At 28.8% G+C, this 55,408-nt stretch carries 51 protein-coding genes, 1 tRNA gene, 2 riboswitches and 2 other annotated features; of the genes, 42 read left to right on the forward strand and 10 right to left on the reverse strand.

All coding sequences use genetic code 11. The features are described 5' to 3' along the window. Positions 1 to 366: 366 nt before the first annotated feature. Positions 367 to 552 (reverse strand): hypothetical protein, encoded by a 186-nt coding sequence (locus tag ABUA17_RS11250; protein ID WP_042400166.1) that lies wholly within the window; start codon positions 550 to 552, stop codon positions 367 to 369. Between the two features lie 181 nt (positions 553 to 733). On the opposite strand from ABUA17_RS11250, the gene ABUA17_RS11255 reads away from it, so the two are divergent. From ABUA17_RS11255 to ABUA17_RS11275, 5 genes are all read left to right on the forward strand, one after another. After that, complete coding sequence (locus ABUA17_RS11255; protein WP_042400165.1) at positions 734 to 1,309, forward strand: nucleoside recognition domain-containing protein; 576 nt, start codon at positions 734 to 736, stop codon at positions 1,307 to 1,309. Between the two features lie 18 nt (positions 1,310 to 1,327). Further along, on the forward strand, positions 1,328 to 1,852 hold the full coding sequence (locus ABUA17_RS11260; RefSeq protein ID WP_042400163.1) for a spore maturation protein: 525 nt from the start codon (positions 1,328 to 1,330) through the stop codon (positions 1,850 to 1,852). A 238-nt stretch (positions 1,853 to 2,090) separates the two neighbouring features. Next, positions 2,091 to 2,531 carry an ACT domain-containing protein gene (locus ABUA17_RS11265; protein ID WP_042400159.1) on the forward strand — a complete coding sequence of 147 codons (441 nt, stop codon included), beginning with the start codon at positions 2,091 to 2,093 and terminating at the stop codon, positions 2,529 to 2,531. A 42-nt stretch (positions 2,532 to 2,573) separates the two neighbouring features. Next, complete coding sequence (locus tag ABUA17_RS11270) at positions 2,574 to 3,830, forward strand: aminopeptidase P family protein (protein ID WP_195951407.1); 1,257 nt, start codon at positions 2,574 to 2,576, stop codon at positions 3,828 to 3,830. An 81-nt stretch (positions 3,831 to 3,911) separates the two neighbouring features. Next, positions 3,912 to 4,086, forward strand: a riboswitch (Lysine riboswitch). 124 nt (positions 4,087 to 4,210) lie between these two features. After that, complete coding sequence (locus ABUA17_RS11275) at positions 4,211 to 5,920, forward strand: Na+/H+ antiporter NhaC family protein (RefSeq protein ID WP_341349577.1); 1,710 nt, start codon at positions 4,211 to 4,213, stop codon at positions 5,918 to 5,920. A 129-nt stretch (positions 5,921 to 6,049) separates the two neighbouring features. Here the strand turns inward: ABUA17_RS11275 and ABUA17_RS11280 are convergent, their stop codons facing one another. Continuing rightward, entirely contained in the window at positions 6,050 to 6,547 is a 498-nt protein-coding gene (locus tag ABUA17_RS11280; RefSeq protein WP_055275390.1) for an FUSC family protein, read from the reverse strand. Positions 6,548 to 6,741: 194 nt separating this feature from the next. On the opposite strand from ABUA17_RS11280, the gene ABUA17_RS11285 reads away from it, so the two are divergent. The 10 genes from ABUA17_RS11285 to ABUA17_RS11330 all read left to right on the forward strand — a co-directional run bounded on the left by ABUA17_RS11285 (position 6,742) and on the right by ABUA17_RS11330 (position 18,352). Next, positions 6,742 to 7,077, forward strand: coding sequence for a hypothetical protein (locus ABUA17_RS11285; protein WP_042400151.1), 336 nt, complete (start codon positions 6,742 to 6,744; stop codon positions 7,075 to 7,077). 43 nt (positions 7,078 to 7,120) lie between these two features. Next, positions 7,121 to 7,358: a binding site (T-box leader), on the forward strand. Positions 7,359 to 7,495: 137 nt separating this feature from the next. Then, positions 7,496 to 9,439, forward strand: a complete 1,944-nt coding sequence (gene metG, locus ABUA17_RS11290; RefSeq protein WP_042400148.1) for a methionine--tRNA ligase — start codon at positions 7,496 to 7,498, stop codon at positions 9,437 to 9,439. A gap of 207 nt (positions 9,440 to 9,646) precedes the next feature. Then, positions 9,647 to 11,275 carry a methionine--tRNA ligase gene (metG, locus tag ABUA17_RS11295; RefSeq protein WP_042400145.1) on the forward strand — a complete coding sequence of 543 codons (1,629 nt, stop codon included), beginning with the start codon at positions 9,647 to 9,649 and terminating at the stop codon, positions 11,273 to 11,275. 230 nt (positions 11,276 to 11,505) lie between these two features. Further along, entirely contained in the window at positions 11,506 to 12,309 is an 804-nt protein-coding gene (locus tag ABUA17_RS11300; RefSeq protein ID WP_052330713.1) for a zinc ribbon domain-containing protein, read from the forward strand. A 106-nt stretch (positions 12,310 to 12,415) separates the two neighbouring features. Beyond that, a complete protein-coding gene (locus tag ABUA17_RS11305; RefSeq protein WP_055292246.1) occupies positions 12,416 to 13,201 on the forward strand; it encodes a TatD family hydrolase in 786 nt (261 codons plus the stop codon). Positions 13,202 to 13,432: 231 nt separating this feature from the next. Next, a complete protein-coding gene (locus tag ABUA17_RS11310) occupies positions 13,433 to 14,482 on the forward strand; it encodes a resuscitation-promoting factor (RefSeq protein WP_195951408.1) in 1,050 nt (349 codons plus the stop codon). A 160-nt stretch (positions 14,483 to 14,642) separates the two neighbouring features. Next, positions 14,643 to 15,197 carry a ribonuclease M5 gene (rnmV, locus tag ABUA17_RS11315; RefSeq protein WP_042400136.1) on the forward strand — a complete coding sequence of 185 codons (555 nt, stop codon included), beginning with the start codon at positions 14,643 to 14,645 and terminating at the stop codon, positions 15,195 to 15,197. Continuing rightward, positions 15,198 to 16,040: a 16S rRNA (adenine(1518)-N(6)/adenine(1519)-N(6))-dimethyltransferase RsmA gene (gene rsmA, locus ABUA17_RS11320; RefSeq protein WP_042400133.1), complete on the forward strand. Its 843-nt coding sequence runs from the start codon at positions 15,198 to 15,200 to the stop codon at positions 16,038 to 16,040. A gap of 125 nt (positions 16,041 to 16,165) precedes the next feature. Then, positions 16,166 to 17,368, forward strand: a complete 1,203-nt coding sequence (locus tag ABUA17_RS11325) for a DUF7922 domain-containing protein (RefSeq protein WP_055275377.1) — start codon at positions 16,166 to 16,168, stop codon at positions 17,366 to 17,368. A gap of 159 nt (positions 17,369 to 17,527) precedes the next feature. Beyond that, on the forward strand, positions 17,528 to 18,352 hold the full coding sequence (locus ABUA17_RS11330; RefSeq protein ID WP_052330711.1) for a YhfM domain-containing protein: 825 nt from the start codon (positions 17,528 to 17,530) through the stop codon (positions 18,350 to 18,352). Between the two features lie 132 nt (positions 18,353 to 18,484). Here the strand turns inward: ABUA17_RS11330 and thiT are convergent, their stop codons facing one another. The 4 genes from thiT to ABUA17_RS11350 form a co-directional block, all read right to left on the reverse strand. Next, positions 18,485 to 19,132: an energy-coupled thiamine transporter ThiT gene (gene thiT, locus ABUA17_RS11335; protein ID WP_042400127.1), complete on the reverse strand. Its 648-nt coding sequence runs from the start codon at positions 19,130 to 19,132 to the stop codon at positions 18,485 to 18,487. Between the two features lie 55 nt (positions 19,133 to 19,187). After that, a riboswitch (TPP riboswitch) is annotated at positions 19,188 to 19,289 on the reverse strand. A 25-nt stretch (positions 19,290 to 19,314) separates the two neighbouring features. Next, positions 19,315 to 19,518, reverse strand: coding sequence for a hypothetical protein (locus tag ABUA17_RS11340; RefSeq protein WP_042400124.1), 204 nt, complete (start codon positions 19,516 to 19,518; stop codon positions 19,315 to 19,317). Between the two features lie 85 nt (positions 19,519 to 19,603). After that, positions 19,604 to 20,059, reverse strand: a complete 456-nt coding sequence (locus ABUA17_RS11345) for a PadR family transcriptional regulator (protein WP_042400120.1) — start codon at positions 20,057 to 20,059, stop codon at positions 19,604 to 19,606. 3 nt (positions 20,060 to 20,062) lie between these two features. Continuing rightward, a complete protein-coding gene (locus ABUA17_RS11350; protein WP_042400118.1) occupies positions 20,063 to 20,908 on the reverse strand; it encodes a DegV family protein in 846 nt (281 codons plus the stop codon). A gap of 239 nt (positions 20,909 to 21,147) precedes the next feature. Here ABUA17_RS11350 and nrdD point away from each other — a divergent pair, with 239 nt between their 5' ends. From nrdD to nrdG, 4 genes are all read left to right on the forward strand, one after another. Then, complete coding sequence (gene nrdD / locus ABUA17_RS11355) at positions 21,148 to 23,262, forward strand: anaerobic ribonucleoside-triphosphate reductase (protein WP_195951409.1); 2,115 nt, start codon at positions 21,148 to 21,150, stop codon at positions 23,260 to 23,262. 424 nt (positions 23,263 to 23,686) lie between these two features. After that, positions 23,687 to 24,859 carry a homocitrate synthase gene (nifV, locus tag ABUA17_RS11360; protein WP_055292248.1) on the forward strand — a complete coding sequence of 391 codons (1,173 nt, stop codon included), beginning with the start codon at positions 23,687 to 23,689 and terminating at the stop codon, positions 24,857 to 24,859. Positions 24,860 to 24,861: 2 nt separating this feature from the next. Next, a complete protein-coding gene (locus ABUA17_RS11365; RefSeq protein WP_349818021.1) occupies positions 24,862 to 27,153 on the forward strand; it encodes a hydratase in 2,292 nt (763 codons plus the stop codon). A gap of 152 nt (positions 27,154 to 27,305) precedes the next feature. Continuing rightward, positions 27,306 to 27,812, forward strand: coding sequence for an anaerobic ribonucleoside-triphosphate reductase activating protein (gene nrdG / locus ABUA17_RS11370; RefSeq protein WP_042400107.1), 507 nt, complete (start codon positions 27,306 to 27,308; stop codon positions 27,810 to 27,812). 228 nt (positions 27,813 to 28,040) lie between these two features. Here the strand turns inward: nrdG and asnS are convergent, their stop codons facing one another. Further along, the gene (asnS, locus tag ABUA17_RS11375; RefSeq protein WP_042400105.1) at positions 28,041 to 29,435 is read right to left on the reverse strand and encodes an asparagine--tRNA ligase; all 1,395 of its coding nucleotides are present in this window, start codon (positions 29,433 to 29,435) and stop codon (positions 28,041 to 28,043) included. A gap of 78 nt (positions 29,436 to 29,513) precedes the next feature. After that, positions 29,514 to 29,749 (reverse strand) — a binding site (T-box leader). 97 nt (positions 29,750 to 29,846) lie between these two features. Between asnS and ABUA17_RS11380 the strand changes: the two genes are divergently transcribed. Continuing rightward, positions 29,847 to 30,449, forward strand: a complete 603-nt coding sequence (locus ABUA17_RS11380) for a cytochrome b5 domain-containing protein (RefSeq protein ID WP_052330710.1) — start codon at positions 29,847 to 29,849, stop codon at positions 30,447 to 30,449. A gap of 147 nt (positions 30,450 to 30,596) precedes the next feature. On the opposite strand, the gene ABUA17_RS11385 is transcribed toward ABUA17_RS11380, so the two are convergent. Next, positions 30,597 to 31,295 carry a metallophosphoesterase family protein gene (locus tag ABUA17_RS11385; RefSeq protein ID WP_042400103.1) on the reverse strand — a complete coding sequence of 233 codons (699 nt, stop codon included), beginning with the start codon at positions 31,293 to 31,295 and terminating at the stop codon, positions 30,597 to 30,599. A 195-nt stretch (positions 31,296 to 31,490) separates the two neighbouring features. Between ABUA17_RS11385 and ABUA17_RS11390 the strand changes: the two genes are divergently transcribed. Together ABUA17_RS11390 and ABUA17_RS11395 are read left to right on the forward strand one after the other, a co-directional pair. After that, a complete protein-coding gene (locus ABUA17_RS11390; protein ID WP_042400101.1) occupies positions 31,491 to 32,567 on the forward strand; it encodes a M24 family metallopeptidase in 1,077 nt (358 codons plus the stop codon). A 126-nt stretch (positions 32,568 to 32,693) separates the two neighbouring features. Then, on the forward strand, positions 32,694 to 33,419 hold the full coding sequence (locus ABUA17_RS11395) for a DUF421 domain-containing protein (RefSeq protein ID WP_154820881.1): 726 nt from the start codon (positions 32,694 to 32,696) through the stop codon (positions 33,417 to 33,419). An 87-nt stretch (positions 33,420 to 33,506) separates the two neighbouring features. Here the strand turns inward: ABUA17_RS11395 and ABUA17_RS11400 are convergent, their stop codons facing one another. After that, the gene (locus ABUA17_RS11400) at positions 33,507 to 34,325 is read right to left on the reverse strand and encodes a purine-nucleoside phosphorylase (RefSeq protein ID WP_042400097.1); all 819 of its coding nucleotides are present in this window, start codon (positions 34,323 to 34,325) and stop codon (positions 33,507 to 33,509) included. Between the two features lie 28 nt (positions 34,326 to 34,353). Next, the gene (gene murC, locus ABUA17_RS11405; protein ID WP_195951410.1) at positions 34,354 to 35,730 is read right to left on the reverse strand and encodes a UDP-N-acetylmuramate--L-alanine ligase; all 1,377 of its coding nucleotides are present in this window, start codon (positions 35,728 to 35,730) and stop codon (positions 34,354 to 34,356) included. A gap of 322 nt (positions 35,731 to 36,052) precedes the next feature. Between murC and purR the strand changes: the two genes are divergently transcribed. From purR to ABUA17_RS11505, 20 genes are all read left to right on the forward strand, one after another. Beyond that, entirely contained in the window at positions 36,053 to 36,868 is an 816-nt protein-coding gene (purR, locus tag ABUA17_RS11410) for a pur operon repressor (protein ID WP_042400092.1), read from the forward strand. A gap of 131 nt (positions 36,869 to 36,999) precedes the next feature. After that, positions 37,000 to 37,281, forward strand: a complete 282-nt coding sequence (spoVG, locus tag ABUA17_RS11415; protein ID WP_042400088.1) for a septation regulator SpoVG — start codon at positions 37,000 to 37,002, stop codon at positions 37,279 to 37,281. 169 nt (positions 37,282 to 37,450) lie between these two features. Then, a complete protein-coding gene (gene glmU, locus ABUA17_RS11420; RefSeq protein ID WP_042400086.1) occupies positions 37,451 to 38,824 on the forward strand; it encodes a bifunctional UDP-N-acetylglucosamine diphosphorylase/glucosamine-1-phosphate N-acetyltransferase GlmU in 1,374 nt (457 codons plus the stop codon). A gap of 67 nt (positions 38,825 to 38,891) precedes the next feature. After that, the gene (locus tag ABUA17_RS11425; protein ID WP_042400083.1) at positions 38,892 to 39,851 is read left to right on the forward strand and encodes a ribose-phosphate diphosphokinase; all 960 of its coding nucleotides are present in this window, start codon (positions 38,892 to 38,894) and stop codon (positions 39,849 to 39,851) included. 141 nt (positions 39,852 to 39,992) lie between these two features. Beyond that, on the forward strand, positions 39,993 to 40,679 hold the full coding sequence (locus tag ABUA17_RS11430; protein ID WP_042400081.1) for a response regulator: 687 nt from the start codon (positions 39,993 to 39,995) through the stop codon (positions 40,677 to 40,679). Next, a complete protein-coding gene (locus ABUA17_RS11435; RefSeq protein WP_042400078.1) occupies positions 40,679 to 42,088 on the forward strand; it encodes a sensor histidine kinase in 1,410 nt (469 codons plus the stop codon). The genes ABUA17_RS11430 and ABUA17_RS11435 overlap by 1 nt, the downstream gene beginning before the upstream one ends. 100 nt (positions 42,089 to 42,188) lie before the next feature. Beyond that, complete coding sequence (locus ABUA17_RS11440) at positions 42,189 to 43,322, forward strand: S1C family serine protease (RefSeq protein WP_154820884.1); 1,134 nt, start codon at positions 42,189 to 42,191, stop codon at positions 43,320 to 43,322. Positions 43,323 to 43,420: 98 nt separating this feature from the next. Continuing rightward, positions 43,421 to 43,996 (forward strand): aminoacyl-tRNA hydrolase, encoded by a 576-nt coding sequence (gene pth / locus ABUA17_RS11445; RefSeq protein WP_042400072.1) that lies wholly within the window; start codon positions 43,421 to 43,423, stop codon positions 43,994 to 43,996. A gap of 24 nt (positions 43,997 to 44,020) precedes the next feature. Further along, on the forward strand, positions 44,021 to 47,545 hold the full coding sequence (gene mfd / locus ABUA17_RS11450; protein ID WP_042400169.1) for a transcription-repair coupling factor: 3,525 nt from the start codon (positions 44,021 to 44,023) through the stop codon (positions 47,543 to 47,545). Between the two features lie 84 nt (positions 47,546 to 47,629). Then, on the forward strand, positions 47,630 to 48,643 hold the full coding sequence (locus ABUA17_RS11455) for a peptidylprolyl isomerase (protein WP_082423937.1): 1,014 nt from the start codon (positions 47,630 to 47,632) through the stop codon (positions 48,641 to 48,643). 293 nt (positions 48,644 to 48,936) lie between these two features. Beyond that, positions 48,937 to 49,485: a stage V sporulation protein T gene (gene spoVT / locus ABUA17_RS11460; RefSeq protein ID WP_042400064.1), complete on the forward strand. Its 549-nt coding sequence runs from the start codon at positions 48,937 to 48,939 to the stop codon at positions 49,483 to 49,485. 115 nt (positions 49,486 to 49,600) lie between these two features. Further along, positions 49,601 to 51,130: a putative polysaccharide biosynthesis protein gene (locus tag ABUA17_RS11465; protein ID WP_055292144.1), complete on the forward strand. Its 1,530-nt coding sequence runs from the start codon at positions 49,601 to 49,603 to the stop codon at positions 51,128 to 51,130. A gap of 20 nt (positions 51,131 to 51,150) precedes the next feature. Next, positions 51,151 to 52,599: a bifunctional methyltransferase/pyrophosphohydrolase YabN gene (gene yabN, locus ABUA17_RS11470; protein ID WP_195951411.1), complete on the forward strand. Its 1,449-nt coding sequence runs from the start codon at positions 51,151 to 51,153 to the stop codon at positions 52,597 to 52,599. Between the two features lie 254 nt (positions 52,600 to 52,853). After that, complete coding sequence (hbs, locus tag ABUA17_RS11475) at positions 52,854 to 53,129, forward strand: non-specific DNA-binding protein Hbs (RefSeq protein WP_042400053.1); 276 nt, start codon at positions 52,854 to 52,856, stop codon at positions 53,127 to 53,129. A 75-nt stretch (positions 53,130 to 53,204) separates the two neighbouring features. Further along, on the forward strand, positions 53,205 to 53,465 hold the full coding sequence (locus tag ABUA17_RS11480) for an RNA-binding S4 domain-containing protein (protein WP_042400050.1): 261 nt from the start codon (positions 53,205 to 53,207) through the stop codon (positions 53,463 to 53,465). 52 nt (positions 53,466 to 53,517) lie between these two features. Next, complete coding sequence (gene yabP / locus ABUA17_RS11485) at positions 53,518 to 53,811, forward strand: sporulation protein YabP (protein ID WP_042400046.1); 294 nt, start codon at positions 53,518 to 53,520, stop codon at positions 53,809 to 53,811. Positions 53,812 to 53,820: 9 nt separating this feature from the next. Continuing rightward, positions 53,821 to 54,213, forward strand: coding sequence for a spore cortex biosynthesis protein YabQ (gene yabQ / locus ABUA17_RS11490; RefSeq protein ID WP_042400042.1), 393 nt, complete (start codon positions 53,821 to 53,823; stop codon positions 54,211 to 54,213). 78 nt (positions 54,214 to 54,291) lie between these two features. After that, the gene (locus tag ABUA17_RS11495) at positions 54,292 to 54,573 is read left to right on the forward strand and encodes an FtsB family cell division protein (protein ID WP_042400039.1); all 282 of its coding nucleotides are present in this window, start codon (positions 54,292 to 54,294) and stop codon (positions 54,571 to 54,573) included. Between the two features lie 88 nt (positions 54,574 to 54,661). After that, positions 54,662 to 55,063, forward strand: a complete 402-nt coding sequence (locus ABUA17_RS11500; RefSeq protein ID WP_042400035.1) for a S1 domain-containing RNA-binding protein — start codon at positions 54,662 to 54,664, stop codon at positions 55,061 to 55,063. A gap of 276 nt (positions 55,064 to 55,339) precedes the next feature. Continuing rightward, positions 55,340 to 55,408 (forward strand) — tRNA-Leu (locus tag ABUA17_RS11505).

The following is a 55,408-nucleotide window of genomic DNA, read 5'->3' on the forward strand; positions in this document are numbered from 1 at the left end:
TCTTGGATACAAGACACCGTTAGAAGCATTTAACGAAGAACAAGCTAAGTGTTGCACTTAGCTTGACAATTCGTCATTAATATAAAAAGTTGTAATCAATTTCAAAAAAAGTATTGTTTTTTAAAAAATGGCATGATATAATGGTTATAAAACTGGTAACGTTTACTAAAAGGTAGTTATGTCTAAAATTGGGTACACAATCAATTAGGTATAGGCAATATCACTGAGATTATTGAGATTTAGAGAATTTGGGTATAAAGTAAGGTTATAAAATAAAAATATAATAATTACTTTTTAGTAACTAAAATGAAAGAGGATAGCTTTTGCTATCCTCTTTTTGATTTAAGTGATATTAAGTAAAATATTTTATAATATTCCCTCTGTTTTAAGTAAATTTTCTAATTTTTGAACTTTTTCTGTTAGAGTCATGAATTTTTGTTTTAATATAGCATTTTCTTCATTTCCCTCATTAATGTAGCTTTCCATTTCTTCTACAGCTTTTAATGCCTCATCGATATCTTTTTGAGCTAGTTTTAAATTTGATTCTTTCATTTATGTATCTCCTTTATTAGGTAACTAAAACTTGTATGAAAATCCTTCTAAGTACCCTTGAAGGTGAAAGTAAAACTCAAAAAATAGAATTTCACTTATGTTAATATCTTTATCCTATCACTAATAAATATGTGATGCAAGGCATATATTGTAAAGTAAAGAATAAAGAGAGGGGAAAAAAATGATTAACTATATATGGTTTGTAATGATTTTTCTGGGTTTGATAGTTGGAATATTTACTGGCAATGGTGAAGGAATATCTAATGCCATAATAGGATCTATTGATTCTACAGTTAGTTTTATAATTGGATTAGTAGGATTAATGTGCTTTTGGTGTGGAGTAATGAAGGTTGCAGAAAAAAGTGGATTTACAGAAAAACTAGCCAAGCTTATGAAACCAATATTAAAACTTATTTTTAAAGAATCAGCAAAGGATGAAAAAGCTTTAGGGGCTATAGTTATGAATATAACTGCTAATATGATGGGGCTTGGAAACGCAGCTACACCTTTTGGAATAAAAGCAATGGAAGAAATGGACAGGTTGAATAATGAAAAAGGGAGAGCTAGTAATGATATGGCATTATTTTTGGTATTAAATGCGGCATGTATTCAATTAGTTCCATCAACAGTATTATCTATAAGAGCAGCAGCAGGTTCCACAAATCCTGGAGTAATAATACTTCCAGCAATAATATCAACTGGTACTGCAGCCATTGTTGGTGTTATTTGTTGTAAAATTTTGCAAAGATATTTTTAGGATTATGGGGTGATATTAATGTTTAACTATATAACTAAAAGTATTATTCCTATAATAGTTTTAATTATTATTACTTATGGAATGATAAAGGGTAGAAAGGTTTATGATTGGTTTGTTGAAGGAGCAAAGGATGGATTAAAGGTTTGTGTAAATATTTTTCCTTATCTTTTAGCAATGATAATAGCAGTTCAAATATTTAGAGAAGCTAATCTGTTAGACATGTTAAACAATGCAATTGCACCACTTTGCAAACTAATAGATTTACCAAAGGAGGTTGTACCTTTAGTATTAATCAAGCCTCTTTCAGGAAGTGGAGCTATGGGAGTTTTTACTGATATTTTAAAAAATTATGGTGCTGATACCCCTATAGGTTTAGTAGCTTCGGTAATTATGGGAACTACAGAGACAATATTTTATACTGTAACTGTATATTTTGGAGCAGTTAAAATAAAGAAAACACGTCATACTGTTTGGGCAGCTATAATGGCAGATATGTCTGCTATTATAATGGCAATATTAATGGTTAAAGTACTTATTCTTTAATTATGAGTTAATACTGAAAAGTTAAGGATATTATTTTCAGAAATTAGTATGATTTTCATTAAGAATTTATATTATTCTTTTAAGTAATATTCTTAATTTTCATCATTGTTAAAATTTAAAAAGGTGAAATTTGTAAATTAATATAAAGGTAAATAATTTTTTGAATGTAAAATTTATAGTGCGTTGTAAAAATTTTGGTTGTATAATATTAATAAAATAAATCGAATGGAGAATGATTATGGGGGAAGATAGATTTTACATTGTAAATGAAAGATCATTACCAGAGATATTTAAAAAGGTAATTGAAGTAAAAGAGAATATTGAACTTGGGAATGCAAAGGATATAAGTGAGGCTATAAAATTAGTAGGTATTAGTAGAAGTACATACTATAAATATAAAGATGATGTATTTCCAATGGGACAAGATATGCAGTCAAAAAAGGTAACTTTAATAATCTTAATGACACATAAGTCAGGAACATTATCTAAAGTATTAGATTGTATTGCTTTTTATAAGGGAAACATATTAACTATAAACCAAGATATTCCTATAAACTTATCAGCTAATGTAACTGTTACTATTGATATTTCGCATATGGAGAAAAGTATAAGTCAATTAGCTGCAAGGTTAAATTCTTTACCTAATGTTAGAAGCGTTAAGTTATTAGCAGCAGAGTAATAAAACTAAATGACAAAATATTATTTGCAAGGAGATAGGGCTATGAATAAAAATATTTATAAATTTAATAGAGATAATCTTTTAGATAAAATTAAGGATAATTCAATTGTGATTTTATTTGCAGGAAAGGCAATTCAGAAGACAGGAGATCAAACTTATCCTTTTACACCAAATAGAAATTTTTATTATTTAACAGGAATAAAAGAAGAAGATCATATATTAGTTATGACAAAAATTAATGGAGTAAAATCTTCTAAACTTTATATAAAAGACATTGATCTAGAGATGGAAAAATGGGTAGGTAAAAGCATACGTAAAGAAGAAGCTGAAGAGATTGCGGCTGTAGATGAAGTTAAATTCAAGAGCCAGTTTGACGGAGACATCCATGGAATGATTACTATGAAGGAAGAAATAAATCTTTATTTAGATTTAGAAAGAATGAGTGCAAACAGAGAAGGAACTATTTCACATAGATTTGCCAATGAAATAACAACTAAGTATCCACAAGTTAGAATAAATAATGTTTATAGTAAAATTGGTGAATTAAGATTAAAAAAATCACAAGAAGAAGTAGATAAAATAAAAAAAGCTATTGAAATAACAAAAAGCGGAATTGAAAAATTAATGTCTGAAGCTCGTGTTGGAATGAAGGAATATGAATTAGAAGCATATTTTGATTTTAATTGTAAGGTTAAAGGTGCAACAGGGCTAGCTTTTACAACAATAGCTGCCGCAGGAGAAAATGCTACAACATTACATTATGTTGATAATAATTGTGAGCTTAAAGAAAATGATTTAATTCTTTTTGATTTAGGGGCTGAATATAATTGTTATAACGCAGATATATCAAGAACATTCCCTGTTAATGGTAAATTCACTGAAAGACAAAAAGAAGTTTATAATGCTGTTTTAAGGGTAAATGAAGAGATTATCAACTTAATTAAGCCAGGTATGAAATATAAGGATGTAAATGAAAAAGCTACAGAGCTAATTTCAGAAGAATGTATAAAGCTTGGATTAATTAAAGATAAAAGTGAAGTAAGAAAGTACTACTATCATAGTATAGGTCATAGTTTAGGTATGGATACACATGATATTGAAACTCCGCATAGAGATATTATTTTTGAGCCAGGAGTTGTATTTACTGTTGAACCAGGAATATATATCGCCGAAGAAGGAATAGGAATTAGAATTGAAGATGATATCCTTGTTACAGAAGATGGCGTTATTAATTTATCTAGTGATATTATAAAGACTGTGGAAGAGATTGAAAACTTTATGAGTAAAAATGGAAAATAATATGTATAAAAAGTTATAAAATGGTATTGCAAATGCAATAAATTGATTATATAATCAATTTATAAATAACAAAAGTGAATAAACTAGGGTAGAGGCGCGAAAGTTAATAGTATTATTGATGAGGAAAGCACTGTGATTCAATAAGAAAGGAGCAATCGCCGAAGCGTACAACTAATGCTTTAAGGTTGTATAGCTGGGAATACATAGAATATATGTATTACTGTCACAAAGTATTTTGTGGTGAGCTATCATTTAAGACTTGTAGTTTTATAATTTTTTAGTACATACAAGGCCTTGAGTGTTAACTCAAGGTCTTTTTTTATTGTTAGTTTGGGGTGCCCTTATTATTCGCTTTTATATAAAATAAGGGGGAAAAAGAAGTGAAAAGAAGTTACAAAGTATTATTACTTACAATGCTAGTATTTATTTTTTCAACGTCAGTTGTATTTGCAGCAGAAGTTGAACCGGCGGTGAATGCAAATAAGTTTGGGCTATGGACATTACTACCACCATTAGTTGCAATAATATTAGCTTTTATAACAAAAAATGTTGTTATTTCATTGTTTATAGGTATTTTATCAGGAAGCTTTTTAATTAGTTTGGCAGGACATAATGTATTTGGGGCATTTATACAAGCGTTCTTAGATTTTGTAAATAGGGCTTTGAATTCATTAGCAGATCCGTGGAATGCTGGGATAGTTCTTCAAGTGCTTGCAATTGGGGGAGTAATTAATTTAGTTGCAAAAATGGGAGGAGCAAAGGCTATAGCAGAGGCTTTAGCTAAAAAGGCTAAGACGGTAAAAAGTACACAAATGACAACTTGGCTTTTAGGTTTATGTGTTTTCTTTGATGATTATGCAAATTCACTAATAGTTGGACCAATAATGAGACCAGTAGCTGATAAAATGAAGATATCAAGAGAAAGATTGGCTTTTATTATAGATGCTACAGCAGCACCAGTGGCTGGGCTAGCTATTATTTCTACTTGGATTGGATTAGAAGTAAGTTTAATTGGTGAAGGATTTAGTTCAATAGGTGTAGAGGCAAGTGGTTTTGGAGTATTTCTTCAAACAATACCTTATAGATTCTATAACATATTGATATTGGCATTTATAGTGATAACGGCTTTAACTTTAAAAGAATTTGGGCCAATGAGAAAAGCTGAGATTGCGGCAAGAAACAGAGATAAGAATATTAAAGATGAGGTTGCAGTTGAAGCAACAGCTCAAATGGATGAATTAGAGCCAAAAGAAGGTGTTAAGCTTAGTATATGGAATGCAATTATTCCAATAGGAGCATTAATAATTTCTGCATTAGTAGCATTTTATTATAGTGGATATAGTGCAATAATTGGTGGAGATCCATCTGCAACTCAAGAAATTATGATTAATTCACCATTTTCATTTAAAGGCATAATGGAAGCATTTGCTGCTTCAGATGCTTCTGTAGCATTATTCCAATCAGCATTATTTGCTTCAATAGTTGCTATTTTAATGGGAGTTTGTAAGAAAATATTTACTTTAAGTGAAGCTATTGAAGTTTGGGTTGATGGAATGAAAGGGTTAATAATAACTGGAGTTATATTAATATTAGCTTGGTCATTAGGATCAGTAATTAAAGAACTTGGAACTGCATATTATTTAGTTGAAGTATTAAAAGGGGCAATACCAGCATTCTTATTACCAAGTTTAATATTTATTTTAGGGGCAGTAATTTCATTCTCTACAGGAACTGCATATGGAACAATGAGTATATTAATGCCACTTGCAATTCCATTAGCATATTCAATTAATCCAGATATGTCATTTGTAGTAGTTTGTACAAGTGCGGTATTAACAGGAGCTATCTTTGGCGATCACTGTTCACCAATATCAGATACAACAATACTTTCTTCAATGGGAGCTGGATGCAATCATATTGAACATGTTAAGACACAAATATGGTATTCGCTATTTGTTGCAGCAGTAACTATATTATTTGGATATATTCCATCGGGATTTGGAGTTCCAATATATATAGTATTGCCAATTTCATTAATAGCATTATATGTAGGAGTACAAATATTCGGTAAGAAGGTTGAAGAAGCTTAAGCAATAAGAAAAATAAATAAAGAGGGCTATATATTAGAAGGGTTATGCAGAAGCATAACCCTTTTTTGATAGTTTTAATCTATAATGTAGATACACTTATATTTAAATTTTTTTATTATAAAATTCCAATTATTTATGTGGTGGTGGTGTTATAAGTTTATTAACTAATATTGAAATTACTATTCCAAGCAATGTTTCTATTATTCTGTTAGTTGCATAAAATAAGGGATCACTATAAGCATGAGCTGTAGTAACACCTAGGAATGCAATACATGTTATATTTATAGCACCTGGCCTTTTTAGAATATTGCATAGATAAATCATTAAGATAATACCTATAGCAATAATTAAGTATATAAGTGGTTTTGATATGTAAGTATTAGATATATGATTTTCTAATGATCTAAATAAGAATAAAAATATTAAGCCAAAACTAGCACCTAATATAGTACCTGCACCTCTATTTATACCCATATGAATTGAGTTATAAACAGTATCTTGTAAACAAATTACTGCAGTAAGGCAAGCAAAAAAAGGTTCGTTAGGCAAAAGTAACAAACATAGAAAAACAGCTATACCTGATTTTATTGTTCTAAGTCCAACCTTAGGAAATTGAAATTTTTCCATAATTAAGCCTCCTATCCCTTTAGATATTATATCTAAGAAATAGTCAAATTTCACTATTTAATATTATATTTTTTATTAAAATCAAAAAATGTTAAAAATTATATTTTTATAGATAAATTTATATATTATTCATACTTTATAATAAAAAATGATTTATAATTATTTTTAAGAATATATAGTAAAGTGGGGATAAAATGGATTTTATTATACTTGTTATTTTAGAAATAGTTCCAATAATATTATGGGCATGTGGATGGTATTTTGAAAATAAATATTCGAAATATCCTGATGTGAGTAGGGGATATAAATTTGGAAGTGCAAAAAATAGTAATTTAGAATGGGAGTATGGAAATAAGGTTGCTAGTAAGGTTTTTAGTACAACAGGAACGTTATTATTTACAATTATAATAATAGCAAGATTATTATTTGATATTAATATAATTACTATTATTTTCATATTATTTATTGTGATATGTGTAAATTTTATGATAATAGAGGGCATAATAAAAAAGAAGTTTAAAAATAAATAGAATAGGTTTGACAGTTTTTACATTTTAGCATATTATAAAATTAATAAATGCATAGAAGAGAAGAGTAGTTAAGGAATGTATCTAAAGAGAGCTAGAATGGGTGAGAGCTAGTGTTACTGAACTTTATGAAGATGGTCTTGGAGCTGATTATCTGAGCTTGAAAAAGTTAGGGTAATACGGGAGCAACCGTTATATTGCAAGGTGATGATAGTCACCTAATGAGATATTTATTGTGAAATAAATATGAAATAGAGTGGTAACGCGTATATAACGCCTCTATATGGGTATAAAAGCCTATATAGAGGCATTTTTTAGTTAGGAGTTAGAGTTTTTAGTTAGTAATTAAAATTAATGATTCTATTATTTTAAGCTATAACTTTTAGCAATAAATTGTTAACAAAAAAGAGGAGGAAGTAATATGACTAAAAAACCATATTATATAACTACGCCAATTTATTATCCATCTACTAAGTTACACATCGGTAATACTTATACAACAGTAGCAGCGGATGCTTTAGCTAGATTTAAGAGATTAAATGGATATGACGTAATGTTCTTAACAGGAACAGATGAACATGGTCAAAAAATTCAAAGAATAGCAGAAGAAAAGGGAATAACTCCTAAAGAGCATGTTGATGAAATAGTTGCTGGAATTAAAGAGTTATGGAGTATGATGGACATAAGCTATGATAAATTTATCAGAACTACTGATGATTATCATAAGAAAACAGTTCAAAAAATATTTAAGAAATTATATGACCAAGGTGATATATATAAATCTTCTTATGAAGGATTATACTGTACTCCATGTGAATCTTTCTGGACAGAAACACAATTAGTTAATGGAAATTGTCCAGACTGTGGAAGACCAGTTGAAAAATCAAAAGAAGAAGCTTATTTCTTTAAAATGAGCAAATATGCTGATAGATTAATGAAATATATTGATGAGCACCCAGAGTTTATTCAACCAGAATCAAGAAAAAATGAAATGGTTAATAACTTCTTAAAGCCAGGTTTACAAGATCTTTGTGTATCAAGAACAAGCTTTAACTGGGGAGTTCCAGTTACTTTTGATGAAAAACATGTAGTTTATGTTTGGATAGATGCATTATCTAACTATATATCTGCTTTAGGATATGGAAGTGAAAATGATGAATTATATAAGAAGTACTGGCCTGCAGACGTTCATTTAATAGGTAAAGATATCTTAAGATTCCATACTATTTACTGGCCAATTATGCTAATGGCTTTAGGTGAAGAGTTACCAAAGCAAGTATTTGGGCATGGATGGTTACTTGTAGATGGTGGAAAGATGTCAAAATCTAAAGGAAATGTTGTTGATCCAGTAGTTTTAGTTGATAAATTTGGCGTTGACGCAGTTAGATATTATTTATTAAGAGAAATTCCATTTGGAGCAGACGGATTATTTAATAATGAAATATTTATAAAGAAGATTAATTCGGATCTTTGTAATGACCTTGGTAACTTATTATCAAGAACGGTTGCAATGATTGAAAAGTATTTTGATGGAGTAATTCCAGCACCAACAGCTAAAGAAGAGATTGATAATGAATTAATTAGCTTAGCTATAGAAACTCCAATTAAAGTAACAAAAGCAATTGATAATTTAAGAATTCCAGAAGCATTAGAAAATGTATTTGAACTTATAGGAAGAGCAAACAAATATATAGATGAAACAACTCCTTGGATACTTGCAAAGGATGAAGAAAAGAAAGAAAGACTAGGTACAGTTTTATATAATTTAGCTGAAAGCTTAAGATTTGCATCTGTATTATTATCATCATTCTTACCAAGTACAAGTGAAAAAATTAATGCTCAATTAAATATTACTACAACAACTTGGGATTCATTATCAGGATTTGATGGAACAACACCAGGAACTGAAGTTAAAAAAGGTGAAGCTTTATTCCCAAGAATAGATGTAGCTAAGACTTTAGAAGAATTAGAAGCTATGAGATTAGCTCAATTAGAAGCTAACAAGCCAAAAGAAGAATATAAAATGCAACCAATTAAAGAAGAAATAACTATTGAGGATTTTGAAAAAATAGATTTAAGAGTAGTTAAAGTTTTAGAATGTGAACCAGTTAAAAAAGCTAAAAAATTATTAAAATTAAAGGTTGATTTAAATGGAGAAGAAAGACAGGTTATTTCAGGAATAGCAATGCACTATAAACCAGAAGAATTAGTTGGTAAATATGTAGTTTTAGTTGCTAATTTAAAACCTGTTACTTTAAGAGGTGAATTATCACAAGGAATGATATTAGCAGCAGCTACAGATGATGATAGCGTATTAAAGTTAGTAAATCCAGGTGAATTACCAACAGGAAGCGTTGTTAGATAAGTGAAGTTCTAAATATTTGATTTAGTTAACTGAACTTACACCTACGAGTGTTAATGAGTAGGTGTTTCATTAAAGTAGTGAGTGACAAGTGATAAGTTAAGGAATAAAGTTGGCATAAGCGGATTTTAGGAAATGAAAAAAAGGTCAGCTTTGCTGACCTTTTTACTATAACTCAAAACTATTAACTAAATAAAAGGGGGTTTTTTAATGAATATTATTATAGGTAATGCATGGCCTTATGCTAATGGACCTTTACATTTGGGAAGAATTGCAGTTTTGTTACCGGGAGATATTTTAGCTAGGTATCATAGGATGATGGGGGATGAGGTTGTTTTTCTTTCTGGAACAGACTGTCATGGTACTCCTGTAACAATGAAGGCAAAAGAAGAAGGAATAACACCATTAGAAGCTGTAGAAAAATATCATGAAGAGTTTAAAAAATGCTTTAAATCATTAGGGTTTTCTTTTGATATTTTTGCAAAAACTCATTCAGAGTATCATGAAGAAAAGGTTAAGTATTTCATATTAGAATTATATAAAAAGGGTTTTATATATGAAAAGAATGTAGAACAAACTTATTGTGAAAAATGTAATGAATATTTAGCTGATAGATATATTATAGGAAAATGCCCAATTTGCGGAGAAGAAGCAACTGGTGATGGTTGTGAAAATTGTAATGGTGAATTTGAAAGTAGTGAATTAATAGATATAAGATGCAAATTCTGTGATTCTGAGCCAGTTTTAAAAGAAACTAAACATTTATTTTTTAGCTTATCAAAATTCGAGAATGATGTTAAAAGATTATATATAAATCAAGATGGATGGAGAGAAAATGCAAAGAAGATACTAAAAAGATATTTAGATGAAGGACTAAGAGATAGGGCAGTAACTAGAGATTTTGATTGGGGTGTTGATGTTCCATTAGAAGGTTATGAAGATAAAAAAATATTCGTTTGGATAGAAGCGGTTATGGGATATTTAACAGCTAGTATGAAATGTCTTGAAGAAAGAGGCGAGGATTATAAAGAATATTGGGAAGGTGAAGACTCAAGAGTTTATTTTATTCACGGAAAAGATAATATACCTTTTCATACTGTAATATTCCCAGCAATTTTAGCAGGACTTGGCATAAAAAATCCTAATTTGAGAATAATATCAGGAGAACATCTAAAACTTGAAAGTAAGCCTTTTTCAGCAGTTAAAAATTGGGCTCTTTGGGCAGATTACGTATGTAAAAAATATAATGCTGATAGTTTCAGATACTATTTATCATTAAATTCACCAGAAGATAAAGATACTGATTTTACTTGGAGAGAATATATAAATATACATAATAATGAGTTAGTAGGAGAACTAAATAATTTTGTTAATAAGGTTTTATTATTTTCTAGGAAAAATTATGCTAATAGAGTACCTAATGGAAAGATGGATGAAAAGTTAAAAAATGAAATTTTGAATTTATATTTTGATATAGGTGATAAAATCGAAGAAGGTCATTTTAGAGATAGTTTAAATGACATAATGAATTTATGCAAAAAGGGAAATAAATATTTTGATAATAGTAAGGTTTGGGATTTATTAAGTAGTGATTCTGCTAAATGTAAAGATGTCACTTATAATTGTATTCAAATTATAGTTAATTTATCAAATTTATTATATCCATTTATGCCAGGAACTTGTGAAAAAATAAAAGTATCAATAGGATTAAATGAAAGTATTTGGAGCTTTACTGAAAAAAAAGAAGGATTAATTAAAGAATGTGAAGTTCTTTTTAATAAAATTGATAAAAAAAGAGTTAGTGAAGAAGTAGCTAGATTAAAAGAAAAGAAAAATTAACAAAAAAAACCTAGAGTTATTTCATTTGGGGGACGAATAACTCTAGGAAACCAACTTTACAAGATGGTTTTAGGGGTAAATAATAATGCTTTAACTACTTTACAGTTATTATAATAAACTTTAATTGTGTCATTTAGGTGTCAAATTTCTGAAGAAAATATTAACTATTCTTAATAAAAAATAAATTAGAGAAAGTTTTATGGTTGAATTTACTTAAAGGGGGAGTTTAGATGATTATAGCTATGATATTGACATTATTATTTATATTAATAATATTTGCAGCATTTATATGGCAAGCTGTTTGGGTTGCTATAGATTCTAGAAAAAAGGGAGAAGAATATTGGTGGTTATGGACTATTGCGGCAATAATAGCTTTTCCTATTGGATTAATAGTTTATGCACTTGTAACAAGAAGTGATAAAAGCAAATGTAATAATTGTGGAAAGGAAATTCCACATAATATAAATTCATGCCCATACTGTGGAATGAAATGTGGATTCTTTTGTCCAAGCTGTGGACAAAAAGTTGAAAGTGGATGGAATTATTGCCCTCATTGTACAACAGAACTTCCAGATGAAATAAAAGAATCAAAAGCTAGTAAGAAATCAAATAAAAAGGTAATGATTGCTATAGTAATTACTATTACTATATTAGCTTTGTTAATAGTAATTTCTTTTCTAGGTGTTATAACATACTCATTTAATGGAGAAGTTTTTAGTAGTAGTAAAAATGAGATAGTAACAAGTAATGATGCAGATGAAAGGGGATATATTGGTTCTGATTATGAAGTAGAATATACAGATATAAGAACTTACAATTTACGTGCTGGAATCAGATCTGTAGATTATTCTGGAACGAGAAAAAATGGAGAAGTAATAATTAGATTATATGATTCTCAGGGAAATTTACTATCAGAGTCTGAACCAATAAATTCTAAAAAATTTAATGATGTATTTGTATCTGATAATGGGTATGCTACTAAGATTGAAATAGAGTATATAAATTTTAAAGGAAGTTTTTATTTTCATTTTTAGATAATTAAATATTATTGAATAAGAAGAAACTCAGTATTAGCTGAGTTTTTTTACTTTATTTTGGTATAATAAACAATAGAATTATATTTTTAAGGGAGAATTAAGTATGGAATTTAAATATGAAATATTTGACACACATTCACATTATGATGATGAAGCTTTTAATGAAGATAGAGAAGCTGTCTTTGAACAAATTAAAAGAGAAGGAGTAGTAGGGATTTTGAATTGCGCATGTTCTAAAGCAAGCTTAAAAACTACTAATGATTTAACGATAAATTATGATTTTATATATGGAGCTTTAGGAATTCATCCAAGTGATGCAAATGACTATAATGATGATGTAAGAAAAGAGATAATTGAATTAGCAACAAATAATAAAAAGATTTTAGCTATTGGAGAAATAGGGCTAGATTATTATTGGGAAGAAAATCCTCCTAGAGATATACAAAAAAGAGTATTTAGAGAGCAAATGAAATTAGCAGAAGAATTAAATTTACCAGTAGTTATTCATGATAGAGATGCTCATGCTGATACATTAGAGATAATGAAAGAGTTTCCAAATGTAATAGGTACAGTTCATTGTTTTTCTGGAAGTCTTGAATTTGCAAAAGAATGTGTAAAGTTAGGATATTATATAGGAATTACAGGTGTTGTAACATTTAAAAATGCTAGAAAAATATGTGAAGTAGTTGAAGGAATTCCATTAGATAGATTATTAGTTGAAACTGATTGTCCTTATATGGCTCCTGTGCCAAATAGAGGAAAAAGGAATAAATCGGACTATATACGATATATAATAGAAAAAATAGCCGAGATAAAGGAAATTTCTTCAAAAGAGGTTAATTTGGCTGTAAATGACAATTTCTATCGCTTGATTCATAATAAGAAATAAAGTAAAATAAATATTAACAATTGTAAAATTTTTCTAAAAATTTATAAACAGTATCTACAAACTTCAAAAAGCAAAATGCCATTATTTATTTTTATTCAAATTAATTATTAAAGGTGTATTTATTACACTTAAAAAAACAGGTTTTATTAAGGGTAGGGTGGGAAATTTGACAAAAACATGAATTATTTATATAATTCAATGGTCGCTCTTGCCAGAGGAGGTTAAATGTAGATGGTTGAAAAATGGAAGAAAAACTTAAGAAACAATTTTACTAATAGTCCTAAGGCAAAAATAATTACAGGTACTGTAGGTGTTGTATTAGTTACATTAATAGTAACACTTGCATGTATGAGAAAAAACATAACAATAATCGTTGACGGAAAAGAAGAAACATTTATAACATATAAAGGGACTGTTAAAGACATACTTGCAGAGAAGGAGATAGAAATTGCTCCTAAGGACAAAGTACAACCAGCTTTAGATGAAAAAATTTCATCAAAGGATATTATTAACATTAAGAGAGCTGTAGAAATTGAAATGGTAGTTGGTAGCAAAACTATTGTTATAAAAACTGCTGAAGATACTGTAAAAGATATGCTTGAAGCTGAAAGTGATGAACTTAATGCTGAAGGAATTGAATTTAATGAAGGATTAGATGAAATAACACCTTCGTTAGATACTAAAATATCAGATAATCTCACGATTCAATTAGTTAAGGTTGAAGTAACAAATGAAGTAGCCACTGAAGATATTGATTATGAAACAATAGTGGAAGAGGACGAAAGTTTAGATATAAACACTGAGGACGTTAGACAAGCAGGTGAAGCTGGTCAAAAAGAAATAACTTATAAGGTTATAAAAAAAGATGGCAAGGAAGTATCTAGGGAAGTAGTTCAATCAAAGGTTATTAAAGAGCCTGTAAATGAAATTATAGTACAAGGTACCAGAAGGGTATTTGCTAGCAGAGATGGAGAAATGGAATATAAGGATTTAATTTATTGTGAATCTACTGCATATGCAGGAGATACTATTACTGCGACAGGAACTGTGCCAAGTTATAATCCAGGTGGAATAAGCACAATAGCAGTTGATCCAAGAGTAATTCCATTAGGAAGTTTAGTTTACGTAGAAAATTATGGTAAAGCTATTGCAGCGGATACAGGTGGTTTAATTAAAGGAAAAATAATCGATGTGTTCCTTAATTCAGAATCTGAATGTAGAACATGGGGAAGAAAATATAACGTTCCAGTATATATTTTAGCATATCCTGGAGAATGGTAATAATAAAGGAGGTTAGTTATTGGACTAGCCTCCTTTAATATTTCTAAAAATATAGTATAAAATTTATTTAGAATAATAAATATAAATTTACAAAGGTTTGACATTATATGAATATAAGGATAAATTAATAAGAGATAATAAAGGAAAGGAAGAGATTCTTTTGATTAAAGAGGTTATAGTAGTTGAGGGAAAAGATGACATCGCAGCTGTAAAAAAAGCTGTTAATGCAGAAATGATTGCCACTGGTGGTTTTGGAATAAATGCTAAAGTTATTGCTAGAATTAAAGAAGCACAAAAAAGAAAAGGCGTAATAGTATTAACGGATCCTGATTTTGCTGGTGAAAAAATAAGAAAGATAATAGCAAAAAGAGTACCTGGAATAAAGCATGCATATATTGCACAAGAAGATGGAATTAAGGATGATGATATAGGAGTAGAAAATGCTAGTCCAGAAGTTATTATCGAAGCTTTAAATAGGGCAAAAGTAACATTAGAAGAAAAGGCTGAAACATTTGATGCTCAAGATATGTTTTATTTTAGATTAAATGGTGATCCTAATGCAAAAGCTAGAAGAATAAAACTTGGAAATAAGTTGGGAATTGGTTATGGAAATGCAAATCAAATGTTATCAAGATTAAATAATTATGGAATAACTAAAGAAGAATTTATAGAAGCTATTAAATATGTAGATGCGGAACTAGAGAAGGAGAAATAAATGGATATAAAAGATGTAAAAACAGCTGAGCTGGTTAAAAAATATAATTTTAAGTTTTCTAAAAGTTTAGGTCAAAACTTTCTAATTGATGATTCGGTGCCTAGAGATATAGTTTCAGGAGCTGAAGTTGATGGAGAAGATTTAGTAATAGAAATAGGACCAGGAGTAGGTACATTAACTGCTCAATTATTAAAGAAAGCTAAAAAAGTAGTTGCAATAGAATTAGATAATGATTTAATACCAATATTAGAACAAGAATTAGGAGCTAATCCTAATTTTACACTTATACATAATGATGCATTAAAGGTTGATTTTAATGAAGTAATAGGTGATGAAAAGAGTGTAAAGCTAGTTGCAAACTTGCCTTATTATGTTACAACACCTATAATAGTAAAATTACTTAAGGATGGGTACAATTTTAAATCATTAACAATAATGATTCAAAAAGAAGTTGCAGAGAGAATGAATGCAGAGCCTGGGAATAAAGATTATGGTGCACTGTCTCTACTTGTTCAATATTACTGTAATACAAGTATAGTAAGAAAAGTACCACCAAGTTGTTTTATACCTAGACCAAAGGTTGATTCAATAGTTATTAGATTAGATAAGCTTAGTGAGCCAAAAGTTAAAGTTGAAAATGAAAAATTGTTCTTTGATATAATAAGAAGTTCTTTTAATATGAGAAGAAAAACTTTATGGAATGGCGTTAAGAGTATTGGACCAGCAAAGGAAAAGCTTGAAGAAGCTTTTGAAAAAGCTGGAGTTAATCCTAAGAGAAGAGGAGAAACATTATCTATCCAAGAATTTGCTAATCTTGCAAACTGTATTAATGAAATTTTATAAGAACTGAGTTGTTTTAAATTATAAACTCTATAAAGTCATTAAGTAAGCCACTTAAAAATAATAACATATTTTATAATGTTGAACATATAATATATGGAATTAATATAAAGTGGGGGTTCTAGAGAATGGCAAGTAATAGTAGATTGTATAGAAACTTCGTAATTTTGCAGGAGGACGAACGAGGATATGCAAACTCTGATGATAAGACATTATCTGGATATTCTAAGATAGAAGCAAAAGGAGATAAATGTAAAATTTCTTTCTATGCTCAAAATCTTAAAAAGGATGATGATAAATACTACATGTTACTTATTTGTTGTAAAAAGGATACAAAGCAAATAGTAAATTTGGGTCCTTTAGACGTGAGTGATAGTGGTAAAGGTGAAGCAACAAAGGAATATAATGTATCAAATATTGCTGGGTTAAACTTAGAATTTGATAAGATTTGTGGAACTGCTATAGCTAAAATGAATAATAATACTCCAATTTTTGTGATGTGCGGATTTTTAAATGGACAACAACCTAGCGATAATTGGAAGAGTTATATTATTGTTAAAGCTAAAGATGTTAGAGTAATAAAATCAGTTTCAGATAAGGATTCTAAGAAAGAACAAAGAAAACCAGAATTAAAGAAGAACCAAAGTAAATCTACTAGTAATGAAGTTAAAGATTCTAAGGTAGAAGAAAAAGCTACTGAAGAAAAGGTTGATAGAGAAAAAGTAGAAGAAAAATCAAAAGAAGAAATTAAAATACAAGAAGTTCAAGAAGTACAAGAAGTACACGAAGTAAAACAAGAGGCTTTAAATGAAATAATAGAAGAAATTACACCAAGGGAAAACTTAAGGGGTAAGTTCGAAGATTATGAAGAAGAAATTGAAGCTAATAAAGAGTTTGATCCGATAAATGGAAAGATAAGAGGAAGCATAGGAGAGTATTTTGAATCAATAGTTGATGGATTTGAAAGAGATTATAATAGCATAGATGAGTTAAAGTATACGAAGTGGTACAGAATACCTATTCATGATTTACATGAAATGTGTAATATGTCTAATTATAATAAGTATACATTAGCTTATTATCCAATGTTAAATTATTATCCATACATTAAAAAATATGGATATTTTATGCTTGGATATAAGTGCGATTCAAGAGGAAACCTAAAACATATTATTTATGGAGTGCCAGGAAAGAAAGATAAGGATGAACAGCCTTACGATGGAAGAACAGGTTTTGTAACTTGGGTAAATACTAATGGAGGACGTAGTGAGGGCTGTTGGTTAATGTTTTATGATTTCAAAAATTCAACAGTTGTTGTCCCAATGCAATAATGAAGAACATAGTGCTTAGATATTATATCTAAATTTTATTTGAAGGTTAATATAATAAATTAAATTGCTAATATTGGAATAAAGTATTATAATTATCTTTATTAGGGGAAGCATATGCTTCTCCTATTATTTTAATTAACAAATTAAAAGGAGATACAAATGTTAAGAGCATTAAAAAAATATATTTTAAGTTCATTTTTAATAATGTTTGTACTTGGTTTTTCAGGGTGTACAATTATAGAAAATGTTGAAAAAAAACTTGGATTGAAGAATGATTATTTCGAGTATTTAAATTCAAGTGATATAGAACAAATTAGTATACAAAGTACAAGAGATACAGGATTTAAATTTATAGTAACGGAAACAAGTGCCATTAGAGATATTTATAATATATTATCTAGGGCAAAGATAAGCGAAAATAAGTCTAGTTTAGATCCAGATTATAAGTTTGAATTTGATTTAGGTGATGAAGTTAAAGAATTTTATTATGTTGTTGGAACAGAAGATGGGAATTTTTATAATGATGGTAATACATTTTCAGTTTCTAAAAGATTAGATGAAGTAATAATTAAAAATTTATCTTTTATAAGAAAACCTAGAGATTTTGATTATATTTATTATCAATCTATTTTAGAAATATTACAACAAGTAAGTAAAACAGAAAATATAAATGATTATAAGGTAGGAGTAAACATAAGTGGAGATATTGATTGTTTAAAATATGTGTTTTCTACTGATATAATTAGTTTTTTAGATAAAGCTAAACAAATTATTCCAAATGTTGAGTTAGTGAAAAATAACGAAGCAGATTTTGATATGGTTATTACTGTAAAAAATAGAGGGTATGATAGTAGCAATTTTAAAACATTAATTACTGTAAAAAATAAAAAAGAAAATACAGAAGATAAATATTATGTTTCTGCAGTTAATGAATTTAAGGAATGGAATATAGAGGTATTAGAAAGTAAACCTAAAGGATGGTAATAGGAGTTAAGAATTAATAGTTAATAGTTAATAGTTTTAGGATAAAACTCCTTGGGGAGTTTCTAATAATATATTTTAAAGTCTGCCTAGGCAGACTTTATTTTTTAATTATTAACTTAAAATTATTAACTACTAAATTGTTGCTATATTAGATTTAAGCATTTTAACTAGTCTTTCTACAGGTAAGAATGCAAGTAAAACTAAGCAAATCATTAATTCCCCACCTACTGCTAGACCGTTAACGCTTAATGAGTAAATAATTGGAGATATACCTTCTGGGGCATATGAACCAAAGAAAACTACGCCTGAAATAAAATGTGAAATAAAGCGTAGTAGCATACCGATGCTTGCGCCTAAGTATTTATTTTTAAAGAATCCGGCAACTCCAACAGCCATAAATGGTAAAGGATAATCAAATAATACTTGAATAGGATTTAATATATATGGATCCAGTATTAATTTGAATAATCCGAAAAGGAAACCTGTAAATAGTCCAATAGAAGGACCATAAACAAATGAAATAATGATTATTGGAATCATACTACCTAAAGAAATGCTTCCACCACCATTAGGTAGGGAATAAATCTTTATCATGTCTAAGATAAATGCTAAAGCAATAGCTAGTCCTATTCGCGCTATTAACTTTGAATTAAATTTTAATGATTTAAATTTAATAAAAGCAATTAATAAAATTGCACAGCCAATTAATGTGATTAATGTTAATGGACTGCTAAAAATAGTTTTGAAATTTTCTCCAAGTGTTGCTAGAAAATTTGACATAAAAAAATACCTCCTTATTTGCGTAAGAGGTACCTAGGCATTAGAATATACATAATTTATTCTATAATGGCTTTCCTACGCTGGAATTATCCAGATCAGGTTAAAAGGGTTGATGAAAAAGTCATCTCTCAGCCTTGGGGCACCCCTAGCAACTTTATATAACATATATTTTAGCCATAAATTTACAAAAAGTCAACGGTCTTATTAAGCATTTGAGAGGACTTATAATTTGTATTAGAAGATTTATTAAATAAATTTGTTAAACTTATATTAGTACCTATGGGCATGATAGTTTCAAATGAAGTTAGTGGCATAGTTATAACAGAATCATCCTCTAATAATATGAAGGCATCATTGCCTGTATAATCTAATATCATTCCTTTCATGATAATACACCATCCTAAATAAATTTTTATTAGTTTACCCTAAAATATAATAAAAATACATCCAAGAATATTCTTGGATGTATTTTTATAAATATAAGTCTTTATAAACTATTTGAAAGACTTTTAAAGATTCTTCAATTTTATGTTTAAGCAATTTTTTTCTATTATCAAATTCCTTTTCACCTAATGGAGTTAATGAATAAAATTTTTGAAATTTCTTTTTTGGATCATCCCATTTTCCTACTACTAATCCTTCTTTCTCTAATTTTTTTAATAAAGGATATATTCCACCGGTACTAGGAGTCCAAAGTCCATTGGTTCTTTCTGAAACTTTTGTAGAGATTTCATTACCATTTGTAGGGCCAGATTTTAATATATGAAGTACATAGATGGGCAATAAGCCTTTTGTAAAAACCTGACCAACAGCTTCTTTTTCTTTTTGTACTTTTTTTAGTTCAGCAAGCTTAGCTTTATACTCATCATGTAGTCTTTTTTCCTCAGCTTTAATATCTTCTAGATTGTTAAAATCAAAGTCACCCATTATTTATTTTTCCATTTTCACAGAGAATCCCATTAATCCAGGCCCACCATGCACGCCAAGGGCAGGGCTTATTTCTGCGATTTTAATTGAAGCTACATTTGGTAATGACTTTATAGATTCCATATATTTAGTAGCTTCTTCTTCACAGCCAGCATGTAAAACTGCTACATCACATTTTCCTTTTTCTAAATAACCTTTTAAAATTTCAGTCATTTTAGATAAAGATTGTTTTCTACCTCTTACTTTAGCCACGTTATAGTAAATTCCGTTTTCGTCAGTAGTTATTATAGGTTTAAGATTTAAGAATTCACCAACAGTTCCTGCAAGTCTTCCTATTCTACCACCTTTTTTTAGATATTCTAAAGTGCTAATTGTAAAGTAACCAGTAACTCTTTCTCTAATTTTAGGAAGTTCTTCTACTATTTCTTCAAAACTTTTACCTTCTTTTATAAGCTTAGAAGCCTCTATAACTATTTCTCCTTGTGGATAAGCTAGTATTTTTGTGTCATAAACAAAAGAAGTTAGTTTAGGATGATCTTCTAAAGCTAATCTTAAAGCATTATAGCTTCCAGAAAGACCGCTTGAAATAGAAATACAAATAACATGTGTATATCCTTCTTCTTCTAATTTATTTAAGATTTCTTCAGTTTCCTTAGCACTTGGCAAAGATGTTGTAGGAATTTCTTTTTCCAAGTTCTCATAAACTTCAGATGGTGAAATATCTATTCTATCTCTATAATCACCACTAGAGTAGATTATTCTAAGTGGTAATAAATTAACGTTATTTTCTCTTAATGTATTTAAATCAAGATCGCAAGCGCTATCTGTAATTAAAGCAATTTTTTGCATATAAAAAATCCTCCGATAATTTATTGTATATTTTTAGTATATCATATTAGATAATATTATCAATAGTGATAAGTGTAATATTATCACTATTGATAAGGTTATACAATTTCATAAAAATTTATTAGGTAAAGTTAAAAAATATATATAATTAAAAACTATTTACATATAATTCCAAAAGAGATAGAATGTATATGAGAGTTAAAATATACACAATATATTGTGTGTAGGAGGCGAATAAAGTGCTATATGTGGTAAAAAGAGATGGCAGAGAAGTTAAATTTAATACTGATAAAATTGGCAATGCAATAAAAAAAGCAAGCGATGAAGTTGGGGAACAATTAAGAGAAAGTGAAGTTCTAGTTTGCATTCAAAGGGTTATTCAGTATATAGAAGAGTCTAAAAAGGAAAAAGTATCAGTAGAGGAAGTACAAAACTTAGTAGAGAAAGCATTAATTGATAGCGGACATATAAATATTCAAAGAGCATATTCTTCTTATAGGAGAGAGCGAACTAGGGTTAGAGATATAAAGTCAGATTTGATGAAAGCTATTAAAAATATAGGCATTGAAACAGATAGGGATAATGCGAATGTTGGAAATAATTTCAGCTCTAAATTATTAAGAATAGCTTCTGAGTCTAATAAATGGCATAATCTTTATAATATGCCTAAATATCTGGCAAAGGCTCATGAAGTTGGAGAGGTTTATTTCCATGATCTTGATTCGTATAATTTAACAACAAATTGTTTGCATATCCCTACAGGAGAGGTATTAAGCAAGGGGTTTAATACTGGATACGGCACTATAAAACCACCTAAACGTATAGAGTCTGCAGCAGAATTGTCTTGTATATTATTGCAATCAACTCAAAATGATATGTTTGGGGGACAGTCTCATCCAGATTTTGATAATGATATGGCTCAATTTGTTGAGCCAACAAGAGAAGAAATAAGAAAAGAATTAATACAATATGGAATTAAAGAAGAATTTGAAAATTTAGTAGAGGAAAAATTAAAGTATAGAATCCATCAGGCTATGCAAGGTGTTGTATATAATTTAAATACTATGCATTCACGTGCAGGATCTCAGGTTCCATTTTCTTCTATAAATTTAGGAATACCAAATTCTAAAGATGCTGCATTAGTTTGTGAAATCTTTTTAAAAGAATATGAAAAGGGATTGGGAAAAGGAGAGCAACCGATATTTCCTAATATAATATTTAGAGTTAAAGAAGACGTTAATAGAGAGCCAAATGATCCATATTACTATTTATTTAAGATTGCTTGTGAGGTTGCATCAAGAAGAATGAATCCAACATTTATGAATATAGATGCTGATTTTAATAAGGAATATTATGATAAAGGATATCTTCCAGCAACCATGGGATGTCGTACTTATTTGATGAAAAATGTTAATGGAGAGCCAGGATGTAAAGGAAGAGGTAATATAGCTCCAATAACTATTAACCTACCTAGAATAGGGATAGAAGCTAATAAAAATATTGATAAATTTTTTGAAATATTACAAGAACGATTAATTTTAGCAAAAGAAGCATTGCTTCATAGATATGGCGTTTTAAAGCAATTAAGAGTTAAAGATTTGCCATTTGTTGCAGGTCAAGGATTAATGAAAGGTTCGGAAGGATTGTCACAAGATGATTCTATTGAACCAATTCTTAAACAAGGTACATGGGCTATAGGATTTATAGGCCTTGCTGAAACTTTAACTGCTTTAATTGGATGTCATCATGGAGAATCTAAAGAAGCTAGAAAGTTAGGGTTAGAAATAATTGAGTTCATTAGAAATTATACAGATAAATTAATTGAAGAGACACATCTTAATTGGAGTTGTTATGCAACACCAGCTGAAGGGTTATCAGGAAAGTTTATAAAGCAGGATAAAAAAGTATATGGAGTAATAAAAGGAGTAACAGATAAAGATTACTACACAAATAGTTTTCATATTCCTGTAAGTTATAACATATCAATAAAAGAAAAAATAGATATTGAGGCTCCATATCACAAGCTTTGTAATGCAGGTCATATTTCTTATATTGAAGTAGATGACTCTCCATCACCTGAAGTAATTATGGATATAATAAAATATGCTTATACAAATACTAATATAAGTTATATAGGAATTAATTTTCATATTAGATATTGCAAAGAATGTGGAACAAGTATTGAAAGCAATTTAAGTAAATGTCCAAAATGCAATAGTAGAAATATTCAAGGGGTATCAAGAGTTACAGGATATTTGAGTTTGGATGAAAGGTTTGGGCCTGGAAAGTATGAGGAAAGGTTAGATAGGAGATCACATACAGGAAGATATAAAAATAACTATGATGTAATGTGATTTAGTTGTGACTAGCCATTATAATACTTCTATCTATGCAGAGATAACAATTGACGCTTCCTAGATAACGAATTCTAACCTTAATACTCAGTTAAAACTCAATATTAAGCTAAGAATTCACTTTATAAATGCCTTTAAGGATACTATTAATATAGTAGCAACCTTAGAGGCATTTAACATAAAATGAAAGAAAAGATAAAATAATTGCAAAAATTAAAACTTCAATCATTAAAAGAGTAAAAATAGTCTTTTAAAATGAATTTAAAAATATAAAACTTGCAATTTTTAGAAAAAAACATTGTGGAAAAATTTTGGATATGATAAAATGGTAAAATAAAGATATAGTTGTAATAATTGGGGCAAAACCCCTATTTTTTATATACAACTATATCTAACTATATATAAATTTAAAGGGGGCAAAAAAATGGCTATTAGATTTGATAGTGATAATAGGGAAATCTATATAGTAGATACTACTCTTAGGGATGGGGAACAAACAGCTGGAGTTGTTTTTGCAAATGAAGAGAAGGTTGTTATTGCAGATATGCTAAGTGATCTTGGGGTAGATCAATTAGAAGTTGGAATTCCTACAATGGGTGGAGATGAAAAAAAGGCAATTAAGCAAATTGTTAAAAGAAATAATAATAGAAAAAGTATAATGGCATGGAATAGGGCTGTTATATCAGATATTGAAGAATCTATAGATTGTGGAGTAGATGCAGTTGCAATTTCTGTATCTGTTTCTGATATTCATATAAAGCATAAACTTAGGACTTCAAGAGAATGGGTATTAGAAAATATGATAAAATCAGTTGAATTTGCTAAAAAGAATGGTTTATATGTATCTGTAAATGGGGAAGATGCATCTAGAGCAGACAAAGAATTTTTAGTTAGATTTATTGAAGAAGCTAAAAAAGCAGGAGCTGATAGATTTAGATATTGTGATACTGTTGGAATAAGAGAACCTTTTTCTTTAAGAGCAGATATCGAAGAGTTATATAAGAAAACAAATTTCAATATAGAAATGCATACACATAATGATTTTGGAATGGCAACGGCTAATGCAATAGCAGGTATTTTAGGTGGAGCAAGCCATGTTGGCGTAACTGTAAATGGGCTTGGAGAAAGGGCTGGAAATGCTGCATTGGAAGAGGTATTAATGGCATTGGAATATGTTTATGGATATAAAGTTGATGTAGATACTAAGATGTTTAGAGAAGTGTCTCAATATGTGGCACAAGCTTCGGGTAGAATCTTACCTTCTTGGAAAGCAATTGTTGGTGAGAATATGTTTGCTCATGAGTCTGGAATTCATGCAGATGGTGCAATAAAAGATCCTAAAAACTATGAAGCTTTTGATCCAGATGTAGTTGGATTACAAAGACAAATTGTTATAGGAAAGCATTCTGGAAAAGCTGGCATAATTAATAAGTTTAAAGAGTACAATATTGAGTTAAATGATGAAGAAGCACAAGGCGTATTAGAAATGGTAAGAGCTGCTTCTGTTAGATTAAAGAGAACCTTATTTGATAAGGAATTAGTTAAACTTTATAAAGAATATAAACAATTAAGAAAAGAAAAAAATAAGGAGAATTAAAAATGATAAAATTATTTTCAAATGGAGTTTACCTTATTAATAATAGGGAGATTGTAGAAGATTGTAACGAAGTTAATTCAATATTGGCAAATAAACTTGGAAATAATTATCCAAGCAAGGAAAATGCTAAAAAAAGTACTATTGCTTATAATATTTTAAAAGAACATAATACATCAGAAAATATGGACAAATTAAAAATAAAATTTGATAAATTAGCATCTCATGATATTACATTTGTAGGAATAATTCAAACAGCAAGAGCATCAGGATTAGAAAAATTTCCGGTTCCATATGCTTTGACTAATTGTCATAATAGCTTATGTGCTGTTGGAGGAACAATAAATGAGGATGACCATATGTTTGGACTTTCATGTGCAAAGAAATATGGTGGGATATATGTACCACCCCATCAAGCTGTAATACATCAATTTGCAAGGGAAATGTTAGCTGGATGTGGGAAAATGATATTAGGTTCTGACAGTCATACTCGTTATGGTGCTTTAGGAACCATGGCAATTGGAGAAGGTGGCCCTGAAATAGTTAAACAATTACTATGTAAAACTTATGATATTAATATGCCAGATGTAGTAGGAGTATATTTAACAGGTTCACCACAAAAAGGAGTTGGTCCACAAGACGTTGCTTTAGCTATAATTGGAGCAGTTTTTGCCAATGGATACGTTAATAATAAGGTAATGGAGTTTGTAGGTGATGGAGTTGATAACTTAAGTGCTGATTTTAGAATTGGTATTGATGTTATGACTACGGAAACAACATGTTTATCATCTATATGGAAAACTGATAATACAATAAAGGAATTTTATGATATTCATGGAAGGGTAAATGAATATAAAGAATTAAATCCTGGAACTGTAGCATACTATGATGGAATGATTTATGTTGATTTAGCTAAAATTAAACCAATGATAGCTATGCCATTCCATCCAAGCAATGTTTATAGCATTGAAGAATTAAATGCAAATCTTAATGATATATTAGCAGATGTTGAAAAGAAAGCTGGAATTAGCTTAGATAATAAAGTTAGGTTTACATTAAGAGATAAAATTCATAATGGTAAGTTTTATGTAGAGCAAGGAGTAATTGCAGGATGTGCAGGCGGAGGATTTGAAAATATTTGTGATGCAGCAGATATTTTAAAAGGTACTTCAATAGGTAGTGATGAATTTTCATTAAGTGTTTATCCGGCATCTCAACCGGTATTTATGGAACTTGTTAAGAATGGTAGAATTGCAGATATTATGGCTACAGGTGCTACTGTTCGTACTGCATTTTGTGGGCCTTGTTTTGGTGCAGGAGATGTTCCTGCAAATAATGGATTAAGTATACGTCATTCAACTAGAAACTTCCCTAATAGAGAAGGGTCAAAGATAACTAATGGACAAATTGCATCAGTTGCATTAATGGATGCTAGATCTATTGCAGCAACAGCAGCTAATAAAGGATATTTAACGGCAGCAACTGATATAGATGTTAATTTTACAAAACCAAAATATTATTTTGATAAATCTATATATGAAAATCGTGTTTATGATGGAGTTGGAAAAGCCGATCCATCAGTAGAAATTAAATTTGGACCTAATATAGTAGATTGGCCAACAATGTCGGCTTTAACTGATAACTTATTATTAAAAGTAGTTTCTGTGATTCATGATCCAGTTACTACAACTGATGAACTTATTCCATCAGGAGAGACTTCATCATATCGTTCTAATCCATTAGGTTTAGCAGAATTTACGTTATCTCGTAAAGATCCAGAATATGTTGGAAGAGCTAAGGAAATTCAAAAAGCTGAAAAAGCTAGAATAGCAAATGAATCGCCTATAGATGCTGTTAATGAATTAGGTTCTGTATTTACTTCAATTAGAGAGGTGTTTACTGATGTTAATTATAAAAACACTGGAATAGGAAGTACCATTTATGCAGTTAAGCCTGGTGATGGATCAGCTCGTGAACAAGCAGCATCTTGTCAAAAGGTATTAGGTGGTTGGGCTAATATAGCGAAGGAATATGCTACAAAGAGATATCGTTCAAATTTAATCAACTGGGGTATGCTTCCTTTTATTCTTAAAGAAGATATATGTTTTGATAATGGGGATTATCTATTTGTACCTAATATAATAGAAGCAATTAAAGAAAAGAAAGATTCCATAAAAGCATATGTTGTTAATAAATCAATGAAAGAACTTGAATTAAAACTAGGTGAACTTACTGATGATGAACGAGAAATTATATTAAAAGGATGTTTAATTAATTATTATAAATTAAATTCTTAGTTTGAGATAGAGTATTAACTCTATTTTAAGGTTAAAATTTATTGTATAGAGGAATGTCTGTTGTTATCTTCCACCTGAATAGGTTGGAGTGTTACAATGGCTAGCAATTAGATAAAGCATAAAATCATAATGCTTTTGGAGGTCAGTTAAATATGAATAAAACTGTGAGGTTAGCAGGAATAGCCTATGAAAGTTTAGTAAATGGACCTGGAATGAGGAGAGTGTTTTTTGCCCAGGGCTGTAAACATAAGTGTGAAGGTTGCTTTAATCCAGAAACACATAGTTTTGATGGTGGAGAAATTATGGATATGGATAAATTGATAAAGGATGTTTTAGATAATCCTATGTTAAAAGGAGTAACATTTAGTGGTGGTGATCCTATAGAACAAGCTCATAGTTTTGCTTATATGGCAAAGGCATTTAAGAAAGCTAATTTAAATATATGGTGTTATACAGGATATACTTTTGAGAAGCTTTTAGAGCTTATGAAAAAAAATGAAAATATAAGAATGTTATTGAATAATATAGATGTATTAGTTGATGGTAGATTTGAAATAATGAATAGAAATGAAGAATTGAAATTTAAAGGTTCGACTAATCAACGTATAATTGATGTAAAAAAAAGTCTAGAATATGGCAATATAATAGTTATAGGATAAAATTTTTAAGGATATTAACTTATGTTTTATAAGATTAATATCCTTATTTTCTTATAAACAAAAAAAGCGCATAAGCGCTTTTTTTAAATAATGGGGGGATGGGAACCTGTATATTACAGGTTTTATATTTACATTATAATTATGTACAGTTATTAGAAGTTCTATACATACTTTTGAAAAAAATTAAAAAAACTACTGCATTAAAAAATGCAGTAGTTCTCTAATATATTAGAAATCAGATTGACCAGTAGTTCTTGGGAATGGAATAACGTCTCTGATATTTGACATACCAGTGATGTACATTATTAATCTTTCAAATCCTAGACCAAATCCAGCATGCTTAGTTTCTCCATATTTTCTAAGCTCTAAATACCACCAGTAATCTTCCTCATTAAGACCTAATTCAGCCATTCTAGCTTTTAATACATCAAGTCTTTCTTCTCTTTGGCTACCACCGATGATTTCACCTATTCCAGGAACTAAACAGTCAGTTGCTGCAACAGTCTTTCCATCATCATTAAGTCTCATATAGAAAGCTTTAATGTCTTTTGGATAGTCAGTAACGAATACTGGTTTCTTAAATATTTCTTCAGTTAAATATCTTTCATGTTCAGTTTGAAGGTCTACACCCCATTCAACTGGGTATTCAAATGCTTTACCACAGTTCTTTAACATTTCAACCGCTTCAGTATAAGTTACCTTTCCGAAGTCAGAAGTTACGATGTGATTTAACTTATCTAATAATCCTTTTTCAACGAATTGGTTGAAGAATGCCATTTCTTCAGGACATTCATCCATAACGTACTTAATTACGTATTTTAACATTGCTTCTGCTAATTCCATATCATCTTGTAAATCAGCAAATGCTATTTCAGGTTCAACCATCCAGAACTCAGCAGCATGTCTAGCTGTATTTGAATTTTCAGCTCTAAAAGTTGGACCAAAAGTATAAACATTTCTAAATGCTAGAGCAAAAGTTTCAGCATTTAATTGTCCTGAAACTGTAAGGTTAGTTTCCTTACCAAAGAAGTCTTCTTTGTAATCAACTTTTCCATCTTCAGTTCTTGGAACATTGTCAAAGTCTAAAGTAGTAACTTTAAACATTTCACCTGCACCTTCACAGTCACTTCCAGTTAAGATTGGTGTGTTTGTATATACAAACCCTTGATCTTGGAAGAATTTGTGGATAGCATAAGCGGCTACAGAACGAACTCTAAATACTGCAGAGAAAGCATTACTTCTTGGTCTTAAGTGTGCAATAGTTCTTAAGTATTCAAAAGTATGTCTTTTCTTTTGTAATGGATAGTCAGAGTCTGACATTCCTTCAATTACAACTTCTTTTGCTTGAATTTCAAATGGTTGTTTAGCTTCTGGAGTTTCAACTAATGTACCAATAACTTTAATTGATGAACTTATTGGTAACTTTGAAATATCTTTAAAGTTTTCTAATTTGTTATCAAAAACAACTTGAATATTTTTAAAGAAAGATCCGTCATTTACTTCGATAAATCCAAAAGCATTAGATGCTCTAAGAGTTCTTATCCAACCTGAAATTGTTACTTCTTTAGATAAGTATTCTGATGTGTTTCTATAAAGTGATTTTACTAAAACTACTTTTTCCATAATAACCTCCTGTTAATAAAATATTTATTATTTCAAAATTAAATAAAAGCAATAAAAAAATCCCTTCATCCCCAAAATATATGGGACGAAAGGAATTACTTACGTGGTACCACCCAAATTGCCTAAAAAAGGCCACTTAGTAAATTAATAACGACATTTAGCCGTCTAAGCCTAATATTTAAGTAAATAAACTTACTTAAAGTTCAGTTAGAAACTCAGAGATGTTCTTCACTATTGATTTCGTATAAGGCTTACACCATCCCTTACTCGCTAAAACTACCTTCAAAAGTTACTCTTCTCATCATAGTCAATAAAAGTTTGTAATTTTATTAATACGATTTTACAATACTTTGCTAACATTTGCAACTTAAATTCATAATATATATTTAAAGAATGTTTTTGGAGGAAAGTATGGCTAAAAAAGATTTCTTAGAACAAAAGTATTGTGAAATAAATAAACTAAAGAATTTATTACAAACATACCCTAAGGAATATGCTGAAACCATTATTAAGGTTATGCAGAATGTTTTTGATGAAATAAGTGAATACTTGGATGAAGAGGCTAATAAATTAAAAAAAATAGCAAAAATAGATATAGCAGAAAAGAATATAGATATTTTAGAAAAGAAAATAGATGGATTAAATAAAAAAATAGAAAAAGTTAAGAGTGAGTTATCAGAAACGGAAAAGTGTGAAAAAGAAGAAAAAAAATCGACTAAACAAGAAACAAAGAGGGAGAAAAAATCAGGGAAGAAGCATGATTTTAGTAGTAGAGAGGAATTGAGATATTACACAATGGATGAAATAGCTAAATTTGATGGAAGTGATGGAAGTTTAGCTTATGTTGTTATTGATGGAACTGTATATGATGTGACATCAATTAAAGAGTGGCGCGATGGTAGGCATTATGGATTATATGCTGGAAGGGATTTAACAGAGTATTTCAATACTTGTCATAAAGATGAAAAATATATTTTGAACAAATTAAGAATTGTAGGAACCATTAAAAGTTAGTAGTTAAAAGTGTTTAGTTAGTAGTTTTGAGTCAGTAGTTAAGAGTTAAGGAATAAAATCTCCGTAAGTAGACTTTAAAATATATTTTTTAGAAACTCCTAAGGAGTTTCATCCTTAACTTCAAACTACTAACTAAACTAAGTTAAGTTATTCTTTTCCTGTTTCGTATGAAGAGGTAATTGAATTAGGAAAGTTTAGCATAGTGCAATCTTTCATGATTCTTTTATATTCATATTCTAAATATTTAAATGTAACCTTAACTTCACCATTATCATTAATTTCAATAAGTGCATAAGTTGGATTTGGTTTTCCTATTTTAGGTTTTCCCACACTTCCAACATTAATTAATAGTTTATTATTATATTTTTTAGCAAATGGAATATGAGTATGTGCACAGACTAATACATCGCCTTCATATTGTGACATAATTTCTTTAGTCTTTTCATCATCTTCAAAAAGATAATCGTTAATTGCGTTTGGACTACCATGAGTTAAAAGCATGTTTACACCATTAAAAGTGTATTTTAATGAGGTTGGAAGTGAGTCTAAATAGTATTTATTAGCAACTCTAACTTCTTCACAAGCCCAAGGTAGTGCAAATGAATTTATCGCTGTATTTCTAATATAGGTAAAATCTCCATCTACGACAGAAGCGTCATAGTTTCCTTTTACACAAGGTATTTCTCTTCTTTTTATTAGTGCTACAACTTCATTAGGATGAGGACCATATCCAACTAAATCTCCTAGGCATATTATTTTATCAACATTTTGTTCATCAATATCTTCAAGTGTTTTCATTAGTGCATATATGTTTCCGTGAATATCTGACATGACTGCTATTTTCATTTTGTTATCCTCCACCTTTTGATTGAAACCCTAAATTTCTATGACTCTATTAAAATTAAGGTAGTTATTATAAAATAATTATATCACTATAAAGAAAAAAAATACGATAAAAGTTATAAATAATATTATGGATAATATAAAAAAATTAAGTTATGATAAAAATAATAAAATAAAGATACAATATGGAGGTAAGACATGAAAATTTCAAGAGTTACAAAGATATTATCACAAATGGAAGAAAGTAAAATTCCACAATTAATTATAACTTCAGCAGAATCAATTTTTTATTTAACAGGAAAGATGATTCATTCAGGAGAAAGATTAGTTGCATTATATTTAGATGTTAATGGTAATCACAAGTTTCTTGTAAATAAGCTATTTCCTATTAATGAAGATTTAGGAGTAGAAATTGTTTGGTATGATGATATTGAAAATCCAATAGATAGATTAGAGAAGATAGTAAAACAGGGAGAAGTTTTAGGCGTTGATAAAGATTTACCATCTCATTTTTTAATAGACCTTATGGGGAGAAATGTTATTAAGGCCTTTGTAAACTCATCACCTATAATTGATAGATTAAGAATGATAAAGGATGAAGAAGAAATTAAAATAATGAAGGAAGCTTCTAAGATAAACGATGCAGTAATGCTAAAGCTTTGGAGTAATTTAAAAGAAGGTTACTCAGAAAAATATTATGCAAATCTTTTATCTGAAATATATGAAGAAGAGGGTGCTTCAGGATTTTCATTTTCTCCAATTATAGCTACAAGTCCTAATGGTGCAGATCCACATCATGGAACAGGTAAGGATAAAATAAAAGTTGGAGATAGTGTTGTTTTAGATATTGGTGGAAGATATAAAAATTATTGTTCAGATATGACTAGAACTGTATTTATAGGTAAAGAACCAAGTAAAGAGCATGCTCATGTATATAACATAGTAAAAAGTGCAAATGAAAAAGCTATTTCTATAATAAAGGAAGGGGTTAAATTCTCTGATATTGATAAAGCTGCTAGAAATTTAATTACTGAAGCTGGTTATGGAGAATATTTCACTCATAGAACTGGACATAGTATAGGTATTGAAGTTCATGATTTTGGAAATGTTAGTTCAGTAAATGATGAAGAAGTTAAAGCAGGTATGATATTCTCAGTTGAACCTGGAATTTACTTAAAAGATAACATAGGAGTTAGAATTGAAGACTTAGTTCTTGTAACTAAGGATGGCTGTGAAGTATTAAATACTGTTACTAAGGAAATAACTGTATTATAGTTTTAGAGTAATGAAAAGTTAACAATATCATAAGTAAATGAGATTTTAATTTAGAATATTATTATGAATAAAATTAATCAACTTACTCAAAATATAACTATATTTAAATAAGGGGATTAATTTTAAATGTATAGTAGTATATTATTTAGCACAATAATTAAAGGTATTTTGATATATGTTTTAGCACTGATTCTTAGTAAATTAATCGGTATAAAAATTATTTCGCAAATGAACTTTTTTGATTTTATAATGGGTGTTTCTATAGGATCAATGATTGCTAAAATTATAATTGATAAGGATCATGTAGTTCTTTCTGGAACTATAGCATTAATAATTTTTACATTGTTAACTATAGCAACTAGTTATTTAAATTTAAAAAGCTATACAGCTAGAAGGATAATAAATGCTAAAACTTTGATATTAATAGAAAATGGACGTATTATTGATAAAAATATGAAAAAACTTAGGATTTCAATAAATGAACTTATGATGAAGTTAAGAGAAAAGGATGTTTTCAATTTAGAGGATGTACAATTTGCAATTATGGAGAGTAATGGTCAATTATCAGCTTTAATAAAGGCTAATAAAAAGCCAATAACTCCAGATGATATGAATTTAAAGGTAAAGAGTCTTTCTTTAATAAATGATATTATAATTGATGGAAAAATAATAGATAAGAATCTCGAAATAGCTGGTATAGATCAAAATTGGTTACAGTCTGAACTTAAAAGGAAAATTATAAATAATATTGAAGATATTTTTTATGCCGGTATAGATCAAAATAAAAAGCTTATTATTTCACAAAAGTACCCTGATGATTTTAATATAGAAAACAAGTTTGGTATAGAATAAATGTTAAAATAATTAACTGAGTTGCTGAAAGAAAGTAAGGTTATATAAATAACAAAGCTACACACTAATTTGTGTGTAGCTTTGTTATTATATTATTTCAATTACTTTATTCATTAATTTTATAAAATCATTTTTAACTTTAGCAGAAGTTTCAATAACTTCTTCATGGTTTAATGGTTGATTTAAAATACCAGCAGCCATATTTGTTAAGCAAGAAATACCAACTGTTTTAATTCCACTGTGGTTTGCAACAATTACTTCTGGAACAGTAGACATACCTACAGCATCTCCACCCATAATTCTAGCAAATCTTACTTCAGCAGGAGTTTCATATGTAGGTCCAGAGAACATTACATATACACCTTGTTGTAATTTAATTTCTAATTCTTTAGCTGCTTCTAAAACTTTATTTCTAAGTTCTAAATTATATGCTTCAGACATATCTGGGAATCTAGGTCCAAATTCATCAATATTATGTCCAAATAATGGGTTTGAACCAGAGAAATTAATATGGTCAGTAATAAGCATTAAGTCTCCTGCATTAAAGCTCTCATTAACTGCTCCAGCAGCATTAGTTACAATAAGCTTTGAAACCCCTAATAATTTCATTACTCTTACAGGAAAAGTAACTTTATCTAATGAATAACCTTCATAATAGTGGAATCTTCCTTGCATAGCAACAACTTGTTTATTACCAAGCTTACCTATAACTAAACGTCCAGCATGACCTTCTACTGTTGAAGTTGGAAAGTTTGGAATATCAGCATAGTTATAATATTCAGCATCTTCTATAGCATCAGCTAATGAACCTAATCCAGAGCCAAGTATTAATCCGATTTCAGGTTTATACTTACTTTGTTTTAAAATAAAATCAGCAGAAGCTTTAATTTGTGTTAATAAATCCATTAAAATCACCTCGTTTTTATCTTTTAGTTTATTTATTTAAAAGCATTTCTCCTACTTTAACAACATCTCCGGCACCAACTGTAAGAACTAAATCTCCAGATTCTACTTTAGATGCTAAGTAGTTAGCTGCTTCTTCATGGCTATGAACATTAATGCAATTTAATCCTGTCTTTCTTATAGCATTTCCAAGTTCCTCAGAAGATACTAATCCAGTGTCTTTTTCACGTGCAGCATAAATATCCATTAAAATTAATTCATCTGCAGAAGCAAAACAAGTTGTAAACTCATCAAAAAGAGTTTTAGTTCTAGTATAAGTATGTGGTTGGAACACACAATAAGTTTTGTTATGCTTAATTAACTTTGCAGTAGCTAATGTTGCTTTTATTTCAACTGGATGATGAGCATAATCATCTATTATAGTAGCTCCTTTAAATTCACCTTTAAATTCAAATCTCTTATGAGCACCCTTACAGTTAGCTAAACCTTCAATAATAGCTTCTGTTGGGATATTTAAAATTAAAGATGTACAAATTGCAGAAAGGGCATTTAATATATTATGCTTACCAGTTGTATTTAAAGTAACATCAAATAATGATTTTCCATTCTTGCATACTGTAAATGAAGCACATCCCTTATTATTAAATGAAATATTAGTAGCTGTTACGTCACCTTTAGTAAAACCATAGCTTATAGTATTACATTTTGCATATTTTAATACTTCTTCAACTCTAGAATCTTCAGTACATCCAACTAGATAACCATCAGATGGAATTAAGTCAGAGAATTTTTTAAATGTATCTTCTATATGATTTATATCTCTGTAATAATCTAAATGATCAGCATCTATATTTAATATAATTCCTATATATGGGAAGAATTTTAAAAATGATGCTTTATATTCACATGCTTCTGTAACAAAGTATTCACTTTCTCCAATTTTAAAGTTACCGTGAATAGCATCAACATCTCCACCTACTAATATTGTAGGATCTAAATCTGCACTTAAAGTTATATGTGAAAGCATAGAAGTTGTTGTTGTTTTACCATGAGTTCCTGCAACTGCAACATTATATTTATGGCCTTTCATTATATAACCTAAGAATTCTGCCCTATCCATAAGTTCTATATTTTGATTTTTAGCTTCTATTAACTCAGGGTTAGTAGAAGGAATTGCAGCCGTATATACTACTAAATCAACATTTTTTAAGTTTTCACTTCTATGACCTATGTAAATTTCGGCGCCAGATTTTCTTAATTTATTTAAAACTTCTGATTCTTTAGCATCAGAACCAGATACTTTATATCCTTTTGTTAATAGGACAGCAGCAAGTCCACTCATACTAACTCCGCCAATTCCTATGAAATGCACTTTTTTATTTTTATCTGTATTTAAATCAAAAGACAAGATATCAACTCCTTTAATTCTATTAATAAATGTATATTTATAATTATATACAAATTTGCTAGGTTGAACACAAAAAATAAAAAATATATAAAATAATTTCTTATAAATAGGAACAAAATTATATTAAGAATATGTTTAAAATAGAAAAAAGTATAAAGAAAAAAATTATAGATTTAATAATATATAAAATAATATTAATAATTTATAAAGAAATAAGCTAAAACCTATTGATAATATAACTAATTTAGAATAAAATATGAATATTCGGAATGAGGAAATTGAAATAATTCGTGTTTTTGAGAAAATAAGGAAGGTGAGTTAGGTGGAAAAATTAAGTAGAAACAATAGAGTTGTTGCCATAACAAAGATATTAATAGAAACTCCTAATAAGGTTATTGGGTTAAATAGATTTTCGGAATTGTTAAATGCTGCCAAGTCTACTATTAGTGAAGATATAGTAATAGTAAGAGAAGTTTTAGAAAAATTAGAAATGGGTTCAATAGAAACAATTTCAGGTGCAGCTGGAGGTATTAAATTTATTCCTGCTATGGGACAAAAGGCAAGAGAAGAATTTGCAAATGAATTATGTAAAGCTTTATTAGAAGAGGGGAGAATTGTACCAGGTAATTTTGTGTATTTAACTGATATAATGTATAACCCTCAAATTGTAAGTAAAGCAGGTGTAATACTAGCATCTCATTTTCAAGGTATGGATTTAGATTATATAGTAACAGTAGAAACAAAAGGAATTCCTTTAGCATATGAAGTTGCTAAGAGCTTAGGAATAGAATTAGTTATAATAAGAAAAGATAACAAGGTTACAGAAGGATCAACAGTTACAATTAACTATGTATCAGGAACAAGTGGAAGAATACAACAAATGGCATTAGCTAAAAAATGTATGAAGCCATCTAGTAAATGTGTATTTATAGATGATTTCTTAAGAGGTGGCGGAACAGCTCAAGGAATAAAAGACCTTTTAAGTGAATTTGATAGTGAATTAGTTGGAACAGGTGTATTAGTAGATAATGTTGGAATACAAAATAAAAGAACTGATGAGTATGTTTCAATTATTGATTTAGAATATGATAAAGAAAATAATAAGCTTATAGTAAATCCATCAGAATTAATAAAATAGAATTAATTTCAGTTGCAAAATAATAAATTTTTAAAATAGTGGAAAATTTTAAAAAAAATTAAGTAAAAAAAAGGATTTTTAAACTTTTTATAGAAATATATTTATTATAAAGCAACTGGAGGTGGAGTGAAGTGACAATCACAGACGTTAGAATCAGAAAGATAGCAGCAGAAGGAAAAATGAAAGCTATAGTTTCTGTAACATTTGATAATGAGTTTGTTGTCCATGATATCAAAGTAATAGAAGGACAAAATGGTTTATTTATTGCAATGCCAAGTAGAAAGACACCAGATGGGGAATTTAAAGATATTGCTCATCCAATAAATACTGATACTAGGGAAAAAATTCAAACTTCCATATTAAAAGCTTATGAAGAAGCAATGGAAGAAGAAAACGTTGTTATAAGTGAATAATATTTTAAATAAAAGGAGTATATGGATTAGCATATACTCCTTTTAATTTATAATTAATTTGAAGTGTTGAAATACTTTAGTTAATGCAATATAATATATAGGAAATATGAACGAACGTTTTTAAAAAAAGATTAGGTTTTGTCCATTAAATTTATTGAGAGGTGAGTTAATGTATAAATGTGCTTTAATATTAGCAGCAGGTCAAGGGAAAAGAATAAAATCTGATTTACCTAAAGTTTTACATAAAGTTTGTGGAAAAGAAATGGTTAATCATGTTATTGATACATTAAGAAAAAGTAAAATAGAAGATATAAACGTTATTGTAGGAAAAGGTGCAGAATTAGTTAAGTCTAATACTAGTTCTAGAAATGTAAGCTACTCTCTTCAAGAAGAGCAGTTAGGAACAGGGCATGCAGTTAAATGTGCTATGGAATTTTTAAAAGATAAAAGTGGTACAGTAGCAGTATTTAATGGAGATGCACCTCTTATAAAAGAAGATACAATAGTTAAATTATTTAAGATACATGAAGAAAATAATAACAGTGCAACAATTTTAACATCTATTTTAGATGATGCTTCAGGGTACGGAAGAATTATAAGAAATGGGGATGAAGTATTAAAAATAGTTGAACATAAAGATTGTAATGAAGAAGAACTTAAAGTAAAAGAAATTAATTCTGGAATTTATTGTTTTGAAATTGAAAAGTTAGTTGAATGTTTAGGAAATCTTTCTACTAATAACTCTCAAGGCGAATATTATTTAACTGATGTAATTGAAATGTTAAAAGACAAAGCTGAGAGAGTAGGAGCTCTTGTAATAGATCATGAAGAAACATTAGGTGTTAACTCAAGATTACAACTTTCTGAAGTTGAAGCTATTTTAAGAAAAAGAATTAATAATAAGCATTTAGATAATGGAATTACTATTATAGATCCAATGACAACTTATATTGGAGCTGATGTTGAAATAGGGCAAGACACTATTATTTATCCTGGAAATGTATTAGAAGGTAATACTAAAATAGGAAAAGGGTGCACATTATTCCCTAATTCAAGAATTAATAATAGTATAATTGGAGAAAATGTAGAAATACAATCATCAGTAATTTTAGATAGTTCAGTTGGTAATAATACTACAGTTGGACCATTTGCTTATATTCGCCCAGAATCTGTGGTGGGAGATAATGTAAGAATTGGTGATTTTGTTGAGATAAAAAAATCTACTATAGGTAATAATACTAAAGTATCTCATTTAACTTATGTTGGAGATAGCGAAGTTGGAGAAAGCTGTAATTTTGGATGTGGTACTGTTACAGTAAACTATGATGGAACAAATAAACATAAAACTGTAATTGGAAATAACAGTTTCATAGGATGTAATACAAATTTAATTTCACCAGTTACAATAGAAGATAATAGCTATATAGCTGCTGGATCAACAATTACAAATGATGTTCATAGCGGTGAACTTGCTGTGGCAAGAGCTAAACAAAGAAATATTGAAGGCTGGGTAGATAAAAGAGGTCTTATTAAGAAGAAATAATATAAATATTTACTATAAGATAAAAAAGTGACAAGTAATGTTGCAAATTAAGGAGGGTCTCACAATTATGATAGCTCATGGAAAGAAAATTAAAATATTTACAGGGAATTCACACCCTGAATTAGCAAAGGAAATCGCAGATTTATTAGGATTACCATTAGGAAATGCAAAGGTTTCTACATTTAGTGATGGAGAAATTTCCGTAGATATCAATGAAACTGTAAGAGGGGTTGATGTATTTATAGTTCAATCAACAAGCTCACCAGTTAATAATAATTTAATGGAATTATTAATTATGATTGATGCATTTAAAAGAGCATCTGCAGGAAGAATTACAGCAGTAATACCATACTATGGATATGCTAGACAAGATAGAAAAGCGAAATCAAGAGATCCGATAACAGCAAAATTAGTTGCTGATATATTAACAGCAGCTGGAGCAGATAGAGTTTTAACTATGGATTTACATGCTGCTCAAATTCAAGGATACTTTAATATACCAGTTGATCACCTTTTAGGATCACCTATTTTAGCAAAAAGTTTTGTAGAAAGAGGATTTAGTGATCAAGATGACGTAGTTGTTGTATCACCAGACTTAGGAAGCGTAACAAGAGCAAGAAAGTTTGCTGATAAGTTAAATGCACCAATTGCTATTATTGATAAAAGAAGACCAAAAGCAAATGTTTCTGAAATAATGAATATTATTGGAGAAGTAAACGGAAAGAGATGTATCTTAATTGATGATATGATCGATACAGCAGGAACAATAGCAAATGCAGCAAATGCACTTAAAGATTTAGGTGCAAAGAATGTTTATGCATGTTGTACTCATGGAGTGTTATCAGGACCAGCATTTGAAAGAATTAATAATTCTGCTATTGAAGAATTAGTTATGTTAAATACAATTCCACTTCCAGAACAAGAAGGATTAGAAAAGTTTAAATCAATTTCTGTAGCTCCGTTATTTGCAGAGGCAATTAAGAGAATATATGATGATGAACCAATAAGTAAATTATTTGAGAACTAATAAAAATAAGCTGTTGTAAATGCAACAGCTTATTTTTTTAGTCTTTTTTAAATAATGTGTTACAAATGTAAATTTTATTGAAATTTTATTAGAGTTTTTTAAATTATAGTATAGAATATTAGTTAAGGAAGGTGAATAAAAATGGATGATAAGTTAGGAAAAGTATTAATAGTAGATGATGATATTCATATTAATGAACTTATAGATATGTATTTACAAAGTGGGGGATATAGCACTAAAAAATGTTTTAATGGAAATGATGCATGTAATATTGTAATGACAGAGGATATCGGATTAGTAATATTAGATGTTATGTTGCCAGGAAAAGATGGTATTGATGTATTAAAACATATAAGAAAAAATAGTGATATTCCTGTAATAATGCTTACAGCAAAGGGAGAGGTATTTGATAAAGTACTTGCTTTAGAATTAGGAGCAGATGATTATATGGTAAAACCATTTGATCCAAAGGAATTATTAGCTAGAGTTAAGGCTGTAACAAGAAGATATGCAGTGGATAATCAATCAAAAGATGTTATTAAATATTCAGATTTAACTATTGATATTGGAGCATATGAAGTAACGTATAAAGGAAAAAATGTGAAATTAGCACCAAAAGAGTTAGAGTTACTTCATTTTATGGCCAACAATCCAAATAAAGTTTTTACTAGAGAACAGCTTATGTATGAAGTTTGGGGATATGATTACCCAGGAGATTCAAGAACCGTTGATGTACACATTAAAAGATTAAGAGAAAAGGTTAAAGGGGGAGATGAGTGGGAGCTTCAAACAGTATGGGGTGTTGGATATAAGTTTGAGGTGAGATAGTGAAGAAAAATAGCATAGTAAGAAAGCTAATAATAACCTTCTCTTCTATAACTGGTGGATTATTAATATTAGTAGGATTGGTTTTAACTATTTGGTTTTATAAAAATGATTATAATGGAACAGTAGAATCATTAAATAAGCAATTAGATGTTGTTTCTGAGGCTGTTGGTAGCTATTTAAAGTCTCAGGAAGGAAGCTATGAAGAAATTGGTAGACTATTGGAAATAGCCTGTTTAAGCAATAATATGGATGGGATTATTGTAGATAGACTTGGATATGTATATATAGTTTCAAATAGTAAATACGACTATCTTAAATACACCAATATTGATATAAGTTCAAATAAAGTGCCAACTTCAAATAAGTTGGAGTATTCAAAGAAATTAATAAAGGATTATTCAAATGAAAATCTAGGTGCTTTTATAAAGCCTATTTATTCAAATGAAAAATTAGATGGATATATTATTATGCTTCAAGAGGAAAAAAGAAGTGTAAAACATACCATAATTATTATATGGGTTGCTGTTATCTTAGCGGTTATAGTTGCTGCAGCTATAGTAAAGTATTTTGCTGAATTGCTAGTTGTTAAGCCTATAGAAGAAATAAATAATGCTGCAAAGAGGTTGGCAAAGGGAGATGTAGATGAAAGAGTTAAGGTGATTAATGATAATGAGATAGGAGAACTTGCTCAGTCATTTAATATAATGGCGCAATCTATAGAAGAATCAGATATTATAAGAAAAGAATTCATTTCAAACGTTTCTCATGAACTACGCTCACCAATTACATCTATTAAAGGCTTTATTGGTGGAATATTAGATGGTGTAATACCTAAAGATAAGGAAAATTACTATTTAAAAATAGTATACGATGAAATTGATAGGTTAGCACGATTAGTAAATGATTTATTAGATATGTCAGCTATGGAATCAGGAAAATTTAATTTAAATATTTCTGAATTTGACATTAATCAAACAATAAGTTTATGTATATTAAACTTAGAAAGTAAAATACAGGCCAAAGGGTTAAATGTTAAAGCTATTTTTCATGAAAATCGTTGTTTTGCAATAGGAGATAGAGATAGAATTCTTCAAGTTGTAACTAATTTATTAGAAAATGCAATTAAGTATAGTGAAGATAATGGGCAAATAGAAGTAAATATATCTACAAAAGGTGAAAAAATATATGTAAGCATATTTAACTCTGGAGAGACTATTTCTCCAGAGGATATTAATCATATTTGGGATAGATTTTATAAAAGTGATAAATCAAGAACGAATAAAATAAGTACAGGACTTGGTTTACCAATAGTAAGATTAATTTTAACGCAGCATAATCAAGATGTATGGGTAAATAATGTAGAAGGAAAGGGTGTTAAATTTACTTTTACATTGCAAAGAAATAGTTAAAAAATATTAATTTAGGATCAAAAATTAGTTCTAATATTAATTTTGAAATACTTATAGTGTTTAATCATTATAGATATTTTATAAATGCTTGGAGGAAGATATGAAGTTTGGAAGAAGTAAAGAAAGAAAAATATCACGAACTCCACAAGATAGGATAGCTAATATAATTTTTGAGAAAAAAAATACTACTCAAGCAAGAGTTAAGATAGGCGTTAAAATAATTCTATATCTTGTTACAGCTAGTTTTTTAGGGGCAATTATTTCAGGAATAAATGTTAAAAATAAATATGGGGAAGTAATGCAACAGGTAAAAGAATTAAGTGATAATGCGGATAATGTTATATTAGATTATACAAAAGTTATAAATGAGGTATCTCCATCTTTAGTTACTATTAGTGATGATGAAGATAAACTTAATAATAATAGTTATTTTGATGGAAATGTAACAGGAATAATAATTGATGATAGTGGAATAATTTTAACTAATTATTCAACAATAAAAGGAAAAAGTGATATTTATGTAAAGTTATCATCTGTTGCATCAAGGCCAATTAAAGCACAAATTTTGATTGAAGATGAAAGTATTGACTTAGCGGTTATAAAAATAGAGTTTGATGGAGAATTAAAGCCTATAAAGTTAGCCGATTCAAATACTATAAAAGAAGGTCAGGCGATTGTTGTTTTAGGAAATGCAATTGGAGATGAATATATAGGAAGTTCGATTCCAGGAATAATAACTTCAAAGAATGAGAAGTGGGATTTAGATGGAAAAAAATATTCTCTATTACAAATAAGTGCACCCATTGATGAAAAGAATACTGGAGGAGCTATTTGTAACTCAAAAGGTGAATTAGTTGGTATTGCTCATTTGTCTATAACAAATGAAAAAAATGAATCTGGGCTTTATTATGGATTACAAATGAAAGAACTTCAAGAAATGATTAATTCAACAAATAGATTTAAGAGTCTTTTGGGAATAGTTGAAGGTGGAATTGTAGTCGATAAGGAAAGGGGATTTAGTGGATTTTACATACAGGAATTATCTAAAGGTGGAAGTGCATATATGGCAGGGATTAAACCCACAGATATAATTGTTGAAATTGATGATCATGAAATTGTAGAGGCTGATGATATAATAGTAGTATTGCAAGATAAACAAAAAGATGATATATTACACTGCAAGGTCTTAAGTGACGGCGAAATGAAGTATGTAGATATTAAAATATTAAGCTAGATGATTTAGGCTAATTCTAACAGGAATTAGTCTAAATTTTTGCTAAAAAAAATGGTATAATATAAAATAGTCTAATTTGAAGTAACGGAGGAGTTTAAATGTTTTTAATTGTTGGATTAGGAAATCCAGGTAAAGAGTATGATGGAACAAGACATAATATAGGATTTGCTGCAGTAGATTATATAGCAGATAAGTATAATATAGAATTAAATAGGATAAAATTTAAAGGTATATTTGGAGAAGGATTAATAAATGGGAAGAAAGTAATTTTATTAAAACCAACTACATATATGAATTTAAGTGGGGAAAGTATTAGAGAGGTAGTTAATTTTTATAAAATAAGCAACGAAGAAGTAATAGTAATTTATGATGATATTAGTTTAGAAGTGGGAAGACTAAGAATAAGGGAAAAAGGAAGTCATGGAGGGCATAATGGAATAAAAAGCATTATAGCTAATTTAGGTACTGATGTTTTTCCAAGAGTGAAAATTGGTGTAGGTGCACCTAAAGGGAATTTGGTTTCACATGTATTGGGGAAATTTAGTGATGATGAAGTAGAAATATTAAGGGAAACAATAAAAGCTTCAAGTGATGCTGTAAGTATAATGATTAGTAAAGATACTAAAGAAGCAATGAATAAATTAAATGGTTTTAATGCAGGTAAAGAGAAGTAAATAGGGAATATGGAAGGTGATACAATGAGATTGCAGGGGCTATTACAACCCTTAATTGAAAATGAAAAATTTATTGATATTTCAATGGGATTAAAGACGAAAACTTTTCCTATAAATATTGTTGGGTTATCAGAATCAGGAAAAAGTTATATTATAGATGCTATTTCTAATGAAATAGATAATTCCTTAGTTGTAGTAACACATAATGAAATAGAAGCTAAAAATTTATATGATGATTTAAGTTTTTATTCAACTAATGTGTATTTTTTACCTATAAGAGAAGTTGTATTTTATAATGTTGATGCTATTTCGGGCGATTTAAGATGGGCTAGGCTAAAGGTTATAAAAGAAATACTTAATAATAAAAATAAAAAGATAATAGTTACTTCTATAGAAGCGATGACAGCATTATATACACCAAGAGAAAAATATTTAAGTTATAGTATTAATATAAAAAATGGTGATGAGGTAGATTTAAAAGAGATTTCTACTAAATTAATTGAGTGTGGATATGAAAGAGTTGAAGTGGTAGAAGGTAAAGGTGAATTTTCGTTTAGAGGAGGGATACTTGATGTTTTCCCTCCTACAGCTGTTTATCCATATAGAATTGAATTGTTTGGTGATGAAATAGATTCGATTAGAACTTTTAATATAGAGTCACAACGTAGTATTGAAAAAGTTAAATCAATTGATATTTTTCCAGCAAAAGAAGTAATTGTTGATGAAGAAGCAAAAAAAAGAGCTAACGACACAATTATTAGTGAGCTAAATTCTATATTAGAAAAGGCAAATAATAAAAATAGTGAACAAATTGAGAAAATATCAAGAATAGTAAATAAAAATTTAGAAATGTTAAGTGAAACATCTACTTTTGAAACTGTTGATAGTTATTTACCTTTCTTTTATGAGAAATCAGAGTCGCTTTTTGATTATTTGGATGGATATACATTTGTAATTGATGATTTGAAGAGATGTGAAGGAAAACTTGAAAGTATCTACTATGAATTTAATGAAAATTATTTAGCGTTTCTTCAAAGAGGGGATATTTTACCATCACAAAACAAATTACTTATTGATAAAGATGAATTATTAGTTAATTTAGAAAAGTCAAACGTTATTACTTTGAATACTTTTGAAAATAAAACAGATATATTATATCCAAGAAAAAATATTGAATTTAAGCAAATTACATCAAATAGTTATAATGGGCAATTAGATTTATTGATTGAAGATATAAAATCAAGAAAGGAAAATGGATATAGGACATTAATCTTAGCTGGAACTAGAACTAGAGGTGAAAGATTAGTAAAGACATTAAGAGATAGAGATGTTGAAAGTGTTTATAAAGATGATGTTGACTCTATTGAATTAGGGCAAGTTGTAGTTACTTTTGGTAATCTAGTAAAGGGATTTGAGTATCCAGATTTAAAAGTTTGTGTAATATCGGATAAAGAAGTATTTGGTGAAGCTAAGAAATCTCTTCCTAAAAAAAGCAGTAAGAAAAAGGGCGTTGGAAAAATTACTAGCTTTGCAGAATTAAAACCTGGAGATTATGTTGTACATGCAAATCATGGAATAGGTGTATTTAAGGGAATAAAGCAAATTGAGATTGCAGGAAATACAAGAGATTATTTAGATATTGTATATGATAAAGGTGATAAGCTTTATGTACCAGTAGATCAACTAGATTTAGTTCAAAAGTATATTGGTAGTGAAGGAAAAAGCCCTAAAATAAATAAACTAGGTGGAAATGAATGGCAAAAAGCTAAAGCAAAGGTAAGAAAATCAATAAATGAAATAGCTGAAGATTTAGTAAAACTTTATGCAGCTAGAGCAGCTTTAAAGGGGTATAAATATTCTAAAGATACTGAATGGCAAAGACAGTTTGAAGATGAGTTTCCATACGAAGAAACACCAGACCAATTATCTTCATTAGAAGAGATAAAGCATGATATGGAATCAGATAAGCCAATGGACAGATTGCTTTGTGGTGACGTTGGATATGGGAAAACAGAGGTTGCGATAAGAGCAGCATTTAAAGCTGTAATGGATGGAAAACAAGTTGCATTTTTAGTTCCAACTACAATATTAGCTGAACAACATTATAAAAATTTAGTTAAAAGATTTTCAGATTTTCCTGTGAAAATTGATATGATAAGTAGATTTAGAACAGCTAAGCAGCAAAAAGCAACGTTGCAAGCGTTAAAAGAAGGTAATGTTGATATATTAATAGGAACTCACAGATTAGTATCAAAGGATATTGTTTTTAAAGATCTAGGATTATTAATAGTTGATGAGGAGCAAAGATTTGGAGTTGCGCAAAAAGAAAAAATAAAATCAATTAAGAAAAATGTTGATGTATTAACATTAAGTGCAACACCTATTCCAAGAACGCTTCATATGTCATTAACAGGGGTTAGGGATATTTCGGTTATTGAAACGCCACCAGAAGAGAGATTTCCAATTCAGACTTATGTTGTAGAGCAAAATGATCAGCTTATCAGAGATGCTATATTAAGAGAAGTGGCAAGGGATGGCCAGGTTTATTTTGTATATAACAGAGTCGAAAGCATACAAGGAATGGCTAAATATATTAGTGAATTAGTACCAGAATGTAAGGTAGGAATAATTCACGGGCAAATGACTGAAAAAGAATTAGAATCTGAAATGATTAAGTTTATGCAGAGGGAATATGATGTTTTAGTCTGTACAACTATTATAGAAACAGGTATAGATATTCAAAATGTAAATACCATGATAGTAAATAATGCTGATAAGATGGGATTATCACAATTATACCAATTAAGAGGAAGAGTTGGACGTTCTAATAAAATTGCATATGCATATTTTATGTATACTAAAGATAAGGTATTAACAGAAGTTGCTGAAAAAAGATTAAAAGCATTGAAGGATTTTACTGAGCTTGGATCAGGATTTAAAATAGCAATGAGAGACTTAGAAATAAGAGGAGCCGGAAATATGATGGGCTCATCTCAACATGGACATATGGCAGCTATAGGATATGATTTATATTGTAGAATGCTTGAAGATACAGTTAAGTTAATTAAAGGTGAAATAGAACAAGAACCTATTGAAACAACTGTTGATATTAAAGTTGATGCATATATTCCATCATCATATATTGAAGATGAAATTCAAAAAATTGAGGTTTATAAAAAAATTGCTGCAATTGAAAATATGGATGATTATAAAGATATAAAGGATGAGTTAGAGGATAGATACTCATCAATTCCTGAAGCTGTATATAATTTGATGGATATTGCATATGTTAAGAGTTTAGCTAAAGTATTATTAATTGAAGAGATAAAAGAAACACCTAAAGAGGTAAGATTTAAGTTCCCAAAAGGATATAAAAAAGTTAATGATATTTATCACATATTAATGAAAAAATATAAAGAAAATGTTGTTTTATACTTTGGAGAAACTCCATTTTTTGCTGTGAAAGTAAATAGTATTAAGCGTGAGGAAATATTAGATTTTTATAAAAAACTTCTTACTGATTTAATTAAAAATTCACGTAAAAAATAGACAGTAGAATTTGAATAAAAAGGATATAACTGATATACTAGGGTATGTAACAAATTATTATGAATGTAAAGTGAGGGAAATAAATTGAGAAAGATAAAAAATATAGTAGCTATTGCAACAGTTGCTGTCATGGCATTTTCAATGGCTGGTTGTAAGATGATAGAAAAAACTCCAGAAGCTATACAAAAGACTGTATTGGCGAAGGTTGGAAGTGACAAAATTACTATGGCAGATGTAAATAGTGAATTACAGGCTGATATAGACTATTTAATTGAAACTTATGGTGAAGATTATGAAAATAATATAGATGATACATTAAAAGCTAAATTAAAGAGTGCAAGACAAAGTGTTCTTGAACAATTAGTAGATAATAAAGTATTAATCACTAAAGGAACAGAGCTTGGATATATTCCATCAGATGAAGAATTAGCAACTGAAATAGAAACTGAAAGACAAAACTTTGTTGAGGCTTATGGCGGAGAAGATAAATTAAAGGAAGCTTTAGAACATTACGGAATGAGCGATGAGAAATTTAATTCTTTCCTTGAAAATTTAGTAAAAGTTCAAAAAGTTACTGAGGCAATAACAAAAGATGTTACTGTAACTGATGAAGATATTGAAACTTACTATAATGAAAATATAGAGGATTATACTAAAAAAGCTGGAGCAAATGCTAAGCATATATTATTTAAAACTGAAGAAGAAGCAAAAGCAGCTAAGGATAAAATAAATTCTGGTGAAGCTACTTTTGATGATATATATGCAGAGTATGAAGCTAATGCAACTTCAAGAACTTTCCCATTATCAGAAGATTTAGGATATGTTGAAAATGAGCAAGAAAACTTTGATACTGACTTCTTAGCTGGATTTAAAGTATTAAAAGAAGGTGAAATTTCAGATCCTGTTCAAAGTTCATTTGGATACCATATAATAAAGGTTGAGGGAGTTCAAGCTGAAGATACAGTAACTCCACTTGATGAAGTAAAAGATACTATCAAATCAACTTTAGAAAGTCAAAAGAAAGAAGAAGTATATAATTCAACATTAGAACAATGGAAAAAAGATTTAAATGTTAAATTATATGAAGATAGACTTTAATTTGTAGTAAAAAGTCAAACAAGATTATAAAAATCTTGTTTGGCTTTTTTTATTATTATAAATAATAAATTGAATTTTAGGGAAATTTATTATTGAAGATATGGAAGATATTATTTTAAATTTTCACAATTATTATTTGAATTTAATAATTGTAAAATTACCATAGACTTCATATAATTCCTCTTTAGATAGGAGAGGATAAATATTGGGTATATGTGTATAAAATTTCTAATACTTCAAATAATAATAATGCAGTTAATCATATAACATAATTAAGGAGGTAACTCATAGTAATGAAAGCTACAGGAATAGTAAGACGTATTGATGATTTAGGAAGAGTAGTTATACCAAAAGAAATTAGAAGAACATTAAGAATTAGAGAAGGAGATCCATTAGAAATATTTACAGATAGAGAAGGTGGTGTAATCTTAAAGAAATACTCACCAATAGGAGAATTAACTGATTTTTCTAAGGAGTATGCTGAAAGCTTGCAACAAGCAATTGGACATATTGTTTTAATTGCTGATAAAGATGCCTTTATATCAGTAAGTGGAGCAACAAAGAAAGATTATATTGAAAGAAAAATAAGTTCAGAACTAGAATCTATAATGGATGGTAGAAAACCTTCTATCATAACAGAGAATAGTAAAACAATTCCATTACATAATGATGAGGACCCAGGAGAATATACAAGCCAAGTGATAGCACCAATAATTGCTGAAGGTGATGCAATTGGAGCTGTGCTTATTGTATCAAAAGAATCTGGAGATGTTTTTGGAGATTTAGAGTTAAAATTAGCTGAAACTGCAGCAGCTTTCTTAGGAAAGCAAATGGAACAATAAATAATACTAGACATATTACAATATTTGTTAAATATTTATACAATATTTGTAATAATACCTCTAAGCTTTAAATAAAAATTAGTAGTAGTCAGTAATTTGAGTTTGGAGGTATTTTATGAAGAAGCAATCTCTTATAAAAGGAAGCTTGGTATTGGGAATGGCTGGAATGTTAGCAAAAGTATTAGGCTTTTTCTTTAGATGGCCATTAATTATGTTAATTGGTGATGAAGGAATTGGATATTATCAATTATCATATCCTTTATACATGTTTTATGTAGGAATGGCAAGTGGGGTTCCGGTAGCAGTTTCTAAAATGATATCAGAAAAAAATGCTGTTGGAGATGTAGAAGGAAGTTATGAAGTTGTTAAAGAATCTTCTTTTTTGATGATAACGTTAGGGGTAGGAACTTCATTGATATTATTCTTTTTTGCAAAGCCAATTATTAGTTTCTTAAAATGGGATATGAAATCTTATTACTCATTAATAGGTATATCTTTTGCACCGATGATGGTTTCATTTGTTACTATATTTAGAGGTTTCTTTCAAGGACTTCAAAATATGACACCGTCTGGAGTATCACAGATATTAGAGCAAATAGGAAGAGTGATAATTGGAGTTGGACTAGCCTATCTTCTTTTTAGCAAGGGAATTGAATATTCCGCAGGAGGAGCTGCTTTTGGAGCGGCAGGGGGAGCTTTTATTGCAGGAATATATTTGATTATAAAGTATAGGCATGTAAAAAGGGAAATGGGAATAAGAAGGGTTAAAACTAATCCAGAATTATTAAGTAAAATATTAAAGATTGCAATTCCAATTTCTATTGGTGCTACAGTAGGAACAATAATGAATTTAATAGATTCTATATTAGTGCCACAAAAACTAGTTGAATCTGGTGTTGCAAATGCAACGGCTTTATATGGACAACTTACTGGTAAGGCTGCTGTATTAGTTAATATACCTTTAACATTATCAGTAGCAATTTGTACATCATTAATTCCGATAATAGCAGAAAACTATATACTAAACAGAAAAGAAGAAATGCAAAGTAAAATTAATATTGCAATGAAATTATCAGCAGTTATTGCATTGCCAGCTACATTAGGAATGTTTTGTTTAGCAGGACCTATAATGAAGTTAGTATTTTTTGATAGATATGAGGGAATTGAAATATTAAGATATTTATCAATATCCATACCTTTTGTTATTGTAACTCAAACGACAACGTCTGTTTTACAGGCTACAAATCATTATATAAGGCCAGTTATAAACCTAGTAATAGGATGTATTGTAAAGGTAATCTTAACTACAATATTAGTTCCAATACCAGAAATAAATATTTTTGGTGCTGTAATAGCAAGTATTTCTGCTTATGTAGTAGTTACTATATTAAATCTTATAGCACTTAAAAGTAAAATTAAATGTAAAGTAAGTATTTATGATTCTTTTATAAAGCCGGCATATGCATCAGTTGCAATGATAGTAGTAGTCTTATTTAGCTATGATTTTATAATGAAAAAAATAGACAGTAACAGTATTTCTTGCTTATTATCAATATTTATGGGTATTATTATATATATAATAGCTATTCTACTTTTTAAAGTATTTAATGTTGATGAAATAAAAAATAGATTAGTAAGAAAATGATGTAAGGAGAGTACTGTACAATGATAAAAATAGTTGGATTAGGGCCTGGTTCACCAGATGCTTTAACGATAGGAGCTGTTAGAGCTTTAGAGGAAAGTAAAAACCTTTATTTTAGAACAGAAAAGCATCCTACAGTTGATTATTTAAAAAAAGGATTAACTTCTTTTAAGACTTGTGATAATTATTATGAAGAAGGAAATAGTTTTGATGAGGTATATTCTAATATTGCAAATGAAATGATAGAAGAATATAAAAAATGTGGTGAACTAGTTTATGCTGTTCCAGGACATCCTTTAGTAGCAGAAAGATCAGTTTTAAATCTTATTAACTTATGTAATGAAAATAATATAGAATATAAAATACTACCTGCAGTTAGCTTTGTGGATGCTATGATGGATAGGCTTCAAATTGATCCAATAGAAGGACTAAAGATAATAGATGCGTTTGATATAAAAAATCAAATATTGGATAAAAGAATTGGTACTATAATTACTCAAGTATATAATGTATTAATTGCTTCTGAAGTAAAACTTGAATTACTTGAATATTATAATGATGAAACAGAGATATACTATGTAAGAGCCGCAGGAATAGAAGGAGAAGAATCTATAAGAAAAATTCCTTTATATGAATTAGATATGCAAGAAGATATAGACTATTTAACTTCAGTATATATTCCTAAGGATATAAATAATAAAAAAGATTTTTATGATTTAATCAATACAATTGAAATTTTAAGAGGAGAAGATGGATGTGCTTGGGACAGAGAACAAACTCACGAAAGTATTAAAAATTCTCTTATAGAAGAAGCTTACGAAACTGTAGAAGCTATAGAAGATGATAATATAGATGGGTTAATAGAAGAGTTAGGAGATGTTTTATTACAAGTTGTATTCCATTCTGTAATTGGAAAAGAAGATGGATATTTTAATATATCTGATGTTATAGAAGCAATAACAACAAAAATGATTTATAGACATCCTCATGTTTTTGGAAATGTAGTTGCTGATTCATCTAAAGAGGTTTTAGAGAATTGGGATGAATTAAAGAAAAAGGAAAAGAACTATGAAACTCTTACTGAAGAAATTGAGGGAATAGCAAAGACATTACCTGCATTAACTAAAGCACACAAGGTACAAAAAAAGGTTTCAAAGGTTGGATTTGATTTTGAAGATGTAAATGAAGCTGTTAAAAAAATAGAAGAAGAAATAAATGAAGTATTAGATGTATATAAATCCAATAATATGGAAAAAATAATAAATGAAGTTGGTGATTTATTATTTGCTTGTGTTAACGTAGCTAGATTATTAAATGTTGATGAAGAAGAAGCATTAAATAAATCAATCAAAAAGTTTGTTAAAAGATTTAAATTTGTTGAGGAAAATTTATTAAAGCAAGACAAAAATTTAAACGACTCTACATTAGATGAAATGAATGCTTTATGGGAAGATTCAAAAAAGTACGATTAACAGAAAAGATAGAGAATTTCTGCATTTATAGAAGGATTTTTATAGTTTGTGCAGAATATTTTAAGAAGAGGAATATAAAAATGACTATACTACAAGAAAAAGTTGTAATAAATATATTTTTATAGAAAAAAAGCCCGTATTACTATAGACTACTGAATAAAGTGGATATATAATAAGGTAATGTAGTTATAGTACATAATTAAAAATAGTTAACTACAATATTTTTAACTGTTTATTTAAGGAGGATGTAAATCGTGAATAAAGCAGAATTAATTACTAGCATGGCAGAAAAAAGCCAATTAACAAAGAAAGATGCAGAAACTGCATTAAAAGCATTCATTGATTCAGTTCAAGAAGCTTTAGAAAATGGGGAAAAAGTTCAATTAGTTGGATTTGGTACTTTCGAAACTAGAGAAAGAGCAGCTAGAGAAGGAAGAAACCCAAGAACTAAAGAAACTATAAACATTCCAGCTTCTACTGTACCAGTATTTAAAGCAGGTAAGGAATTTAAAGAGAGAGTTAATAAGTAATTATAATTTTTAAGCCCGAGTTATCTCGGGCTTTTTAATACCTAAAATTAATGAACTTATGTGGAGGAATATTATATGAGATTAGATAAATATTTAAAAGTATCAAGAATAATAAAAAGAAGAACAGTGGCTAAGGAAGCTTGTGAAGGCGGAAGAGTTTCAATTAATGATAAGGTAGCAAAACCATCAACTAACGTAAATGAAGGAGATATAATAGAAATTACTTTTGCAAATAGAAAGCTTAAGGCAAGAATTATTAATATTGCTGATCATGTGAGAAAAGAAAATGCTAAAGAAATGTATGAGATTTTAGAAGGTGTAGAAGATCAAGAATAATTTTTAATAATACTTCATATATTTAATCAAGAAATATATGGAGGAGTAAATAATGGAGAAAAAATTAGAGGGTAGTATAGAGGATAATAGAGGAAATATTATATTAGAAAACAGAAAGAAAATGACATTAACTGGAGTAGAGGAAGTAATTAGCTTTGATGATGAAAAGATATTACTTAATACTAAGCTTGGAGCATTAACGATAAAGGGTCAAAATTTGAAAATGAATAAGCTTGATGTACAGAATGGCGATGTAATGATTAATGGAGAAATATATTATATCGTTTATAGTGGAAAAGAAGTTAAAAAAGAAAAAGAAAGCATAATTGGAAGGCTTTTTAAATAGGAGGTTATTATGCCATTAAAAACAGATGTACAATTTAGTATTATACTTTATGCAATGTTAGCTGGTATACTAACCGGAGCAATGTTTGACTTATATAGAATAATAAGAGGTAGCAATGTAAATAAAATTGTAATTGCAATTGAAGATATATTGTTTTGGATACTAGCGGCTATGGCAGTTTTTACATTCCTCCTTTATACTAATTATGCTTTTTTAGGAGCTTATGTTTATATATTTATGATTATTTCGTTGACCTTATACATAAGGTTTATTAGTAATATATGTATTAAATTTGAGTTAAAGCTTATAAGTGCTTTAGGAAAAATGTTTAGAGTAATATTTAAAAATTTTATTTATCCATTTAAAGTAATATTTCACAATATTACAGGAAAAAACAATTAGTATAAAAAATATCTTGAATTAATTATGTAGAGTGGTTTACAATATATTTATAGAATAATATAAAGAGGGTACTATTTTATGAAAAAAAACGTAAACCTTAAAGGAATTATTATTGTTTTAGTTATTGGATTTTTTAGTATAAGTGTAATAAAACAAGTTATTGTACTAAAAAGAATAAAGAGTGATATTTCTACTCAAGCCCAAGAATTAGAGGAATTAAAAGAAAAAAATATTAAGTTGCAAGCAGAACTAGATAGGGCTCAAAGTAATAATGAGTATCTAGAAAAACTAGCTAGAGAGAGGCTAGGATTAATAAAAGAAGGTGAGCAGCAAATTATTCCAAGTAATGAGGTAGAATAGTATTGGTTTAAGTTTAAATTTCTATTAATATGGTTATTATTATTAATGACATAGATTATTTTTAATTTTAAGGAGGATTCTTTGTAAAATGACCTTAATGGCAGGAAACATATTAGAGGGTACAGTGGTAAATATTACAAACTTCGGAGCTTTTGTAGAGATAGAAGGTAAAACAGGTTTAGTTCATATTTCAGAAGTTGCAGATTCTTTTGTTAAGGATATAAGACAACATCTTAATGAACAAGATAAGGTAAAGGTTAAAGTTATATCAATTGATGATAATGGAAAAATTAGTTTATCAATTAAGCAAGCTAACGTTAAGAAAAAATCTGTAAAACCTGCAGAAATTGAATGGACATCTGAAAAGAAAAAAGCTGCACCAGCAAACTTTGAAGATATTATGTCTAGATTCTTAAAGGATAGTGAAGAAAGACAACAAGATTTTAAAAAGCATCAAGAATTTAAAGGAAGATCTAAAAAGAGTTTTTAATTAGAACCGTTATATAAGTTTTATATATTAGAGAGAATGGATAATCACTTATCTTTCTCTTTTTTTATTAAATTTTTTTATAAAAAATAATAAAAAAATATAAAAAATATAAAAAAGTATAGAAAATAAATCAGTTGGAAGTGGCTATTTTACTGGCTTTAGATAGAAAATGAAATAAAAATAAAAAAAAGTGAAAAAAATGTTGACAGTATTATGTTCATACTATATAATTAATTTTGTCGTCAGATGACGGCGACGAAATAAATACGCTGAAGTGGCGGAACAGGCAGACGCACAGGACTTAAAATCCTGCGGTAGCGATACCGTACCGGTTCGATTCCGGTC

The sequence above is a fragment of the Clostridium sp. RTP31139st1_H3_RTP31139_211217 genome (assembly GCF_040227035.1).
Lineage (GTDB): Bacteria > Bacillota > Clostridia > Clostridiales > Clostridiaceae > Clostridium > Clostridium saudiense.

Coding starts and splice junctions, on each gene's coding strand:
- ABUA17_RS11250 (WP_042400166.1), bottom strand. CDS start 552: ATGAAAGAATCAAATTTAAAACTAGCTCAAAAAGATATCGATGAGGCA.
- ABUA17_RS11255 (WP_042400165.1), top strand. CDS start 734: ATGATTAACTATATATGGTTTGTAATGATTTTTCTGGGTTTGATAGTT.
- ABUA17_RS11260 (WP_042400163.1), top strand. CDS start 1,328: ATGTTTAACTATATAACTAAAAGTATTATTCCTATAATAGTTTTAATT.
- ABUA17_RS11265 (WP_042400159.1), top strand. CDS start 2,091: ATGGGGGAAGATAGATTTTACATTGTAAATGAAAGATCATTACCAGAG.
- ABUA17_RS11270 (WP_195951407.1), top strand. CDS start 2,574: ATGAATAAAAATATTTATAAATTTAATAGAGATAATCTTTTAGATAAA.
- ABUA17_RS11280 (WP_055275390.1), bottom strand. CDS start 6,547: ATGGAAAAATTTCAATTTCCTAAGGTTGGACTTAGAACAATAAAATCA.
- ABUA17_RS11285 (WP_042400151.1), top strand. CDS start 6,742: ATGGATTTTATTATACTTGTTATTTTAGAAATAGTTCCAATAATATTA.
- metG (WP_042400148.1), top strand. CDS start 7,496: ATGACTAAAAAACCATATTATATAACTACGCCAATTTATTATCCATCT.
- metG (WP_042400145.1), top strand. CDS start 9,647: ATGAATATTATTATAGGTAATGCATGGCCTTATGCTAATGGACCTTTA.
- ABUA17_RS11300 (WP_052330713.1), top strand. CDS start 11,506: ATGATTATAGCTATGATATTGACATTATTATTTATATTAATAATATTT.
- ABUA17_RS11305 (WP_055292246.1), top strand. CDS start 12,416: ATGGAATTTAAATATGAAATATTTGACACACATTCACATTATGATGAT.
- ABUA17_RS11310 (WP_195951408.1), top strand. CDS start 13,433: ATGGTTGAAAAATGGAAGAAAAACTTAAGAAACAATTTTACTAATAGT.
- rsmA (WP_042400133.1), top strand. CDS start 15,198: ATGGATATAAAAGATGTAAAAACAGCTGAGCTGGTTAAAAAATATAAT.
- ABUA17_RS11325 (WP_055275377.1), top strand. CDS start 16,166: ATGGCAAGTAATAGTAGATTGTATAGAAACTTCGTAATTTTGCAGGAG.
- ABUA17_RS11330 (WP_052330711.1), top strand. CDS start 17,528: ATGTTAAGAGCATTAAAAAAATATATTTTAAGTTCATTTTTAATAATG.
- thiT (WP_042400127.1), bottom strand. CDS start 19,132: ATGTCAAATTTTCTAGCAACACTTGGAGAAAATTTCAAAACTATTTTT.
- ABUA17_RS11340 (WP_042400124.1), bottom strand. CDS start 19,518: ATGAAAGGAATGATATTAGATTATACAGGCAATGATGCCTTCATATTA.
- ABUA17_RS11345 (WP_042400120.1), bottom strand. CDS start 20,059: ATGGGTGACTTTGATTTTAACAATCTAGAAGATATTAAAGCTGAGGAA.
- ABUA17_RS11350 (WP_042400118.1), bottom strand. CDS start 20,908: ATGCAAAAAATTGCTTTAATTACAGATAGCGCTTGCGATCTTGATTTA.
- nifV (WP_055292248.1), top strand. CDS start 23,687: ATGGCTATTAGATTTGATAGTGATAATAGGGAAATCTATATAGTAGAT.
- ABUA17_RS11365 (WP_349818021.1), top strand. CDS start 24,862: ATGATAAAATTATTTTCAAATGGAGTTTACCTTATTAATAATAGGGAG.
- nrdG (WP_042400107.1), top strand. CDS start 27,306: ATGAATAAAACTGTGAGGTTAGCAGGAATAGCCTATGAAAGTTTAGTA.
- asnS (WP_042400105.1), bottom strand. CDS start 29,435: ATGGAAAAAGTAGTTTTAGTAAAATCACTTTATAGAAACACATCAGAA.
- ABUA17_RS11380 (WP_052330710.1), top strand. CDS start 29,847: ATGGCTAAAAAAGATTTCTTAGAACAAAAGTATTGTGAAATAAATAAA.
- ABUA17_RS11385 (WP_042400103.1), bottom strand. CDS start 31,295: ATGAAAATAGCAGTCATGTCAGATATTCACGGAAACATATATGCACTA.
- ABUA17_RS11390 (WP_042400101.1), top strand. CDS start 31,491: ATGAAAATTTCAAGAGTTACAAAGATATTATCACAAATGGAAGAAAGT.
- ABUA17_RS11395 (WP_154820881.1), top strand. CDS start 32,694: ATGTATAGTAGTATATTATTTAGCACAATAATTAAAGGTATTTTGATA.
- ABUA17_RS11400 (WP_042400097.1), bottom strand. CDS start 34,325: ATGGATTTATTAACACAAATTAAAGCTTCTGCTGATTTTATTTTAAAA.
- glmU (WP_042400086.1), top strand. CDS start 37,451: ATGTATAAATGTGCTTTAATATTAGCAGCAGGTCAAGGGAAAAGAATA.
- ABUA17_RS11425 (WP_042400083.1), top strand. CDS start 38,892: ATGATAGCTCATGGAAAGAAAATTAAAATATTTACAGGGAATTCACAC.
- ABUA17_RS11430 (WP_042400081.1), top strand. CDS start 39,993: ATGGATGATAAGTTAGGAAAAGTATTAATAGTAGATGATGATATTCAT.
- ABUA17_RS11440 (WP_154820884.1), top strand. CDS start 42,189: ATGAAGTTTGGAAGAAGTAAAGAAAGAAAAATATCACGAACTCCACAA.
- pth (WP_042400072.1), top strand. CDS start 43,421: ATGTTTTTAATTGTTGGATTAGGAAATCCAGGTAAAGAGTATGATGGA.
- mfd (WP_042400169.1), top strand. CDS start 44,021: ATGAGATTGCAGGGGCTATTACAACCCTTAATTGAAAATGAAAAATTT.
- spoVT (WP_042400064.1), top strand. CDS start 48,937: ATGAAAGCTACAGGAATAGTAAGACGTATTGATGATTTAGGAAGAGTA.
- ABUA17_RS11465 (WP_055292144.1), top strand. CDS start 49,601: ATGAAGAAGCAATCTCTTATAAAAGGAAGCTTGGTATTGGGAATGGCT.
- yabN (WP_195951411.1), top strand. CDS start 51,151: ATGATAAAAATAGTTGGATTAGGGCCTGGTTCACCAGATGCTTTAACG.
- ABUA17_RS11480 (WP_042400050.1), top strand. CDS start 53,205: ATGAGATTAGATAAATATTTAAAAGTATCAAGAATAATAAAAAGAAGA.
- yabP (WP_042400046.1), top strand. CDS start 53,518: ATGGAGAAAAAATTAGAGGGTAGTATAGAGGATAATAGAGGAAATATT.
- yabQ (WP_042400042.1), top strand. CDS start 53,821: ATGCCATTAAAAACAGATGTACAATTTAGTATTATACTTTATGCAATG.
- ABUA17_RS11495 (WP_042400039.1), top strand. CDS start 54,292: ATGAAAAAAAACGTAAACCTTAAAGGAATTATTATTGTTTTAGTTATT.
- ABUA17_RS11500 (WP_042400035.1), top strand. CDS start 54,662: ATGACCTTAATGGCAGGAAACATATTAGAGGGTACAGTGGTAAATATT.